At 72.6% G+C, this 57,671-nt stretch carries 50 protein-coding genes (2 of these 50 only partly in view); 32 read left to right on the plus strand and 18 right to left on the minus strand.

Features of this window, described 5'->3' with window-relative positions; all coding sequences use genetic code 11:
* A protein-coding gene (locus tag CK485_RS15275; RefSeq protein ID WP_109450855.1) for an FdhF/YdeP family oxidoreductase crosses the window boundary here: on the minus strand, nt 1-723 show its 5' portion. Its footprint begins 1,575 nt before the window's first position; 723 of the gene's 2,298 nt are visible here — the first part of the coding sequence; the start codon lies at nt 721-723; its stop codon lies beyond the left edge, outside the window.
* 325 nt (nt 724-1,048) lie between these two features.
* Here CK485_RS15275 and polA point away from each other — a divergent pair, with 325 nt between their 5' ends.
* On the plus strand, nt 1,049-3,784 hold the full coding sequence (gene polA / locus CK485_RS15280; RefSeq protein ID WP_109450857.1) for a DNA polymerase I: 2,736 nt from the start codon (nt 1,049-1,051) through the stop codon (nt 3,782-3,784).
* 42 nt (nt 3,785-3,826) lie between these two features.
* Here the strand turns inward: polA and CK485_RS15285 are convergent, their stop codons facing one another.
* Nucleotides 3,827-4,660 carry a DUF4184 family protein gene (locus tag CK485_RS15285; protein ID WP_109450859.1) on the minus strand — a complete coding sequence of 278 codons (834 nt, stop codon included), beginning with the start codon at nt 4,658-4,660 and terminating at the stop codon, nt 3,827-3,829.
* Between the two features lie 154 nt (nt 4,661-4,814).
* Here CK485_RS15285 and CK485_RS15290 point away from each other — a divergent pair, with 154 nt between their 5' ends.
* Nucleotides 4,815-6,005, plus strand: coding sequence for a lytic transglycosylase domain-containing protein (locus tag CK485_RS15290; protein ID WP_109450862.1), 1,191 nt, complete (start codon nt 4,815-4,817; stop codon nt 6,003-6,005).
* A 100-nt stretch (nt 6,006-6,105) separates the two neighbouring features.
* Here the strand turns inward: CK485_RS15290 and hrpB are convergent, their stop codons facing one another.
* The gene (gene hrpB / locus CK485_RS15295; protein ID WP_109450866.1) at nt 6,106-8,625 is read right to left on the minus strand and encodes an ATP-dependent helicase HrpB; all 2,520 of its coding nucleotides are present in this window, start codon (nt 8,623-8,625) and stop codon (nt 6,106-6,108) included.
* A 58-nt stretch (nt 8,626-8,683) separates the two neighbouring features.
* On the minus strand, nt 8,684-9,622 hold the full coding sequence (locus CK485_RS15300; RefSeq protein ID WP_109450869.1) for a class I SAM-dependent methyltransferase: 939 nt from the start codon (nt 9,620-9,622) through the stop codon (nt 8,684-8,686).
* A 348-nt stretch (nt 9,623-9,970) separates the two neighbouring features.
* Between CK485_RS15300 and rpsA the strand changes: the two genes are divergently transcribed.
* The 3 genes from rpsA (at nt 9,971) to coaE (ending at nt 13,535) form a co-directional block, all read left to right on the plus strand.
* Nucleotides 9,971-11,464: a 30S ribosomal protein S1 gene (gene rpsA, locus CK485_RS15310; protein WP_109450874.1), complete on the plus strand. Its 1,494-nt coding sequence runs from the start codon at nt 9,971-9,973 to the stop codon at nt 11,462-11,464.
* Between the two features lie 325 nt (nt 11,465-11,789).
* Entirely contained in the window at nt 11,790-12,722 is a 933-nt protein-coding gene (locus CK485_RS15315; RefSeq protein ID WP_109450876.1) for a PAC2 family protein, read from the plus strand.
* A gap of 153 nt (nt 12,723-12,875) precedes the next feature.
* Complete coding sequence (gene coaE / locus CK485_RS15320) at nt 12,876-13,535, plus strand: dephospho-CoA kinase (protein ID WP_109450880.1); 660 nt, start codon at nt 12,876-12,878, stop codon at nt 13,533-13,535.
* 21 nt (nt 13,536-13,556) lie between these two features.
* Here coaE and CK485_RS15325 read toward each other — a convergent pair whose 3' ends face one another.
* Nucleotides 13,557-15,125 carry a N,N-dimethylformamidase beta subunit family domain-containing protein gene (locus CK485_RS15325; RefSeq protein WP_109453040.1) on the minus strand — a complete coding sequence of 523 codons (1,569 nt, stop codon included), beginning with the start codon at nt 15,123-15,125 and terminating at the stop codon, nt 13,557-13,559.
* A 174-nt stretch (nt 15,126-15,299) separates the two neighbouring features.
* Between CK485_RS15325 and CK485_RS15330 the strand changes: the two genes are divergently transcribed.
* Nucleotides 15,300-15,677, plus strand: a complete 378-nt coding sequence (locus tag CK485_RS15330; RefSeq protein WP_109450883.1) for a tetratricopeptide repeat protein — start codon at nt 15,300-15,302, stop codon at nt 15,675-15,677.
* A 170-nt stretch (nt 15,678-15,847) separates the two neighbouring features.
* On the opposite strand, the gene CK485_RS15335 is transcribed toward CK485_RS15330, so the two are convergent.
* Complete coding sequence (locus tag CK485_RS15335) at nt 15,848-16,420, minus strand: methylated-DNA--[protein]-cysteine S-methyltransferase (RefSeq protein WP_109450887.1); 573 nt, start codon at nt 16,418-16,420, stop codon at nt 15,848-15,850.
* Between the two features lie 185 nt (nt 16,421-16,605).
* On the opposite strand from CK485_RS15335, the gene uvrB reads away from it, so the two are divergent.
* The 7 genes from uvrB to CK485_RS15370 all read left to right on the plus strand — a co-directional run bounded on the left by uvrB (nt 16,606) and on the right by CK485_RS15370 (nt 24,227).
* Nucleotides 16,606-18,702: an excinuclease ABC subunit UvrB gene (gene uvrB / locus CK485_RS15340; RefSeq protein WP_109450890.1), complete on the plus strand. Its 2,097-nt coding sequence runs from the start codon at nt 16,606-16,608 to the stop codon at nt 18,700-18,702.
* Between the two features lie 145 nt (nt 18,703-18,847).
* Nucleotides 18,848-19,426 carry a TerD family protein gene (locus CK485_RS15345; protein WP_109450892.1) on the plus strand — a complete coding sequence of 193 codons (579 nt, stop codon included), beginning with the start codon at nt 18,848-18,850 and terminating at the stop codon, nt 19,424-19,426.
* 36 nt (nt 19,427-19,462) lie between these two features.
* Nucleotides 19,463-21,229 carry a TerD family protein gene (locus CK485_RS15350; RefSeq protein WP_109450894.1) on the plus strand — a complete coding sequence of 589 codons (1,767 nt, stop codon included), beginning with the start codon at nt 19,463-19,465 and terminating at the stop codon, nt 21,227-21,229.
* Between the two features lie 57 nt (nt 21,230-21,286).
* Nucleotides 21,287-22,369: a TerC family protein gene (locus CK485_RS15355; RefSeq protein WP_109450897.1), complete on the plus strand. Its 1,083-nt coding sequence runs from the start codon at nt 21,287-21,289 to the stop codon at nt 22,367-22,369.
* A 194-nt stretch (nt 22,370-22,563) separates the two neighbouring features.
* The gene (locus tag CK485_RS15360; protein ID WP_241968357.1) at nt 22,564-23,688 is read left to right on the plus strand and encodes a cytochrome c oxidase assembly protein; all 1,125 of its coding nucleotides are present in this window, start codon (nt 22,564-22,566) and stop codon (nt 23,686-23,688) included.
* Nucleotides 23,689-23,728: 40 nt separating this feature from the next.
* The gene (locus CK485_RS15365) at nt 23,729-24,010 is read left to right on the plus strand and encodes a Smr/MutS family protein (protein WP_109450901.1); all 282 of its coding nucleotides are present in this window, start codon (nt 23,729-23,731) and stop codon (nt 24,008-24,010) included.
* Nucleotides 24,011-24,020: 10 nt separating this feature from the next.
* Nucleotides 24,021-24,227 (plus strand): DUF6011 domain-containing protein, encoded by a 207-nt coding sequence (locus CK485_RS15370; RefSeq protein WP_109453057.1) that lies wholly within the window; start codon nt 24,021-24,023, stop codon nt 24,225-24,227.
* Between the two features lie 104 nt (nt 24,228-24,331).
* On the opposite strand, the gene CK485_RS15375 is transcribed toward CK485_RS15370, so the two are convergent.
* The 3 genes from CK485_RS15375 to CK485_RS15385 all read right to left on the minus strand — a co-directional run bounded on the left by CK485_RS15375 (nt 24,332) and on the right by CK485_RS15385 (nt 26,159).
* On the minus strand, nt 24,332-24,607 hold the full coding sequence (locus CK485_RS15375; protein WP_241968358.1) for a hypothetical protein: 276 nt from the start codon (nt 24,605-24,607) through the stop codon (nt 24,332-24,334).
* Between the two features lie 183 nt (nt 24,608-24,790).
* The gene (locus tag CK485_RS15380) at nt 24,791-25,447 is read right to left on the minus strand and encodes an MBL fold metallo-hydrolase (RefSeq protein ID WP_109450905.1); all 657 of its coding nucleotides are present in this window, start codon (nt 25,445-25,447) and stop codon (nt 24,791-24,793) included.
* A gap of 4 nt (nt 25,448-25,451) precedes the next feature.
* Nucleotides 25,452-26,159, minus strand: a complete 708-nt coding sequence (locus CK485_RS15385) for a maleylpyruvate isomerase family mycothiol-dependent enzyme (RefSeq protein ID WP_241968359.1) — start codon at nt 26,157-26,159, stop codon at nt 25,452-25,454.
* Between the two features lie 268 nt (nt 26,160-26,427).
* Here CK485_RS15385 and uvrA point away from each other — a divergent pair, with 268 nt between their 5' ends.
* Nucleotides 26,428-29,466, plus strand: a complete 3,039-nt coding sequence (gene uvrA, locus CK485_RS15390) for an excinuclease ABC subunit UvrA (protein WP_109450910.1) — start codon at nt 26,428-26,430, stop codon at nt 29,464-29,466.
* Between the two features lie 152 nt (nt 29,467-29,618).
* A complete protein-coding gene (locus CK485_RS15395; protein ID WP_109450912.1) occupies nt 29,619-30,026 on the plus strand; it encodes a Rieske (2Fe-2S) protein in 408 nt (135 codons plus the stop codon).
* A gap of 169 nt (nt 30,027-30,195) precedes the next feature.
* On the opposite strand, the gene CK485_RS15400 is transcribed toward CK485_RS15395, so the two are convergent.
* Entirely contained in the window at nt 30,196-31,155 is a 960-nt protein-coding gene (locus tag CK485_RS15400) for a hypothetical protein (RefSeq protein WP_109450914.1), read from the minus strand.
* A gap of 269 nt (nt 31,156-31,424) precedes the next feature.
* Between CK485_RS15400 and CK485_RS15405 the strand changes: the two genes are divergently transcribed.
* The 11 genes from CK485_RS15405 to CK485_RS15455 all read left to right on the plus strand — a co-directional run bounded on the left by CK485_RS15405 (nt 31,425) and on the right by CK485_RS15455 (nt 42,518).
* A complete protein-coding gene (locus tag CK485_RS15405; RefSeq protein WP_109450916.1) occupies nt 31,425-32,093 on the plus strand; it encodes a papain-like cysteine protease family protein in 669 nt (222 codons plus the stop codon).
* 5 nt (nt 32,094-32,098) lie between these two features.
* Nucleotides 32,099-33,019, plus strand: a complete 921-nt coding sequence (locus CK485_RS15410; protein ID WP_109453061.1) for a hypothetical protein — start codon at nt 32,099-32,101, stop codon at nt 33,017-33,019.
* A 70-nt stretch (nt 33,020-33,089) separates the two neighbouring features.
* On the plus strand, nt 33,090-35,312 hold the full coding sequence (gene uvrC, locus CK485_RS15415) for an excinuclease ABC subunit UvrC (RefSeq protein ID WP_109450918.1): 2,223 nt from the start codon (nt 33,090-33,092) through the stop codon (nt 35,310-35,312).
* The gene (rapZ, locus tag CK485_RS15420; RefSeq protein ID WP_109450920.1) at nt 35,309-36,250 is read left to right on the plus strand and encodes an RNase adapter RapZ; all 942 of its coding nucleotides are present in this window, start codon (nt 35,309-35,311) and stop codon (nt 36,248-36,250) included. The genes uvrC and rapZ overlap by 4 nt, the downstream gene beginning before the upstream one ends.
* Nucleotides 36,247-37,260: a uridine diphosphate-N-acetylglucosamine-binding protein YvcK gene (gene yvcK / locus CK485_RS15425; RefSeq protein WP_275124626.1), complete on the plus strand. Its 1,014-nt coding sequence runs from the start codon at nt 36,247-36,249 to the stop codon at nt 37,258-37,260. Before rapZ ends, yvcK begins: the two co-directional genes overlap by 4 nt.
* Nucleotides 37,251-38,228, plus strand: a complete 978-nt coding sequence (whiA, locus tag CK485_RS15430; RefSeq protein ID WP_109450922.1) for a DNA-binding protein WhiA — start codon at nt 37,251-37,253, stop codon at nt 38,226-38,228. The genes yvcK and whiA overlap by 10 nt, the downstream gene beginning before the upstream one ends.
* A 330-nt stretch (nt 38,229-38,558) precedes the next feature.
* The gene (gap, locus tag CK485_RS15435; RefSeq protein ID WP_109450924.1) at nt 38,559-39,563 is read left to right on the plus strand and encodes a type I glyceraldehyde-3-phosphate dehydrogenase; all 1,005 of its coding nucleotides are present in this window, start codon (nt 38,559-38,561) and stop codon (nt 39,561-39,563) included.
* A gap of 98 nt (nt 39,564-39,661) precedes the next feature.
* Nucleotides 39,662-40,864: a phosphoglycerate kinase gene (locus CK485_RS15440; RefSeq protein WP_109450926.1), complete on the plus strand. Its 1,203-nt coding sequence runs from the start codon at nt 39,662-39,664 to the stop codon at nt 40,862-40,864.
* Nucleotides 40,865-40,871: 7 nt separating this feature from the next.
* Nucleotides 40,872-41,660, plus strand: coding sequence for a triose-phosphate isomerase (tpiA, locus tag CK485_RS15445; protein ID WP_109450928.1), 789 nt, complete (start codon nt 40,872-40,874; stop codon nt 41,658-41,660).
* Between the two features lie 95 nt (nt 41,661-41,755).
* Nucleotides 41,756-41,992 carry a preprotein translocase subunit SecG gene (gene secG, locus CK485_RS15450; protein ID WP_109450930.1) on the plus strand — a complete coding sequence of 79 codons (237 nt, stop codon included), beginning with the start codon at nt 41,756-41,758 and terminating at the stop codon, nt 41,990-41,992.
* A gap of 190 nt (nt 41,993-42,182) precedes the next feature.
* Nucleotides 42,183-42,518, plus strand: a complete 336-nt coding sequence (locus CK485_RS15455) for an RNA polymerase-binding protein RbpA (protein ID WP_109450932.1) — start codon at nt 42,183-42,185, stop codon at nt 42,516-42,518.
* Between the two features lie 68 nt (nt 42,519-42,586).
* Here CK485_RS15455 and pgl read toward each other — a convergent pair whose 3' ends face one another.
* The 5 genes from pgl to tkt are packed head-to-tail and all read right to left on the minus strand — an operon-like array spanning nt 42,587 to nt 49,195.
* The gene (gene pgl, locus CK485_RS15460) at nt 42,587-43,369 is read right to left on the minus strand and encodes a 6-phosphogluconolactonase (RefSeq protein WP_109450934.1); all 783 of its coding nucleotides are present in this window, start codon (nt 43,367-43,369) and stop codon (nt 42,587-42,589) included.
* On the minus strand, nt 43,366-44,433 hold the full coding sequence (gene opcA, locus CK485_RS15465) for a glucose-6-phosphate dehydrogenase assembly protein OpcA (protein ID WP_109450936.1): 1,068 nt from the start codon (nt 44,431-44,433) through the stop codon (nt 43,366-43,368). Before opcA ends, pgl begins: the two co-directional genes overlap by 4 nt.
* Nucleotides 44,430-45,956, minus strand: coding sequence for a glucose-6-phosphate dehydrogenase (zwf, locus tag CK485_RS15470; RefSeq protein ID WP_109450937.1), 1,527 nt, complete (start codon nt 45,954-45,956; stop codon nt 44,430-44,432). The genes opcA and zwf overlap by 4 nt, the downstream gene beginning before the upstream one ends.
* Before the next feature lie 5 nt (nt 45,957-45,961).
* Complete coding sequence (tal, locus tag CK485_RS15475; RefSeq protein WP_109450939.1) at nt 45,962-47,080, minus strand: transaldolase; 1,119 nt, start codon at nt 47,078-47,080, stop codon at nt 45,962-45,964.
* Nucleotides 47,081-47,116: 36 nt separating this feature from the next.
* Complete coding sequence (gene tkt / locus CK485_RS15480) at nt 47,117-49,195, minus strand: transketolase (RefSeq protein ID WP_109450941.1); 2,079 nt, start codon at nt 49,193-49,195, stop codon at nt 47,117-47,119.
* A 328-nt stretch (nt 49,196-49,523) separates the two neighbouring features.
* Between tkt and CK485_RS15485 the strand changes: the two genes are divergently transcribed.
* The 4 genes from CK485_RS15485 to CK485_RS15500 all read left to right on the plus strand — a co-directional run bounded on the left by CK485_RS15485 (nt 49,524) and on the right by CK485_RS15500 (nt 53,520).
* Nucleotides 49,524-50,468 carry a heme o synthase gene (locus tag CK485_RS15485; RefSeq protein ID WP_199239359.1) on the plus strand — a complete coding sequence of 315 codons (945 nt, stop codon included), beginning with the start codon at nt 49,524-49,526 and terminating at the stop codon, nt 50,466-50,468.
* A gap of 88 nt (nt 50,469-50,556) precedes the next feature.
* On the plus strand, nt 50,557-50,937 hold the full coding sequence (locus CK485_RS15490) for a hypothetical protein (protein ID WP_109450945.1): 381 nt from the start codon (nt 50,557-50,559) through the stop codon (nt 50,935-50,937).
* A 64-nt stretch (nt 50,938-51,001) separates the two neighbouring features.
* Complete coding sequence (locus CK485_RS15495) at nt 51,002-52,378, plus strand: glutamine synthetase family protein (RefSeq protein WP_109450948.1); 1,377 nt, start codon at nt 51,002-51,004, stop codon at nt 52,376-52,378.
* Nucleotides 52,378-53,520, plus strand: a complete 1,143-nt coding sequence (locus CK485_RS15500; RefSeq protein ID WP_109450951.1) for an amidohydrolase family protein — start codon at nt 52,378-52,380, stop codon at nt 53,518-53,520. Before CK485_RS15495 ends, CK485_RS15500 begins: the two co-directional genes overlap by 1 nt.
* On the opposite strand, the gene CK485_RS15505 is transcribed toward CK485_RS15500, so the two are convergent.
* From CK485_RS15505 to CK485_RS15515, 3 genes are all read right to left on the minus strand, one after another.
* Nucleotides 53,497-54,471, minus strand: coding sequence for a COX15/CtaA family protein (locus CK485_RS15505; protein ID WP_109450955.1), 975 nt, complete (start codon nt 54,469-54,471; stop codon nt 53,497-53,499). The two genes, CK485_RS15500 and CK485_RS15505, sit on opposite strands and share 24 nt — an antisense overlap.
* 62 nt (nt 54,472-54,533) lie before the next feature.
* Nucleotides 54,534-55,322 carry an ABC transporter permease gene (locus CK485_RS15510; protein ID WP_109450958.1) on the minus strand — a complete coding sequence of 263 codons (789 nt, stop codon included), beginning with the start codon at nt 55,320-55,322 and terminating at the stop codon, nt 54,534-54,536.
* Nucleotides 55,319-56,245: an ABC transporter ATP-binding protein gene (locus CK485_RS15515; protein ID WP_109450961.1), complete on the minus strand. Its 927-nt coding sequence runs from the start codon at nt 56,243-56,245 to the stop codon at nt 55,319-55,321. The genes CK485_RS15510 and CK485_RS15515 overlap by 4 nt, the downstream gene beginning before the upstream one ends.
* A gap of 199 nt (nt 56,246-56,444) precedes the next feature.
* Between CK485_RS15515 and CK485_RS15520 the strand changes: the two genes are divergently transcribed.
* Together CK485_RS15520 and sufB are read left to right on the plus strand one after the other, a co-directional pair.
* A complete protein-coding gene (locus tag CK485_RS15520; protein WP_109450963.1) occupies nt 56,445-57,251 on the plus strand; it encodes an ArsR family transcriptional regulator in 807 nt (268 codons plus the stop codon).
* On the plus strand, nt 57,248-57,671 hold the 5' portion of the coding sequence (sufB, locus tag CK485_RS15525) for a Fe-S cluster assembly protein SufB (protein WP_109450965.1). 998 nt of this gene lie beyond the right edge of the window; the window shows 424 of its 1,422 coding nt (coding positions 1-424); the start codon lies at nt 57,248-57,250; its stop codon lies off the right edge, out of view. Before CK485_RS15520 ends, sufB begins: the two co-directional genes overlap by 4 nt.

Consider the following 57,671-nt stretch of genomic DNA (forward strand, 5'->3'; position numbering starts at 1 on the left):
TGCGGAGAGCATGCGGGGGTGGTTGGTGCCGGGGTTCTGGCCCGCGACGATGATCAGGTCGGCCCGGTAGAGGTCTTCGAGCAGGACGCTGCCCTTGCCGACGCCGAGGGTCTCGGTGAGCGCGGAGCCGGACGACTCGTGGCACATGTTGGAGCAGTCCGGCAGGTTGTTGGTGCCGAACTCGCGGGCGAAGAGCTGGTAGAGGAAGGCGGCCTCGTTGCTGGTGCGGCCGGAGGTGTAGAAGAGGGCCTCGTCGGGGGAGTCCAGGGCGCGCAGTTCGTCGGCGACGATCTCGAAGGCGCGCTCCCAGGGGACCGGTTCGTAGTGGTCGGCGCCTTCGGCGAGGTACATCGGCTGGGTGAGGCGGCCCTGCTGGCCGAGCCAGTAGCCGCTGCGCCGGGCCAGGTCGGAGACCGGGTGGCGGGCGAAGAACGCGGGGGTGACGCGGCGCAGGGTGGCTTCCTCGGCGACCGCCTTGGCGCCGTTCTCGCAGAACTCGGCGCGGTGGCGGTGGTCGGGCTCGGGCCAGGCGCAGCCGGGGCAGTCGAAGCCGTCCTTCTGGTTGACCTTCAGGAGGGTCAGGGCGGTGCGCTTGACGCCCATCTGCCGGGTCGCGATGCGCAGGGAGTGGCCGACCGCGGGCAGTCCCGCCGCGGCGTGCTGCGGCGCGGTCACCTCGGGCGCGTCCTGTACCGGGTCCCCTGCGGGTGGCTTCGTCGCCATCGCCGTGTCCCTCCGTCGTGCTGCTTTCCGTCCCTGTCCGCGTCGATCCTCCCACGTCGGCGCGGCGGCGCCAGGGGCCTGTGGATAACTTCACCGCACCCCGGGGCCATGCCTCGGCCCGCCCGGGTCCGTGCCACGGCCCGCCCGAGTTCATGCCTCGGCCCGCCCGGGTCCGTGTCCCAGCCCGCCCGGGTCCGCGCCTCGCCCCGCCCCCGGCGCGGACCGGGGCCCAACCCCCGGCCGAACCGGGGCCGCGCCCCGGTTCGCGTTCCGACCCGCGCCGCGCCGGACGGGAGTGTCAGTGGTCCGTGGGAGGATCGGGGACGTGGCACAGAAGGCATCGAAGACGACGACAGCGGCGACCGGCACCACGCGGAAGGCGGACCGGCCTCGCCTGCTCCTGCTGGACGGGCACTCCCTGGCCTACCGCGCGTTCTACGCGTTGCCGGTGGAGAACTTCAACACCGCCACCGGCCAGCCGACCAACGCGATCTACGGCTTCACCTCGATGCTGTCGAACACGTTGCGTGACGAGTCGCCGACGCACCTGGCGGTCGCGTTCGACGTGTCCCGCAAGACCTGGCGCTTCGACGAGTACCCGGAGTACAAGGCGACGCGTTCCGCCACGCCGGACGAGTTCCGCAGCCAGGTGGAGCTGATCGGCGAGCTGCTGGACGCGATGCGGGTGCGGCGCTTCGCGATCGAGGGCTTCGAGGCTGACGACGTCATCGCCACCCTCGCCACCCAGGCGGAGGCCGCCGGGTTCGAGGTGCTGATCGTCACCGGTGACCGCGACGCGTTCCAGCTGGTCACCGAGCACGTCACGGTGCTGTACCCGACCAAGGGCGTCTCGGAGCTGACGCGCTACACCCCGCAGAAGGTCGAGGAGCGCTACGGGCTGACCCCCGCGCAGTACCCGGACTTCGCGGCGCTGCGCGGCGACCCGTCGGACAACCTGCCGGGCATTCCGGGCGTGGGCGAGAAGACCGCCGCGAAGTGGATCACCCAGTTCGGTTCGTTCGCGCAGCTGGTGGAGCGGGCCGAGGAGGTCAAGGGCAAGGCCGGGCAGAGCTTCCGGGACCACCTGGAGGCGGTCAAGCTCAACCGCCGCCTGACCGAGATGGTGCGCGACGTCGAGCTGCCGGTGGGTCCCGAGGGCCTGGCCCGCGAGCCGTACGACCGGCCCGCGCTGGACGTGGTGCTCGACGCGCTGGAGTTCCGCCACCCGAACTTCCGCGAGCGGCTGTACGCGGCCGATCCCGGCGCGGAGCAGGACGGGCAGGCGCAGATCGCCGCCGGGGTCGAGATCGACGGACGGGTGCTGGGCGCGGGTGAGCTGTCGGCCTGGCTCGCCGAGCACGGCACGGGCACGCTGGGCGTGGCCACGGTGGACTCCTGGGCGCTGGGCGCGGGCACGGTGACGGAGGTCGCGCTGGCCACCGCGGACGGCCCGGCCGCCTGGTTCGACCCGGCGCACCTGGTGGAGGAGGACGAGAAGGCGTTCGCCGCCTGGATCGCCGACGCCGAGCGCCCGAAGGTGATGCACGACGCCAAGGGCGCGATGCGGGTCTTCGCCGAGCACGGCTGGAGCGTCGGCGGGGTGGCGATGGACACGGCGCTGGCCGCGTACCTGATCAAGCCGGGCCGCCGTTCCTTCGCGCTGGACGCGCTGTCGGTGGAGTACCTCGGGCGGGAGCTGGAGCATGCCGAGGAGGGCGGCGGTCAGCTGGCGTTCGGCGTGGAGGACGGCGCCGAGGCGGAGAAGCTGATGGCCCAGGCGCGCGCGGTGGCGGATCTGGCCGAGGTGTTCGCCGGCAGGCTGGAGCAGGACGGCGCGCTGGGTCTGCTGCGTGACGTGGAGCTGCCGACCTCGGCGCTGCTGGCCCGTATGGAGCGGCACGGCATCGCGGCCGACCGCGATCATCTGGAGCGGCTGGAGCGGCAGTTCGCCGACGCGGTGCAGCAGGCGGTGAAGGAGGCGCACGCGGCGGTCGGCCACGAGTTCAACCTCGGCTCGCCCAAGCAGCTCCAGGAGGTCTTCTTCGGGGAGCTGGGGCTGCCCAAAACCAAGAAGACCAAGACCGGTTACACCACGGACGCCGACGCGCTGGCCTGGCTCGCCCAGCAGACCGACCACGAGCTGCCGGTGATCATGCTGCGCCACCGCGAGCAGGCGCGGCTGCGCTCCACGGTCGAGGGCCTGATCAAGACCATCGCGCCGGACGGACGTATCCACACCACGTTCAACCAGACGGTCGCCGCCACCGGCCGCCTGTCGTCCACCGAACCCAACCTGCAGAACATCCCGGTGCGCACGGACGAGGGCCGGGCGATCCGCCGCGGCTTCGTCGTCGGCGAGGGCTACGAGTCGCTGCTGACGGCGGACTACAGTCAGATCGAACTGCGGGTGATGGCGCACCTGTCGGAGGACGAGGGCCTGATCGCCGCGTTCACCTCCGGCGAGGACCTGCACACCACGGTGGGCTCGTACGTGTTCGACGTGCCGAAGGACGCGGTCGACGCGGAGATGCGGCGCAAGATCAAGGCGATGTCGTACGGGCTGGCCTACGGGCTGTCCGCGTTCGGCCTGTCGCAGCAGCTGGGCATCGGCGCGGACGAGGCGCGGGGGCTGATGGACACCTACTTCGAGCGGTTCGGCGGGGTCCGGGACTATCTGCACCGCGTGGTGGAGGAGGCCCGCGTCACCGGCTACACCGAGACGCTGCTCGGGCGGCGGCGCTATCTGCCCGACCTCAACAGCGACAACCGGCAGCGCCGCGAGATGGCCGAGCGGATGGCGCTCAACGCGCCCATCCAGGGCTCGGCGGCCGACATCGTGAAGCTGGCGATGCTCCGGGTGGACGCGGCGCTGACGGAGGCGGGCCTGCGTTCGCGCACTCTGCTCCAGGTGCACGACGAAATCGTGCTGGAGGTGGCGCCCGGCGAGCGCGAGCAGGTCGAGACGCTGGTGCGCGACGAGATGACGGCGGCTTACCCGCTGCGGGCGCCGCTGGACGTGTCGGTGGGCTCGGGCGGCGACTGGGAGTCGGCCGCGCACTGACCCCGCGCGGGAGGTGAGGGGGCCGCCTGCGAGGCGGCCCCCTCACGCACGCCTGGGCACCGGGACGCACCGGGCCCGCACCGCCCACCACGCCCTGACTCCTCCCGCGTACGCGCCCGCCGCCACGGCCGTTGCCGCTCCCGCGCCGAAGGTCGCCGACGCGATCAGGGACGACAGGCCGCGCGGCCGGTCCCGTGCGCACCGCAGCACCGCGCCCGCCGCCGCGCAGCCGGCGAGCCCCGCGACCGCGACGCGCCGCGCGCCCACACCGGTTCCGCGCCGCCCTGCGGTCCGCGCCGCTTCCGTCTGCCGTGGCGCGTCCCGCAGCGCGCGGCGGGACCAGACCGCCAGCGCGGCGAGCCCGGCCGCGGAACTCCCGTACTGCGCCCAGTGGTGCAGAGGTACACCGGCCACCTCGCGCCGCAGCACCGGGAAGCGCCGCACCCCCCACCGCCCCCCGTGCGTGAACGCGTCCCACCCCACGTGCGTCGCGGCGCCCACCGTCGCCGACAGCCAGAAACGGGCCGCGTCGCTCCCCGGCCCCCGCCCGGCGTGCGGCAGCGGAAGCGTTCCGGGCAGCAGCCGCGTTCCGGGCGGCAGCAGTGCGGCCAGCGGCGCGCGCGCCGCCGCCCAACCGCCCGCCAGCGCCGCCGCGATGAGCGGGTCGAGGGTCGGGACGCCCGCCGGACGGTGCGTGATCCGGCCGAATCCGTACGTGCCCGGCAGCACCGAGTCCAGGAAGAACGGCACGTCGGGCGCGAGCGAACCGGCGACCAGCCCCGCGACCGTGAACAGGCCGCGCCCGCCGACGGTCCCGTCGCCGGTGGCACGCAGCGCGGGCAGTACGGCGGCGGGGTGGCTGAAGGTGAAGGGCATCGTCCTGGTCCTGTTCTCGCCGTGTTCACGCTGTTGTTCCGTGTTGTCCCGGGTACGGACTGTGGAACACGTTCCCGAGTTGACGTAGGGTCCGTTCCGGTGCTGCGCGGGGGCAGCGCCCGAGGAGACGACGGGGTACGGAGGGGATCGGCGTATGGCTGTGCGGTTCGGCCGACGGGTACGCAAGGGGGCCGCGGGCACCGCGGTCGCGGCGATGGCGATGGCGGCGCTCACCGCCTCGCAGGCGCCCGGCCTGGCGGCCGGCGTGACGCACACCTCGGCCGTCTCGCCCCCCGGTACCGGGATCGACGGCGGTTCCGCCCCGTACATCACCGACCTGCCTCCGCTCAACTCCCCGACCAAGCCCGGCAGCCCGGGCACCCAGCCGGGCACCGGTGTCATCGTCACGCCGGGCGGCGCCGGCATCCCCGCGACGGTACTCGCCGCGTACAAGAACGCCGAGGCGACACTGCGCGGGACCGAGCCGGGGTGCGGGCTGCCCTGGCAACTGCTCGCGGGCATCGGCCAGGTGGAGTCCGGCCAAGCCGACAACGGCGACGTGGACGCGCAGGGCACCACGCTGCGCCCGATCTACGGTCCCGAACTGGACGGCAACGGCTTCGCGCTGATCCCGGACACCGACGGCGGCCGCTACGACGGCGACGCGCGCTACGACCGGGCGGTCGGACCGATGCAGTTCATCCCGTCGACGTGGGAGAGCTGGGGCGCGGACGGCAACCACGACGGCAAGAAGGACCCCAACAACGTCTTCGACGCGGCGCTGGCCGCGGGCGACTACCTGTGCGCGGTCGGCGGCGACCTGACCACCACCGCGGGCGTGGAGAAGGCGATCCTGGGCTACAACCACTCCGACGCCTACCTCGCCAGCGTCATGTCGTGGTTCCAGTACTTCCGCGACGGCACGCACGAGATCCCGGACGACCCGAGAGGCGGCGCGGGTTCCGGCCCCGGGCTGCTGCCGTCCGCGACCCCCTCCCCGTCCGCGTCGCCCTCGCACGGCGCCGCGCCCGGGCACTCGCCGTCCCCGAGCCGCAGCCCGCGGCCGACCGCGTCCGCCAGCGGCAGCATCGGGCCCGCCCCGACGAAGTCGCCCAAGCCGAAGCCGTCGCCCACCGGTACGTGCGCCAGTGGCTCGCCGTCCCCGTCGCCCTCCGGCAGCGGATCGGCCTCGCCGTCGCCTTCGCCCTCGCCGAGCGGTTCGGCCTCGGGCTCGCCGTCTCCCTCGCCGTCCGGCAGTTCCTCGGCGTCGCCGTCGCCGTCCGGCAGCCCGAGCCCGTCGCCCAGCGGCACCTGCACGCCGACCCCGAGCCCGTCGCGCGGCTGACGCCGCCTCGCCTCCGGGATCCGTCCGGACCCGCACCGCACGCCGGCGCGGGCCCGGACGCGCTCGCGAGGCGGCCCGACGCCTGGAGCCGGCCGGACGCCTAGCGCCTGGTGTTCGTACGGCCCGTCGCCCGGGCCGTCGTCGGGTCCTGCGGCCACGGGTGCCGCGGATACCGGCCGCGCAGTTCGGCCCGGACCGCCTGGTAGCCGCTGGCCCAGAACGACGCCAGGTCGGCGGTGACGGCGGCGGGACGTCCGGCGGGCGAGAGCAGGTGCACCAGCAGCGGTACGCGCCCGTCCGCGATCCGCGGCGACTGGCTCAGGCCGAACAACTCCTGGAGTTTGACCGCCAGTACGGGCTGCGGGCCCTCGTAGTCCACGCGGACGCGCGAGCCGCTCGGTACGGTGATCCGCTCCGGCGCCAGCTCGTCGAAGCGGGCCGCCTCGCCGCTCGCCCAGGGCAGCAGTCGCGTCAACGCCGCGCCCGCGTCCACTCGTTCGAGGTCGGCGCGGCGGCGGGCCGTGGCCAGCTCGGGGCCCAGCCACTCGTCGGCCCGGGCGAGCAGCGCATCGTCCGACACCTCGGGCCACGGCTCGCCCAGCACTTCGCGCAGGAACGCCATCCGCTGCCGCAGCGCCACCGCGTCCCGGCTCCACCGCAGCAGCCCCGGGCCCTGACGGCGCAGGCCGTCCAGCACGGCGGCCCGCACCGCCTCGGGCGCGGGGGAGGGCAGCGGGCGCGACGCCAGCTCGACCGCGCCCAGCCGGGTCACGCTCCGGGCCACCACGTCACCGTCCACCCAGGCCACCTCGTCGTACGAGGACAGCAGCGACGCCGCGGCGGTGCGAGCGGTCGCCTCGTCGACGACGGCCGCGGACCGCACCCGCGCGCAGGCGGCTGAGGCGGGCCGGTCGGCCACGGCCACCGCGATCCACTCCGCGCCGCCCAGTCCGCCCCCCGGCCCGTCACCCACCTCTGCGGCGGTCCCGGACACCATCAGGTAGCCGGCGCCGCGTCGCCGCGCGACCCGCTCGGGGAAGGCCAGCGCCACGACCACGCCGAGAGCGGCGTCGTCGGTGAGCCCCTCGGGGGAGCCGGCGCCCGGCACGTGCTCGTCCGCCAGGGAGCGCAGCCGCCGCACCTCCGCCCGCCACCGCGCCGGGTACCCGTCGCCGCCCCCGCGGGCGGTGCGCCAGGCCGCCGCCAGGTCCACCCCGTACTCCCGGGGCGGCTCCTCGCTCAGCAACGCCACCGCCTCGGCGGCCCGGGCCGCGCCCACCACCGGCGCGGCGTCCAGCAGGGCCCGCGCGAGCCGCGGGTGCAGGCCCAGCCGGGACATCCGCGCACCGCGCTGCGTGGCGCGGCCGTCCGCCGCCACGGCGTCCACCGCGCGCAACGTCTCGCGGGCCGCCGCCATCGCCCCGGCAGGGGGACGGTCCAGCAGCGCCAGCCCTGCCGCGTCCGGGTCGCCCCAGCAGGCGGCGTCCAGCGCGAACGCGGCCAGGTCGGCCACCGCGATCTCCGGCGAGGGACGCCGCGGCGCCCGCGTGTGCTGCGCCTGCGACCAGCAGCGGTAGACCGTGCCGGGCCCCTCCCGCCCGGCGCGTCCGGCGCGCTGGTCGGCCGCGGCCCGCGACACCGGCACCGTCGCCAGGGAACTCAGGCCCCGCGCGTGGTCGGTGCGCGGTTCGCGGGCCAGGCCCGCGTCGACCACCACGCGCACACCCGGCACCGTCAGGCTGGACTCGGCGACCGCGGTCGCCAGCAGGACCCTGCGCCGCGCGCCCGGCGCCAGCGCGGCGTCCTGCACCGCGGCCGGGGCGCGGCCGTGCAGCTGGAGGACCTCGGTGTCACCGAGGTCGCCCAGCAGCCGTGCGACCCGGGCGATCTCGCCGACCCCCGGCAGGAAGCACAGCACGTCGCCGTCCCGTTCGCGCAGCGCGCGCCGTACGACTGAGGCCACGTGGTCCAGCAGCGCCGGATCGACCCGGGTGCCGTGCGGCGGGCGCACGGGACGCCCCGGGGGTGCCCACACCACCTCCACCGCATGCGTGACGTCCCGCGCCTCGACCACCGGCACGCCGCCCATCAGCGCGGCCCACGCCCCGGTGTCCGACGTCGCCGAGGCGGCCAGCAGCCACAGGTCGGGCCGCAGCGTCGCGCGTACGTCCAGCAGGAACGCCATCGAGGTGTCCGCGTCCAGGTGGCGTTCGTGGCACTCGTCCAGCAGGACCGCGTCCACGCCGGGCAGTTCGGGGTCGCGGCCCAGCCGCTGGAGCAGCACGCCGGTGGTGACGACCTCGACGGCGGTGCGCCGCGACACCCTGCGCTCGCCGCGCACCGTGAAGCCGACCGTCTCCCCGGTCGCCTCGCCCAGCAGCCACGCCATCCGCCGCGCCGCCGCCCGCACCGCCATCCGGCGCGGTTCGGCGACCAGCACCCGGCGCACCGGCCCGCCGCTGTCCGTCAGCCCGGCCAGCGCCAGCGGCACCAGCGTCGTCTTGCCGGTCCCCGGCGGCGCGGCCAGCACCGCCCCGCCGTGGCTCCGGAGCGCCGCCAGCAGCGCGGGCAGCGCGTCGCCGACGGGAAGCCGCAGCCCCTCCGGCCGGATCCCGCTCACCCCGTCACCCCCGAACCGCGCCCGCGCGTCGGCGTCACCCCGGGAACGCCCGTCCCTCTCAGTCCCGTACGCACACGAAGACCGCCGTCCCCGGGATCAGCGCGCCGCGCAGCGGCGACCAGCCGCCCCACTCCTGGCTGTTCCAGTGCGGCCACTCGGGCTCCACGAGGTCGGCCAGCCGGAAGCCCGCCGCCGCGATCTCCCGGACCCGGTCGCCCAGGGTGCGGTGGTGCTCGACGTAGACCGCGCGGCCCGCCTCGTCCTGCTCCACGTAAGGGGTGCGGTCGAAGTAGGACGCCGACACCGTCAGGCCCTCGGGCCCCGGCTCGTCGGGGAAGGCCCAGCGCACCGGGTGCGTGACGGAGAAGACCCAGCGCCCGCCGGACCGCAGCACCCGGTGGACCTCCCGCATCACCCGGGCGGAATCGGCCACGAACGGCACCCCTCCGTACGCCGAGCAGGCCAGGTCGAAGGAGCCGTCGGCGAAGGGCAGCGTCCCGGCGTCCGCCTGGACCAGCGGGAAGCCTGGCCGGCCGTCGTCGATGCGCAGGGCGTGCTGGAGCTGGCGGTGCGACAGGTCGAGCGCCACCGGGCGGGCGCCGCGTCCGGCGAGCCAGCGGGAGCACTGCGCGGCCCCGCAGCCGATCTCCAGCACCCGGGCGCCGGCCAGTGCCGTCGCGGGTCCGAGCAGCGCCGCGTCGGCCTCGTCCAGGCCCTCGGGACCCCACACGAAGCGGTCGTCGCCCAGGAAGGCGCCGTGCTCGCTCTGGTACTCGTCGGCGTTCCGGTCCCACCAGCCCCGGCTGGCCCGGCTGCTCTCGGCGACGTCCACCGTGCGCCGGGTGGCCTCGGCGTCATCGGCGTCGTCGGGCTCTCCGACGTCACGGAGGACGCCCGTGGCGCCGTCGTCCTCTTCGTGTTCGTACGCGTCGTGGCCGCCCCGTTGCGCGAATCCGGCGGGTTCCGGCGGCGTGGCGCCCGGTGAGTCTTGGATCATCGCGGCAGTCGTCGTACTCTCGTGTCGGCGTGAGGCGGACCCGCGTGCGGCTCGGGCCGCGCCGTTTTTGGGGCGTTGCGTCCCGTTGGGTCACTGGTGCGCTCTTCGCGCATTGACCGACCACGGCCGCCCCCGTATGCTACAAGTTGCGCTGCGGGCCTGCGCACCTCGGACGGAGCAGGCTGCGCTCGCGTCTGTTGCAGACCCTCGGTTGTTGAGGCGAATCCGGTGTCGTTCGCGGCATCCCGGATCCACCGCCTCGAAGCTGTCCGGAATCGGCAGAAGCGATACGGGCTCCCGGCGTAGCAGTACCTACGACTTACTGTCCGTACCGGAGTCCTTTCCCTAATGACGAGCAGCACCGAGGCCCCTCGTACCACCCCGCAGGTGGCGGTCAACGACATCGGTTCCGAGGAAGCCTTCCTCGCCGCGATCGACGAGACGATCAAGTACTTCAACGACGGCGACATCGTCGACGGCGTCATCGTGAAGGTCGACCGGGACGAGGTCCTGCTCGACATCGGTTACAAGACCGAAGGCGTCATTCCCTCCCGTGAGCTGTCGATCAAGCACGACGTCGACCCCAACGAGGTCGTGGCCGTCGGTGACGAGATCGAGGCCCTTGTCCTTCAGAAGGAGGACAAGGAGGGTCGCCTGATCCTGTCCAAGAAGCGCGCTCAGTACGAGCGTGCCTGGGGCACGATCGAGAAGATCAAGGAAGAGGACGGCATCGTCACCGGTACCGTCATCGAGGTCGTCAAGGGCGGCCTCATCCTCGACATCGGCCTGCGCGGCTTCCTCCCGGCCTCCCTGGTCGAGATGCGCCGCGTCCGCGACCTCCAGCCGTACGTCGGCAAGGAGCTCGAGGCCAAGATCATCGAGCTGGACAAGAACCGCAACAACGTGGTCCTGTCCCGCCGTGCCTGGCTGGAGCAGACCCAGAGCGAGGTCCGTCAGACCTTCCTCACCACCCTGCAGAAGGGCCAGGTGCGCTCCGGCGTCGTCTCCTCGATCGTCAACTTCGGTGCCTTCGTGGACCTGGGCGGCGTCGACGGTCTGGTGCACGTCTCCGAGCTGTCCTGGAAGCACATCGACCACCCCTCCGAGGTCGTCGAGGTCGGCCAGGAGGTCACGGTCGAGGTCCTGGACGTCGACATGGACCGCGAGCGCGTCTCCCTGTCGCTCAAGGCGACCCAGGAAGACCCGTGGCAGCAGTTCGCCCGCACCCACCAGATCGGTCAGGTCGTCCCGGGCAAGGTCACCAAGCTCGTGCCGTTCGGCGCGTTCGTCCGCGTGGACGAGGGCATCGAGGGCCTGGTCCACATCTCCGAGCTGGCCGAGCGCCACGTGGAGATCCCGGAGCAGGTCGTCCAGGTCAACGACGAGATCTTCGTCAAGGTCATCGACATCGACCTGGAGCGCCGCCGCATCAGCCTCTCGCTGAAGCAGGCCAACGAGTCCTTCGGCGCCGACCCGGCCTCGGTCGAGTTCGACCCGACGCTCTACGGCATGGCCGCGTCCTACGACGACCAGGGCAACTACATCTACCCCGAGGGCTTCGACCCGGAGGCCAACGACTGGCTGCCCGGTTACGAGAAGCAGCGCGAGGAGTGGGAGCGCCAGTACGCCGAGGCGCAGCAGCGCTTCGAGCAGCACCAGGCGCAGGTCATCAAGTCCCGCGAGGCCGACGAGCAGGCCGCTGCCGAGGGTGGCGCCGCCGCTCCGGCCCCGGCCGCCGGTGGCGGTTCGTACTCCTCGGAGTCGGCCGACAACTCCGGTGCGCTCGCGTCGGACGAGGCGCTGGCCGCGCTCCGCGAGAAGCTCGCGGGCGGCCAGAGCTGACGCTCTGACCCGGTGGTTTCGTAGGTAGTGCCGTAAGGGCCGCTCTCCATGGAGGGCGGCCCTTACGCATGCCTGGCGTGCGGGGACGTCCGGGGCGTCGTGTGCCGCCGTGACGACATCGTTGTCGGTGCCTGGAGTGCCGTTGGTGAGGTAGGCGTGCCGTCACGGACGGGGGGGACCTCGGCATGCGCGACCGGACTGCCTCGGCGTCCGCGAGCGGAACCGTCAAGGCAACGTCAACTCTGCGACCCGGTGCGGACGGCCGGGCGGGAATGTCGGTGCCCGGGCTTACGTTGGTACCGGCGAGGAACCGAGAAGGGGCGTCATGCTGGAACCACGGGATCTGTACGAGTTCGAGCCGGAAGGTGCGGCGGCGGTGGACGCCCTCGACACCGACGGGCTGGTGCTGCTGTACCACCTGGAGGGGTTCATCGACGCCGGCGACACCGGTGAGCAACTGGTCGCCGAGCTCCTGGACAACCTCGACAGCCAGGTGGTGGCCCGCTTCGACGTCGACCAGCTCCTGGACTACCGCGCGCGCAGGCCGCTGATGACCTTCCGCCGCGACCACTGGGCCGAGTACGAGGACCCCGACCTGGCGCTGCGCCTGATGCGCGACAGCACCGGCGCGCCGTTCCTGCTGCTGGCCGGGCCCGAACCGGACAGCCAGTGGGAGCGCTTCGCCGCCGCCGTACGGGAGTTGGTCGACCGCTTCGGGGTCCGCCTGTCCATCAACTTCCACGGCATACCGATGGGCGTGCCGCACACCCGCCCGGTCGGCCTGACGCCGCACGGCAACCGCACCGACCTGATGCCCGGCCACCGCAGCTGGTTCGACGAGGCGCAGGTACCGGGCAGCGCCGAGGCGCTGGTCGAGCTGCGGCTGTCCGACGCGGGCCACGACGTGCTGGGCGTCGCCGCCCACGTGCCGCACTACCTCGCCCGCTCGCCCTACCCGGATGCCTCACTCGCCGTCCTGGAGGCGATCACCGCCGCCACCGGCCTCGTCCTGCCCGAACCCGCCCACGCGCTGCGCTCCGAGGCGCACAGCGTCCAGGACGAGATCGAACGCCAGATATCCGAGGGCGACGCGGAGCTGGTGTCCGTGGTGCGCGGGCTGGAGAGCCAGTACGACGCGATCGCCGGTGCGGCCGGGCGCGAGAACCTGGTCGCCGAGCCCGCCGACCTGCCGTCGGCCGACGACCTGGGCGCCGAGTTCGAGCGCTTCCTCGCCGAGCGCGAGGCGGACGGGGAGTAGCGCCGGGCGGCGGGAGAGCCGCGGGGCCCACGACTCGGCCGCACGTGCCCGCTCCCCGGGCGGCGAGAGGGGCTCACGCGAGCGCGAGGGCGGCTCGCGCCGGCGGGCGGGCCGGGGTGCCGCGCGAACGGGCGCTTCGCCTACCCTGGCCGCATGCTGAAGGTGGGCCTGACCGGTGGTATCGGCGCCGGCAAGAGCGAGGTGTCGCGGCTGCTCGCGGCGTACGGCGCGGTCGTCGTGGACGCGGACCGGATCGCGCGGGAGGTCGTGGAGCCCGGGACCGGCGGACTGGCCGCCGTGGTCGCCGAGTTCGGCCCCGAGGTGCTGCGCGCCGACGGCACGCTCGACCGCCCCCGGCTCGGCGCCATCGTCTTCGGCGACCCCGGCCGCCTCGCCGCGCTCAACGCCATCGTCCACCCGCTGGTCGGCCGCCGCTCCGCCGAACTGGAGGCCGCCGCCGGTCCCGACGCCATCGTCGTCCACGACGTGCCCCTGCTCACCGAGAACGGACTCGCCCCGCTCTACGACCTCGTGGTCGTCGTCGACGCCTCGTCCGAGACCCGGCTGGAGCGGCTGACGCGGCTGCGCGGCATGGGCGAGGAGGAGGCGCGCTCCCGGATGGCGGCGCAGGCCACCCGTCAACAGCGGCTCGCCGTCGCCGACTTGGTGATCGACAACGACGGTCCGCTGGAGGCGCTGGAACCTCAGGTCAAGCGGGTCTGGGAGGCCTTGCGGGAGCGGGCGTCGGGCCGGCAGGACGGGGCAGGGCAGGACGGCGAGCCGCGCCAGGGCGACGCGGGCGCGGACAGCTGAGCGCCGGCCGCGGGCCCGCGCTCACCACAGGTCGCGTTTGGCCCACGTCGGGTCGCCGTCATACGGGTGGTAGGTGTCCAGGTTGTCCTTCGCGGGGTGCTTCAGTCCGGCCGGGCCCTCGGCGAAGGCCCGGAACAGGTTGCTGGTCACCCGCGTGGTGAACGCGCCCGTGGAGCGCGGCATGTCGTGGCTGCCGTCGCCCTTGAGTCCCTCGACCCAGCGCATGGTCCCGGTGTTGAAGACCCCGGCGCCGCTCCTTGCGGTGTAGTACGCCGAGTCGGAGAAGGACCGCACGCCCCGGCAGACCAACTTGGAGTGGGCGATGATCTCGATCGGACGCGGCGTCAGAGGGCCGGAGTTGACCCGGTCGTACTCGGTGCCGACCAGGTTGGCGAAGCTGGTGCCGCGCTCGGCGCCGGTGCCCTCGAAGAGCCAGTGACCGGGTTCCGCGACGACGTAGGCCGCGTTCGTCGGATTGGACTCGTAGAGCGTCCCGGTCATCGAGTTCTCCGGGTGCGCGCCGGGCGGCTCGCGCCAGTCGGTGGTGACCGCGGTGTCGTCCTTGCCGTACATCGGGTCGTGCATCCAGTCGGTCTTGTAGCAGACCACCAGCCGCCGGTCACCGGCGTCCGTCCCCTCCAGCCGGATGCGGCGGAAGCAGGCGTTGGCGCCGAGGAAGGCCAGGTTGGTGCCCGCGTCCCGGGCCGCCGTCACCCGCTGGCGCATCACCGGGGTCCAGTACTCGTCGTGCCCGAGCGATACCACCGCGTGCGCTCCGCGCAGCAGGTCCGGCTCGCTGTCGATGTCCATCGACGTCGCGTAGGCCAGCGGCAGGCCCAGCCTCTCCGCGAGGGCGATCGCGGGCTGCTCGTAGGTGGTGAACAGCAGCGCCCCGTTGTCGTCGAACGGCCGGTCGCAGGAGACCGCCAGCGAACGGTTCGCGTAGTCGGACTTGCCGCCCGGCCCCTGGTAGAGGCTGTGGCCGCCCCAGGTGTTGTACGCCTGCCAGGTCGCGGCGCCGTTGACCAGCACCAGGCGGCCGTTCGTGCTCGCCGACCGCACGGTCATCGGCACGTAGCGCTGGGCGCCGGAGTCGGCGGTGAGCCGGATGAGGTAGGTGCCCTCGGGCCAGCCCTTGGTGGCCACCTCCACGGTCGGCTCCCAGCCCGCCGTCACGGTACGGGTGCTCCCCTTCGGGCCGGGGACCTGGCGGGCGGCGCCGGCTATTCGCTCCGAGGCCCACACCTTGCGGGCCTGCGCCCCGCCGTACCAGCCCATGCGGAACGCCTCGGCGCGAAATCCCCTGGACGTCGTGGAGACGTGCAGCCGGAACGATTCGCCGGGCAGCACGCTCACCCGGTCGGCGTACCCCTCGACCGCCCGGTCGTCGCCGCGTTGCCGCAGCCGCCAGTCGCTGTCGCCGGGCAGGTCGTTCTCCGCCTTGGCGCCGTTCCCAACCGGGTGCGCGGCGGTGCCCCGGGTGGTGCCGTTCTGCCCGTCACCCGCCGAGCAGCCCGCGGCCAGCGCGCCCGCGCCGACGCCCGCCGCGGCGCCCAGGAAATGCCGCCGGTTCCATTCAGCCCTGTCCATCGCACGCTCCGTGCCCACGGTGTCCCATGTCCTCACAGTGCAATGAGTCGGGCCGGGCCGCAGAGGTTGCGTCGCCGTCCGGGCGAAAGCGTGAGCTTTACTCTCCGTGTGCTCCCTTGTCCGGGAATGCCGGGGAGTGGTACGTCGTTCCCTACTCCTGGAAGGGAGGCCCCTGTGCCCGACCGCACTCCGGAGACGAACGTCATCGACTACCGCGCGGCCGAACAACTGCTGGCCGCCCGCGACCCGCGCGGCGCCGTGAAGCTGCTCGACCCCGTCATCACCGCCCACCCCGAGAACACGGCGGCACGCCTGCTGCGCGCCCGCGCCTTCTTCATGGCGGCCCAACTGCGCGCCGCGGAGCTGGAGTTCCAGGTCGTCCTGGAACGCGAACCGGCCAACGCCTTCGCACACTTCGCCCTCGGCCGCACGCTGGAACGCGCCTCGCGTCCCACCGAGGCCCAACGCCACTTCCGCCTGGCCGCCGCCCTGGACGCCAACCCGGAATACCTTCGAGCGGCCCGCTTCGAGGACGACTCGGGCCCGTCCTGAGCGGCCCGCCGCCGGGCCGGGGCAGCCCCGTCGAGCCGGATGCCGGCACGGCGGGGCTTCACGCGCTCGGGGCCCGGGGCTCTACGCGTGTGACGCGGAACTGTGCCGCGCTCGGGACGGGGCATGCGCATTCGGGCGGGGCTCAGGCGTCCACGACGGGGGCTGGGCGCTCAGAACAGCGGTTCCGGCAGGACGCCCTCCAGGGCGAGGAGGGTGCGCTTCGTCTCCAGGCCGCCGCCGAAGCCGCCTATGCCGCCGCCGCTCTCCACGACGCGGTGGCAGGCGACCACCACCGGCAGCGGGTTCGAGCCCATCGCGACGCCGACCGCGCGGGCCGCGCCCGGCTCGCCCACCCGGTCGGCCAGCGTCTGGTAGCCGACGACCTCGCCGTACGGGACGCCCGCGGCCAGCTCCAGCAGCACGCGGTGGTTGAAGCCGCCGCTGAAGGACCAGTCCAGCGGCAGGTCGAAACGCTTCAGCCTGCCCGCGAAGTACGCGTCGATCTGCCGTGCCGCCTCCGCCAGGTGCGGCGCGCTCTCCAGCGGCGCCCCGCCGTCCCCCACACGTATCGCCGCGCCGTCGAACCGTCCGGCCAGCCGCCGCACGGCGGCGGGCACGACCAGCCTGTCGGCGTGGAAGACCACGTTGACCAGCCCCTGCCGCGTGGCCGCCAGCAGCAGGGATCCGATCGGGGTGTCCCGCACCGTCCACCAGGAGGCCGGGGCGCACTTCGATTCCGTCACGCCGCCAGCGTAGGACCGGGCACTGACAACAGGCGCCGGTTCGCGGTAGGCGGCCGGGCGGCCTTTGCCAGGGCTCAGGGCCTCTCAACGAGATTTTCCGCGTTCTCGCAGGTCAGCGACTTGCCAGTGGCGGGCGGGCCGGTCGGCGGCGGCCGGTTGTCAGTGGCTGGTCGTACGGTGTTTTCATGCGGCCCGTATCTGATATCGAACGCAAGGTGGCGCCCTTCGAGGTCGTCAGCCCCTACCAGCCCAGCGGCGACCAGCCGGCGGCCATCGCCGAGCTGGAGCGGCGCGTGCGAGCGGGCGAGAAGGATGTCGTGCTGCTCGGTGCCACCGGTACGGGCAAGTCGGCCACCACGGCGTGGATGGTGGAGAAGCTCCAGCGCCCGACCCTGGTCATCGCACCCAACAAGACCCTCGCGGCGCAGCTCGCCAACGAGTTCCGCGAGCTGCTGCCGAACAACGCGGTCGAGTACTTCGTCTCGTACTACGACTACTACCAGCCCGAGGCGTACGTCCCCCAGACGGACACCTACATCGAGAAGGACTCCTCGATCAACGAGGAGGTCGAGCGGCTGCGCCACTCCGCCACCAATTCCCTGCTCACCCGGCGTGACGTGGTCGTGGTCGCGTCGGTGTCGTGCATCTACGGCCTGGGCACGCCGCAGGAGTACGTGGACCGCATGGTCCGGCTGCGGGTCGGCGAGGAGATCGACCGCGACCAGCTGCTGCGCCGCTTCGTCGACATCCAGTACACGCGCAACGACGTGGCGTTCACCCGGGGCACCTTCCGGGTGCGCGGCGACACCATCGAGGTCTTCCCGGTCTACGAGGAGCTCGCCGTCCGCATCGAGATGTTCGGCGACGAGATCGAGGCCCTGTCCACCCTCCACCCGCTCACCGGCGAGGTCGTCACCGACGACCAGGAGTTGTACGTCTTCCCCGCGACCCACTACGTCGCCGGCCCCGAGCGCATGGAACGCGCCATCGCCGGCATCGAGAAGGAGCTGGAGGCCACCCTCGCCACCCAGGAGAAGCAGGGCAAGCTGCTGGAGGCCCAGCGGCTGCGCATGCGCACCACGTACGACATCGAGATGATGCGCCAGATCGGCACCTGCTCCGGCATCGAGAACTACTCCCGTCACATCGACGGCCGCGAGCCCGGCTCGGCGCCCAACACCCTCCTCGACTACTTCCCGGAGGACTTCCTCCTGGTCATCGACGAGTCCCACCAGACGGTGCCGCAGATCGGCGCGATGTACGAGGGCGACGCCTCCCGCAAGCGCACCCTGATCGAGCACGGCTTCCGGCTCCCGTCCGCGCTGGACAACCGCCCGCTGAAATGGGAGGAGTTCCTGGAGCGCGTCGACCAGACCGTCTACCTGTCGGCCACCCCCGGCCCGTACGAGCTGTCCCGCTCCGACGGCGTCGTGGAGCAGGTGATCCGCCCCACCGGACTGGTCGACCCGCAGGTGATCGTCAAGCCCACCGAGGGCCAGATCGACGACCTGGTGCACGAGATCAGGGTCCGCGCGGAGCGCAACGAACGGGTGCTGGTCACCACCCTCACCAAGAAGATGGCCGAGGACCTCACCGACTACATGCTGGAACTCGGCATCCAGGTGCGCTACCTGCACAGCGACATCGACACCCTGCGCCGGGTCGAGTTGCTGCGCGAGCTGCGCGCGGGCGAGTTCGACGTGCTCGTCGGCATCAACCTGCTGCGCGAGGGGCTGGACCTGCCCGAGGTCTCCCTGGTGGCGATCCTCGACGCCGACAAGGAGGGCTTCCTGCGCTCCGGCACCTCGCTGATCCAGACGATCGGCCGCGCCGCGCGGAACGTCTCCGGCGAGGTGCACATGTACGCCGACAAGGTCACGCCGGGCATGGAGCGCGCCATCGAGGAGACCAACCGGCGCCGCGAGAAGCAGATCGCGTACAACACCGAGAACGGCATCGACCCGCAGCCGCTGCGCAAGAAGATCGCCGGCATCCTCGACTCCTTCGCCCGCGAGGACGCCGACACCGAGGAGCTGCTCGGCTCCGGCCGGCAGCGTTCGCGGGGCAAGGCGCCGGTGCCGGGGCTGTCGGCGAAGGCCGGGGAGAAGCGGACCGCGAAGAGTCTGCCCGCCGCGGAACTCACGGAGCTGATCGAGGAGTTGACACAGCAGATGCACACCGCCGCCGGCGAGTTGCAGTTCGAGGTGGCGGCCCGCATCCGCGACGAACTCGGTGAACTGAAGAAGGAACTGCGGCAGATGAGGGAGGCCGGGGTCGCCTGACGAGCACGTTCCGGACGCCGTACGGGACGTCGCGCCGCCGGGAATCGTCGCAGGAATGCCACAAACGGCGCCCGGGGGAGGGCGCCGCGCGCTCGGCTGCGTAGGGTTTGCGACGAGCGGCGCGACGAACAGAGGGGACACGCGCGTGACGGTGAACTTGGCCAAGGGACAGCAGGTCAGCCTGACGAAGTCCGGGGGCGGCACGCTGACCGCGGTGCGGATGGGCCTGGGCTGGCAGGCGGCGCCCCGCCGGGGTCTGTTCGGCAGCCGCACCCGGGAGATAGACCTCGACGCCTCCGCCGTGCTCTTCGCGGACCGCCAGCCGGTCGACGTCGTCTACTTCCGCCACCTGATCAGCGACGACGGCTCGGTGCGGCACACCGGCGACAACCTCGTGGGCGGCGCCGGACAGGGCGGCGACGACGAGTCGATCCTCGTCGACCTGGAGCGGGTGCCGGTCCACGTCGACCAGATCGTCTTCACCGTCAACTCCTTCACCGGCCAGACCTTCGCCGAGGTGCGCAACGCCTTCTGCCGCCTGGTCGACGAGACGAACGGCCAGGAGCTGGCGCGCTACACGCTCGACGGCGGCGGCCCGTACACCGCGCAGATCATGGCCAAGGTGCACCGCGGCGCCAGCGGCTGGTCCATGACGGCGATCGGCACTCCGGCGAACGGCCGTACGTTCCAGGACCTGATGCCGTCGATCGTGCCGCACCTGTAGCGGTACGGCGGCCGGCCTAGGGGAGGGGCTGAGGGGATGGGCGTCGAGCTGGTACGCGGGCAGAACCAACCGTTGACGCGGACCCGGCTGGAGATCCGGGTGCGGGCGGCCGTCCCGCTGCCCGCCGCGGTGATCGTGGACGGCACGGGCGAGCGGGACCCGGCCCGTCTGGCGTGGCCGGGCGGCCCCGCTCCGGCCGGCGTGATCCTCCCCGCGGGAGCCGACCGGCCGATCGTCGTCGACCTGGCCGCGGTGCCAGCCGGGACCCCGCGGTTGACGGTGCTGCTCGCACTGCCGCAGGGCCAGGACGCGCCGACGTCCTTCGGCCGGATCACGCCGCCGCCGCGCGTCGCGGTGTTCGACGTCGGCGGCGAGGAACTGGCCCGCTTCACGCTGCACGGCCTCGACGACGAGACGGCGGTGGCCGCGCTGGAGCTGTACCGCAGGCAGGGAGCCTGGCGGATCCGCGCCGTCGGCCAGGGCTACGCGGCGGGCCCGCGTCGCATGCTGGAGGAGTACGGCGTCCCGGACGCCGAGCGGGCGGCCGGGCGGCTACGGGCCGTGGGCGCCCCGGATCGCTCGCCCTCCGCCATACCCGCCCAGCGCAGCGGCCCGCCCACGCCTGCCGCACTCGGCGCCGAGGACCGGCCCGACCCGAGCCGGCCCGTCGCGGGGGACGCCGTCGGGTGGACGCTGGAGGAGCGGCTGTACAACCAGGTCGGCGGCATGTTCGAGGACCTGGCCCGGCGCATCGCCGCCTACCGCGGCGCCGTCGACTTCGCGCAGGCGCGGCTCGACGCCGAACTCGACGCCCTGCTGGCCGACCCCACCGGACGGACCGGCGCCGCCCACGAGGCGGCGCGCGAACGGGCCCAGGCACGTCGCGACGCGCTCACCGACCAGGCCCGCGCCGCGCTCGACCACGACCTGCGCGGACTGGCCGCCGAGTCCGAGGTGGTCGAGCCCGCGCTGCCCTGGGCCATGGCGGGCTGGGAGAGCCCCGTATGGCACGGCTACCGCGTCCCGTCGGTGGCGGACGCGACGCCGATGGCCGTCCGCATCGGCGACCTGCACCTGCCCGAGGTGCCGGAACTGCGCATCCCGATGCTGCTGCCGCTGCCCCTCGACGAGGGCCTGTGGATCGACACCGGCCAGGACTACGGCTCCGCGGCGGCGGCCGAGTCCGGCGTGTCACGCCGCCGGGCGGCCGAGATGGCGGCGGGGCTGGCGCTGCGGCTGCTGGCCGCACATCCGGTGGACGGGCTCACGGTCCACCTGGCGGCGGCCGGTGACCGGGACACGGTCACGGACGCGTTCGGCCCGCTCGGGGTGACCGGAGCGCTGCGGGAGTGGGGCGAGGCGGCCGGGCTGCTGGCGGCGATGACGCGGCGCGTGGACCTCGTGCAGATGGCGCTGCGGGCCGGGGCGCCGGACGCGCTGCCACCCGACCTGGGCCCCGGCCGCCATCTGCTGGTCATCACCGGTTTCCCGTACGGCGTGGACGACCGCGCGGTCAACCAGCTGCGCTACCTGCTGGACGAGGGGCCCGCCGCCGGGGTGCACGTGATGCTGCTGGCGGACCGCGCCGACGCCCGGGCGTTCGGGCCGGTGCTGGACCCGTTGTGGCGCTCGCTGCTGCGGCTCACCCCGCTGCCGGACGATCACCTGGCGGACCCGTGGGTCGGGCACGCCTGGACCTACGAGCCGCTGCTGGTGCCGGACGGCAGCCGGGTGCTGGAACACGTGGCAGCCGGGCTGGCGGCGGCGCGGCAGGCGTACGGCGAGGGGCGGACCGGGCGCTGACCTGCGGCTTTGAATATCGCTTTACCTTGACTTGGTGATTCCTGTACCGTCTTCGGCGTGGACGTTTCCCTCGCCCTCTGGGGTCTCACCATCGCGGGCCTGTGCGCCCTGATCGCGGTCGACTTCCTGGTCGGCGGCCGCAAGCCGCACGACGTCTCCCTCAAGGAAGCCGGGCTGTGGACGGCGGTGTGGGTCGTCCTGGCCGGACTCTTCGGGCTCGGTCTGCTCGTCTTCCGGGGTGGGCGACCCGCCGGCGAGTTCTTCGCGGGCTTCGTCACGGAGAAGGCGCTCAGCGTCGACAACCTCTTCGTCTTCGTCCTGATCATGGCGAAGTTCGCCGTGCCCCGCGTGCTCCAGCAGCGGGTGCTGCTCGTGGGCGTCCTGATCGCGCTGGTGCTGCGCGCGGTCTTCATCGCCGCGGGCGCCGCGTTGGTCGCCGAGTTCTCGTGGGTGTTCTACCTGTTCGGCGCCTTCCTGGTGTGGACCGCGTGGAAGCTCCTGCGGGAGGCGCGAGCGGACGGGGCTCCGGCGGCGGGGGAGGAGGCGGAGTTCGAGGAGAACCGGCTGCTCAAGGCCATCGAGCGGCGCATCCCTTCGACCGACAGGTTCCACGGCACCGCGCTGTTCGTGATCGACGGCGGCAAGCGGCTGGTGACACCGATGCTGATCGTCATGCTGGCGATCGGCGTGACGGACGTGCTCTTCGCGCTCGACTCGATACCGGCCATCTTCGGCCTCACCCAGGACCCGTACATCGTCTTCACCGCCAACGCCTTCGCGCTGATGGGACTGCGCCAGTTGTACTTCCTGCTCGGCGGCCTGCTCAACCGGCTCGTGCACCTGTCGTACGGGCTCTCGGTCATCCTCGGCTTCATCGGCGTCAAGCTCGTGCTGCACGCGCTGCACGAGTCCGGCGCCCATGTGCCCGAGATATCCGTGCCCGTCTCGCTGGGCGTCATCGGCGGCGTCCTGGCCGTCACCACGGCCACCAGCCTGATCGCCTCCGGGCGGCGGGCGGAGGCGGAGGGCACGGCTGCGCGGGACGACGTCGTCGCGGACATGGCGGCAGTGGAGGCCGGGATCGAGCCCGAGGGAGGGGCCGGGGCCGAGGCCGAGCCTGAGACCGCGGCGCGCGGCTGACCTCCTACCGCCCGCCACCACACGCCGCGCCACCGGCCCCGCCGCATCCGCCACGCCGAACCCCACCCCGCCACGCCGGACCCCACCCCGGCGCGCGGGCGCCCCCCGCGGGGCGTCTAACCTGGTTGCCGCAATCGAGCCGGTATCGCACCGGTCGGTACGGGGGCGTCCGATATGAGGGCAGGTGGGTGCCGGTGAGCGCCGTGGCGGCGACGTTGGCGGTGACGGAACTGCCGGAGCTGACGGGCTCCCGCTTCCTGACCTCGTGGGAACTCGACCCTGTCGCGCTCGCGTTCGTCGTGCTGCTCGGTGCGCTGTACGCGGCGGCCGTGCTGAGGCTGCGGCGGCGCGGGGAGAGCTGGCCGGTGGCGCGGACGGCGGCGTTCGCGGTGCTCGGCCTCGGCGTGATCGTCCTCGCGACGATGTCCGCGCTGATGGTCTACAGCCGGGTGCTGTTCTGGCCCGCCGCCGTGCAGAACATCATGCTGGACCTGCTCGCCCCGCTCGGCCTTGCGCTGGGCGACCCGGTGACGCTGGCCGGGCGCGCGCTGTCACCCTCCGGCGGGCGCAGGCTCGACGCCGTGATGCGCAGCTGGGTGGTGCGGCTGCTGACGTTCCCGTTCGTCAGCTCCGTGCTGGTCCTGGTCTCCGAGCTGTCGATCTACTTCACGTCCTATTTCCAGACCGCGCTGCGCCAGGACGGCGTACGGCAGCTGATGCACCTGCAACTGCTGCTCAGCGGGTGCCTGTTCGTGCTGCCGATGCTGACGAAGCAGGAGATGCTGCCGCGCTGGTGCACCCATCCGATCCGGGCGCTGCTGGTCTTCGTCGACGGGCTCTTCGACTCGCTGCCGGGCATCGTGGTGATGCTCAGCGGCACGCTGGTGGCAGGGAACTGGTACGCCGCCCACCCGCGCACCTGGGGTCCGACCCTCCAGCGCGACCAGCAGATCGGCGGCGGGCTGATGCTCACCATCGCCGAGCTGATCGGACTGCCGTTCCTGGGCGCGGTGTTCGTGGAGTGGTGGCGCGAGGAGCGTCGCAAGACCGTCGAACTGGACGCCCAACTCGACCGTGAGCTGGTCCCGGTCGCCGTGGCGGCGGCCTCCGGCGGGTCCGCGCCGTCGCCCGCGGAGCCCGCGCGGGACGTCCCGGTGGACGAGGCGAGCGACGCGACCGGCGCGGACGCGACCGGTGCGGAGGAGACGGCCGACGCCGCGCCGGCCGCTCCGCAGATGGTCCGGCCGTGGTGGGAGACCGAGAGCGGCGAGGTCGCGGAACGCGTCCGCCGCAACACCGGCCGCGGAGCGCGCCGCTAGGCTCCGACGGCCCGACCGTCGTCCGGCAGGAGGCCGCGCGTTGCTCACCCTCGATCTGCACCCGATCTTCCGCAACAACCGTGACATCGAACTCGCCCTGCGCCAGGCGATGTTCACCGCCGTGCGGACCCGCGAGACCGTCGTCGAGATCATCCCCGGCAAGGGCAGCGGGCAGTTGATGAAGCGGGTGATGGCCTTCCTGGGCCAGAAGCACATCAGGAAGATGTACGACCACCTGGAGACCGACCCCAGGAACACCGGGCGCGTCCTGGTCCACTTCGTGTACGGCGAGGGCCCCGCGGCGGGCGGCGGCCGTGGCTGACGACCCGACGCTGCCGTACGGGGAGGGGGCCGATGATGCCGAGCCGAGGGCAGAGGGCCGCCGCCGGGTCACCTGCCGGGTGTGCGGACGGCCGCTGCACGGCAGGCAGGCACGGTTGTGGGGCCTGGGCGACGACTGCCGCGCCAAGCTCGCGCAGCGCACGGCCCCGCGCCCGCCGGCCCACGAAGCCGACCAGGACCCGCTGCCGGGCCTGTGAGTAGGGCAAGGCGTGAGCGCCGTATCGCGCGGCGGGGCGGGCCCGTGAGAACGCGGGCCCGCCCCGGATGAGTCCTTTCCGCCGCGGTCGTGGGCGTCGAGGCGTCAGGACGCCTCGGCCTCCCTCGCGGTCGTCTGCCCGTCGATCCAGACCACCTCCGTCGCGCCGCCGTGGCTGTGCACCCACTCGGCGTCCGTCACCCCACCGGGCCAGAACACCACCGACGCGGGTTCCCGCACCCAGCGGATGGACGCCGAGCCGTCGGGCCAGGCGACTCCCCACGCCACCACGCCCGTTCCCGACGCTCCCGTGACGTCCAGGTGACGTTGCAGGTAGAAACGGCGCGGCTCCAGTTCCGGAAGTTCCGAAAGATCCGACACAAGGCACCCCTACTTCCCACCCGAGGCCTACCCATCTCACATACATGCTCCGTGCAGGGGTGGATGAACCGCGATGGACGGAATGTGTCTTCCGTTTGAAATGAGTCCCACGGCCCGGCGTTGGACAGCGCGGCGGGGCCGCCCGTCGCCGGTACGGCCCCGCCTCGCTCCCAACCGCCCCGCTCACCAGCCCCGTTCGCGCCACTCGGCCAGATGCGGGCGCTCCGCACCCAGCGTCGTGTCGTTCCCGTGCCCCGGGTAGACCCAGGTCTCGTCCGGGAGTTGGCCGAAGAGTTTCGCTTCGACGTCCCCGAGCAGACTGCGGAACGCCTCGGGGTCGTTGAAGGTGTTGCCCACTCCGCCCGGGAAGAGGCAGTCGCCCGTGAAGACGTGCGGGTGGCCGTGCGGGTCGTCGTAGACCAGGGCGATGCTGCCCGGGGTGTGGCCGACGAGGTGGCGGGCGGTCAGGGCGACCCGGCCCACCGTGACCGTGTCGCCGTCGTCCACCGGCACGTCCGTGGGCACCGGGATGCCCTCGGCGTCCAGGCGGCCCGCGTAGGTGCGGGCGCCGGTGGCGTCGACCACCTCGCGCAACGCGCCCCAGTGGTCGCCGTGCCGGTGCGTGGTGATCACCGACGCGATCCCGCTCTCCCCGATCGTGCCGAGCAGAGTGGCGGGCTCGGCCGCGGCGTCGATCAGCGCCTGCTCACCGGTCGCCCGGCACCGCAGCAGGTACGCGTTGTTGTCCATCGGGCCGACCGCGACCTTGGTGATCATCAGATCGGTGAGTTCGTGCACGTCCGGCGGGCCGCCGACCTTCACTGCTCCGGTGTACGACATGGCGTCACCCTAGCGGTGGCAGCACCGGCAGCGGCGCCTGCGGATCCGCTGTCAGGTCCTCGCCGCGACTGCGTCCGGTGACCCAGGCCAGCAGCGCGGGCGCCCGGCCGCTCACCGTCAGTTCGGGTTCGTCCGCGTTGCCGATGTCCCAGGTCTCGCCGGAGTCCGTGCAGCGCAGCCGGAGCGCCGGGATGCCCTCGCGGCCGGACAGGCCGTCCGCGAGGGCCGCCAGGTCCCGCGCGACGAAGCCGGCCGGCAGGTCGGCGCAGGTCCGGCCGACGTCCAGGTCGACCAGGTGCAGGTGCAGCTCCCGCAGCCGCATCATCGGGATCTGGGCCGCCGGGCGCACCCCGCCGTGCCGCGTACGTACCTGCGCCGCCCAGGCCTGCGGCGGCATGGCGTCCATCGCCTCCGCCAGCAGGTCGGCGCCCCGGCGCAGGTCGGCGAGCTGCTCGGGCAGCGGGCGGGACGCGCCGTCCTCGATGTCCTTGTCGCGGGCCTCCTCGCTGACGTACATCGCGCGCTCCTCGCCGGTGCGCGCCCAGGTCAGCAGGTTGACCAGCGCGTCGGAGTTGCGCGCCAGGTGGGTCAGGACGTGGCCGCGGGTCCAGCCCGGCAGCAGCGAGGGCCCGGTGACGGCGTCCGGGTCGAGCGCGGTCACCGCCTCGAACAGCACGGCGGTGGCGTCGCGCACCTCGGCCGCATCACTCACGGGATCGAGTCGTTGGACGGACAAGGAGGGCCTCCTGAGGGTCGTCTCGCTGTCGATCACCTCTGACGCTAGCGCGGCTCACTCGGTCGGGTGAACATGTCCGCCGCCGACAGGGAATCGAATACGCGTGCTATACGCTCGTAGAGAGACAGCACCAAAGACTCCGCAAGACAGACCAAGGCATTCGGCAAGAAGAGCGGAACGCGCCCCAGCTACGCTGAACGGGGGGTGCTTACCCCTTCGTTTCCACGAAAGGTACGGGACCGGCGTGGCCGATCGACTCACCGTCCGCGGCGCTCGCGAGCACAACCTCAAGAACGTCTCGCTGGACCTCCCCCGCGACTCGCTCATCGTCTTCACCGGACTGTCGGGGTCCGGCAAGTCGTCCCTCGCGTTCGACACCATCTTCGCCGAGGGGCAGCGCCGCTACGTCGAGTCCCTCTCCTCGTACGCCCGCCAGTTCCTCGGCCAGATGGACAAGCCGGACGTGGACTTCATCGAGGGACTGTCGCCCGCGGTCTCCATCGACCAGAAGTCCACCTCGCGCAACCCGCGCTCCACCGTCGGCACCATCACCGAGGTCTACGACTACCTGCGGCTGCTGTTCGCCCGCATCGGCAAGCCGCACTGCCCGGAGTGCGGCCGGCCCATCACCCGCCAGTCGCCGCAGGCCATCGTGGACCGCGTGCTGGAGCTGGAGGAGGGCAGCCGCTTCCAGGTGCTCTCCCCGCTGGTGCGCGAGCGCAAGGGCGAGTACGTCGACCTCTTCTCCGACCTGCAGACCAAGGGCTACAGCCGGGCCCGGGTGGACGGCGCGACCGTCCAGCTCACCGACCCGCCGAAGCTGAAGAAGCAGGAGAAGCACACCATCGAGGTGGTCGTGGACCGCCTGACCGTCAAGGACAGCGCCAAGCGGCGGCTGACCGACTCGGTCGAGACCGCGCTCGGCCTGTCCGGCGGCATGGTCATCCTGGACTTCGTCGACCTGCCGGAGGACGACCCGCAGCGAGAGCGGATGTTCTCCGAGCACCTGTACTGCCCGTACGACGACCTGTCCTTCGAGGAGCTGGAGCCGCGCTCCTTCTCGTTCAACTCGCCGTTCGGCGCCTGCCCGGACTGCACCGGCATCGGCACCCGCATGGAGGTCGACCCGGAGCTGATCGTCCCCGACGAGGAGAAGTCGCTCGACGAGGGCGCCATCGCCCCCTGGTCGCACGGCCACACCAGCGACTACTTCGGCCGCCTCGTCGGCGCGCTCGCCGACGAGCTGGGCTTCCGCACCGACATCCCCTGGGCCGGACTGCCGCAGCGCGCCAGGAAGGCGTTGCTGAACGGGCACAAGACGCAGATCCAGGTCAGCTACCGCAACCGCTACGGACGGCAGCGGTCGTACACCACGGCGTTCGAGGGCGCGATCCCGTTCGTCAAGCGGCGGCACTCCGAGGCGGAGACCGACTCCAGCCGCGAGCGCTTCGAGGGGTACATGCGGGAGGTGCCCTGCCCCACCTGCGAGGGCACCCGGCTGAAGCCCATCGTGCTGGCGGTCACCGTGGCCGGGAGGTCGATCGCCGAGGTCTCGGCCATGTCGATCAGCGACTGCGCCGAATTCCTGCGCACCCTCACCCTCACCGCCCGCGAGAAGACCATCGCCGAGCGGGTGCTGAAGGAGGTCAACGAGCGGCTGCGCTTCCTGGTCGACGTCGGCCTGGACTACCTCTCGCTCAACCGCGCCGCGGGCACCCTGTCCGGCGGCGAGGCGCAGCGCATCCGCCTGGCCACCCAGATCGGCTCAGGGCTGGTCGGCGTGCTCTACGTGCTGGACGAGCCGTCCATCGGCCTGCACCAGCGCGACAACCACCGCCTGATCGAGACCCTGGTGCGGCTGCGCGACCTGGGCAACACGCTGATCGTGGTGGAGCACGACGAGGACACCATCCGCACCGCCGACTGGGTCGTCGACATCGGCCCGGGCGCAGGCGAGCACGGCGGCAAGGTGGTGCACTCCGGCGCCCTGGGCAAGCTGCTGACCAACAAGGAGTCGCTGACCGGGCAGTACCTGTCCGGCAGGCGGGCCATCCCGATCCCGGACGCGCGCCGCCCGGTCGACCCCAAGCGCCGCCTGACGGTGCACGGCGCCCGCGAGCACAACCTGCGGGACATCTCCGTCTCCTTCCCGCTCGGCGTCTTCACCGCGGTCACCGGAGTCTCGGGCTCGGGCAAGTCCACGCTGGTCAACGACATCCTCTACACCCACCTGGCCCGCGAGCTGAACGGCGCCCGCGCGGTCCCCGGCCGCCACACCCGGGTGGACGGCGACGACCTGGTCGACAAGGTGGTGCATGTCGACCAGTCGCCGATCGGCCGCACGCCGCGGTCCAACCCGGCCACCTACACCGGCGTCTTCGACCACGTGCGCAGGCTCTTCGCGGAGACCATGGAGGCCAAGGTCCGCGGCTACCTGCCGGGACGCTTCTCGTTCAACGTCAAGGGCGGCCGCTGTGAGAACTGCTCCGGCGACGGCACGATCAAGATCGAGATGAACTTCCTGCCGGACGTCTACGTGCCCTGCGAGGTCTGCCACGGCGCCCGCTACAACCGGGAGACGCTGGAGGTCCACTACAAGGGCAAGTCCATCGCCGAGGTGCTGGACATGCCGATCGAGGAGGCGCTGGAGTTCTTCGAGGCGGTCCCGGCCATCGCCCGCCACCTGCGCACCCTCAACGACGTGGGCCTGGGCTATGTGCGGCTCGGGCAGAGCGCGCCGACCCTCTCCGGTGGCGAGGCGCAGCGCGTCAAGCTCGCCAGCGAACTGCAGAAGCGCTCCACCGGCCGGACCGTCTACGTGCTGGACGAGCCGACCACGGGTCTGCACTTCGAGGACATCAGCAAGCTGATCTCCGTGCTGTCGGGGCTGGTCGAGAAGGGGAACTCGGTCGTCGTCATCGAGCACAACCTCGACGTCATCAAGACCGCCGACTGGGTCGTCGACATGGGCCCCGAAGGCGGCAGCGGCGGCGGCCTGGTGGTCGCGGAGGGCACCCCGGAGGAGGTCGCGGCGGTCCCGGCCAGCCACACCGGCAAGTTCCTGCGCGAGATCCTCGGCGACCGGGTGAGCGACGCGGCGATCCCGGCGCAGAAGAGGGCCGTCGCCCGCACGTCCGCCGCCAAGCCCCCCGCCCGCAAGACGGCGGCCAAGTCGGCCGCGACCGCCGGCACGCCCGCGGCGAAGTCCGCCGCCAAGAAGTCCGCCAAGGCACCTGCGAAGAAGGCCGCGGCGACGCGGAAGCGGGCGAGCGGGAAGGGGTGAGCGCGGCGCGCCGGAGTGGGCCGGGGGCCGGCGGGGCTTCGGAATATTCGGGTCGTAAGGTACGGAGGCGGCGGTTCACCGTCGCGTTCGGCGCCTGCCGGTACGGCATGACGCCGCCACGCCGTACCTCGTCCCGAGCGGAGAACAGCGCCATGACCGACCAGCCCACCGCCCGCCGCACCGTGCTCCAAGGCGCCGCCGTCGTCGGGGTCGCCGGCGTCGGCCTGAGCGTGGCGGGTTGCGCCGCCAAGCCCAAGCAGCCGACCGGCCCGGTCGACCTCGGCGCGGCCGACGAGGTGCCGGTCGGCGGCGCGAAGCTGTACCGCGACCAGAAGGTGGTCGTGGCGCAGCCGACCAAGGGCGCGTACAAGGGCTTCAGCGCGGTCTGCACACACCAGGGCTGCGTCGTCGCCTCGATCCAGAACAACGTCGTCACCTGCCCCTGCCACGGCAGCCAGTTCAACGCCCTCACCGGCGCGGTGGAGCAGGGCCCGGCACCCACCCCGCTGCCCGCGGTCGGCGTCAAGGTCCAGAACGGCAAGCTGATCGCGGACTCCTGAGCGGCTGACCGGGTCGCGCGCGCCGCGAACGGCTGACCGGGTCGCGGGGGCGCGAGCGCCCGCTCAGGCCGCGCCCCCGGACCACACCCGCCCGGACCACCCACGCCGCCCTCCTGGACCACGTCCGCCCGGGCCTCGCCCGCCGCGACCGCCCGCCCGAACCACACACCTAGTCCCACTCCCAGGTGATTCCCAGCACCCCCGGTCGCACCTCGGGCTGCACCAGGTGGACCGTGCGGTGGCCGTTGAGCGTCAGTTCGGCGACGTCGCGGCGGGGGCCGTCGGGGGAGGAGCGGGTGAAGCGGCGGCAGCGTACCGGGAGCGCCTCCGCGTCGAAGCCGACCTGGAGCGCGTAACCGCCGCCGCCGAAGGTGAACCCGCGCACGTACTCGACGCTGGGCCCGCCGCTGCCGTCGTCCACCTCGTAGCCCAGCAGCGCGGTGTCGCCGCTGCGCAGCCGCCCGTCGAAGAGCAACTCGGTGACGACCACGCAGGAGTCCGGGTGGCGGCGCACGCGGCCCACCCGGCAGTTGTCGGTGGCGCGCACCCGTACCCGTTCGACATCGCCGCCGGGGTCGCCGAGGTGGATGGCCAGGTAGCGGTCCACGCCGTCGCGGTGGGCGCGGACCACGTGCTGGGAGCGGCGGTGGCTCAGCTCCCGGTGGGCGCCGATGCGCACGTACTCGTACTGCATGACGGTGTGCAGGCCGCCGTCGGGCGGTGCCTCCAGTTCGGCCAGCAGTGACTCGACGACGGCGGCGGCCTCCAGGACCGCGCGGTACGGGCGGGCCTGCGGCCGGGCGTCGGGGGTGCGCGGGCCCAGCAGCCGGGTCAGCGAGTGCGGCGGCAGGTCCAGGACCTCCTCCAGCGCGGTGACCGCTCGCAGTGACTCGGGCCGGTCGGGCCGGCGGACGCCGCGCTGCCAGTAGCTGAGGCTGGTCACGCCGACGTGGATCCCGCGCAGCTCCAGCCGGTGCCTGACCCGGTGCAGGGCCAGCCCCCGGGCGGCCAGCGCGGCCCGCAGCGCGAGCGGGAACGGGCCGGTGCGCAGCGCGTCGGCGAGGTGGGCCTCGGCGGAGGCGGCGCGGTCGGCGCCCTGCGTGCCCCGGGCGTCGCCGATCGTGCTCATCGTCGGTCTCCTTCCGGCACGGGCGCGGGTCGCGGCCACCGCGGCGTGAACGTTCACATCGGTCTCCGTGCCGCGGTCCGGTGGGGGGCGAGGTTACCTGCGGCGGACGCCGTGCCGTTCACAACGGTATTTGGGCCGTTCACAGACGCGCCAGGCTCATGACAACCCCCGTTGACCATGCCCTGTCACTGCCGGATGCTCGTCCACGAGCGTCCGGACGCGCTCCTTCCCCTGCCCCACCAGGCCCTCACCAGGGAGGAACGCACGCCATGTCCCCCATCGAACGACCCCGCAGAGCCCGCGGGTCCCGCGGCTTCGGCCGCCGTGGACTCGCCTCGGCCTGCCTCGTGATCGCCGCCGGCCTGTCGGCGACCGCGGTCTCGGCCACCACCGCGTCGGCGGCAGCCCCCGCCGCCGCGACGAGGACGGCCCCCGCCGCGAAGACGACCGCCGCGAGCCCCGCGGCGCGGCTGAACATCGACATGCAGTCCCAGCAGCAGACCAACTGGTGCTGGGCCGCCAGCGGCGACACCATCGCCTCCTGGTTCGGCTACAGCTACAGCCAGAACCAGTTCTGCGACGCCGCTTTCGGCTACAGCCAGAACTCCAGCTGCCCCAACGACCAGGCCACCCTGGCCGACGACCAGACCGCCTACCAGTGGATGGGCCTCGACCCGGGCGACTACATCCAGGGCACCCTGAGCTGGTCCGGCGTCCAGCGCGAGATCAACGCCAAGCGGCCGGTGCAGACCCGCATCCAGTGGAGCTCGGGCGGCGGTCACATGGAGGTGATCTACGGCTACGACACCTCCGACGGCTACGTCTACTGGGGCGACCCGTGGCCGGACGACAACCGCTACAACTGGGCGACGTACGACTACTACACCGACAACTCGGACTTCTCCTGGACCCACACGCTCTACGGGATCGGAGCGTGACCGCCATGAACGCCACGACTCGCACCAGCGCCCTGCGCGTCCTGGGCGCCGCCGCGCTCGCCACCGCGGCCCTCGGCCTGGCGGGCGCGGGCACCGCCTCCGCCGCCCCCGTGCCGGCCGCCCCCCGGGCCCTGACCGCCTCGCAGGTGTCCGCCGGGCGCGCGGTGGCGGGCAGCCAGGCGACCCTGGCCGTCCTGGGCAGGTTCTTCGCCGCCGACCCCGACCACGGCAGCGCGCGCGTCCGGACCGCCGCGGGCACGGACGCCGCACCCCGCCTGTCCGGCGCCAGCGTCACCGTCTACACGCTCGACCCGGCCTTCGTCGCGGGCACGCCCGGCGCCGCCGTCGCCGAGCCGTCGTACGTGGCCACCGACGCGGTCTCCGCCACCGGCCAGACCGCCTCGGTGTGGACGGCGAAGACCGCCAAGGGCTGGCAGGTCGTCAACATCGCCAGCGGCGACGACGAGACCGCGTACGCCGCCAAGGCGCACGGCGACGGCACGGTCTTCCGGGAGCCGCAGGTCAACGCCTGGTACGTGCTGCGCGGCGACCGCGTCCTGCCGCTCGACACCGAGGCCACGGCGGTGGTCGGCGCCCACGGCACGAGCGTCGCCGCCTACCAGCGGCACGTGCGCGCCGCCTACGGGCACATGCTGCCCGGCTCGGCCTACGCCAAGCAGGGCTACGCGGGCGGCTTCGGCAACACGGCACCCGACGCGGCGGCCCGCGCGGCCACCCGTCCGGCGGCAGCCGCCCAGGCGGTCCACGGCGCGGCCTCCCGCACGGTGACCGCCTCGGCGGCCGCCCACGGCGCGGCCGGAGCCGGCGCCACCGGTACCGCGGCCCTCGCGGGCGGCGGTGCGGCCCTGGCCCTGGCCGCGGCCCTGGGCGGAAGGGCGCTGCGCCGCAGGAGCGACCGGGGCTGACCCGGCGGACCCGGGCCCGCAACACCCGTGCGGGCCCGGGACTGTCGGCCGCCGCCAGTAGGGTGGTGACATGGCCGACCCCTCCAGCTACCGCCCGAAGCCGGGGCAGATCCCCGACTCGCCGGGGGTCTACAAGTTCCGCGACGAACACCGCCGCGTCATCTACGTCGGCAAGGCCAAGAGCCTGCGCCAGCGGCTGTCTTCGTACTTCCAGGACCTGGCGAACCTGCACCCGCGCACCCGCACCATGGTGACCACCGCCGCCTCCGTCGAGTGGACGGTGGTGGCCACCGAGGTCGAGGCGCTCCAGCTGGAGTACTCCTGGATCAAGGAGTTCGACCCGCGCTTCAACGTCAAGTACCGCGACGACAAGAGCTATCCGTCGCTCGCCGTCACGCTCAACGAGGAGTTCCCCCGGGTCCAGGTGATGCGCGGCCCCAAGCGCAGGGGCGTGCGCTACTTCGGCCCGTACGCCCACGCCTGGGCGATCCGCGAGACCGTCGACCTGCTGCTGCGGGTCTTCCCGGTGCGCACCTGCTCGGCGGGCGTCTTCAAGCGCTCAAGCCAGATCGGCCGCCCCTGCCTGCTGGGGTACATCGGCAAGTGCTCGGCGCCCTGCGTGGGCCGGGTCACCCCCGAGGAGCACCGCGAACTCGCCGAGGAGTTCTGCGACTTCATGGCGGGCCGCACCGGCACCTACCTGCGCCGCCTGGAGACCGCGATGCGCGAGGCGGCGGGCGAGATGGAGTACGAGAGGGCCGCCCGGCTGCGCGACGACATCGAGGCGCTCAAGCGCGCCATGGAGAAGAACGCGGTGGTGCTCACCGACGCCACCGACGCCGACCTGATCGCCGTGGCCGAGGACGAGCTGGAGGCGGCCGTCCAGATCTTCCACGTGCGCGGCGGCCGGGTGCGCGGCCAGCGCGGCTGGGTCACCGACAAGGTCGAGGCGGTCGACACCGCCGGCCTGGTCGAGCACGCGCTCCAGCAGCTGTACGGCGACGAGCGCGGTGACGCGGTGCCCAGGGAAGTGCTGGTCCCGGCGGTGCCGGAGCCCGCCGAGCCGGTCACCCAGTGGCTGTCGGAGCGCCGGGGTTCCGCGGTCAGCCTGCGCATCCCGCAGCGCGGCGACAAGAAGGACCTGATGGCCACCGTCCAGCGCAACGCGCAGCAGGCGCTGGCGCTGCACAAGACCCGGCGCGCCTCCGACCTGACCACCCGCTCGCGCGCGCTGGAGGAGATCGCCGAGGCGCTGGACCTGGACACCGCGCCGCTGCGCATCGAGTGCTTCGACATCTCCCACCTCCAGGGCGACGACGTGGTGGCCTCCATGGTCGTCTTCGAGGACGGCCTGGCCCGCAAGAGCGAGTACCGCCGCTTCCAGATCAAGTCCTTCGCGGGCCAGGACGACGTGCGGTCCATGCACGAGGTCGTCTCCCGGCGCTTCCGCCGCTACCTGCGCGAGATGCAGCGCGCGGGCGAGTGGGAGGAGCAGGGCGACGGCGACCCGTCCGCCGCCCCCCGGCCCGCCGACGGCGACCCGTCCGCCGCCCCCCGCCCCGCCGACGGCGACCCCGCCGCCCTCTCGCCCGCCGACGGTGACCTGACCTCCCCCTCGCCCGCCGACGGCGACACGCCCGACATCGCCGTCGCCGCCGTCGCCACCGCCGACGACGATCTCGGCCGTGGCGGGCCCATCGACCCGGACACCGGTCGGCCGCGCAAGTTCGCCTACCCGCCGCAGCTGCTGGTCGTCGACGGCGGAAAGCCGCAGGTCGCGGCGGCCAAGCGGGCGCTGGACGAGCTGGGTGTCGAGGACGTCGCGGTGTGCGGCCTGGCCAAGCGGCTGGAGGAGGTCTGGCTGCCGGACGACGACGACCCGGTGATCCTTCCGCGTACCAGCGAGGGCCTGTACCTGCTGCAACGCGTCCGTGACGAGGCGCACCGCTTCGCCATCGCCTACCAGCGCGGCAAGCGCAGCAAGTCGCTGCGCGCCGGTGCGCTGGACGCCGTGCCGGGTCTGGGCGAGACCCGCAAGCAGGCGCTGCTCAAGCACTTCGGCTCGGTCAAGCGGCTGCGCGCGGCGACCATCGAGCAGCTGTGCGAGGTGCCCGGCATAGGCCGCAGGACGGCGGAATCACTGGCCGTCGCGCTCGCCCAGGCTTCACCCTCCGTTCCCGCCGTGAACACCGCCACCGGAGAGATCATTGAGGAGGAGGGGGCGGCCGACCGGAGCGCCGCTCCCAGCGGTTCCCCCGCCGATCCGGGGGAGGAACGGGGGCCGGAGGAATGACCGGTATCGACACGCACGGCAAGCACGACACAGACGGAGCACAGGTGAGTACGGGCGGAACGGGAGAGGCCACGGAGGCCATCCCCGAACTGGTGATCATCTCCGGTATGTCCGGAGCGGGCCGCAGCACCGCGGCCAAGTGTCTTGAGGACCTCGGCTGGTTCGTCGTGGACAACCTGCCGCCCGCCCTGATCCCCACGATGGTGGACCTCGGCGCCCGCTCCCAGGGCAACGTGGCGCGCATCGCGGTCGTCGTGGACGTGCGCGGTCGGCGCTTCTTCGACAACCTGCGCGAGTCGCTCGCCGCCCTCGACACCAAGAACGTCAAGCGGCGGGTGCTCTTCCTGGAGGCGTCCGACAACGCGCTGGTGCGCCGCTTCGAGTCGGTGCGCAGGCCGCATCCGCTCCAGGGCGACGGCCGCATCGTGGACGGCATCGCCGCGGAACGCGACCTGCTGCGCGAGCTGCGCGGCGACGCCGACCTGGTGATCGACACCTCCAGCCTCAACGTGCACGAACTGCGGGCCAAGATGGACGCCCAGTTCGCCGGTGAGGAGGAGCCGGAGCTGCGGGCCACCGTGATGTCCTTCGGCTTCAAGTACGGGCTGCCCGTCGACGCCGACCTGGTGGTCGACTGCCGCTTCCTGCCCAATCCGCACTGGGTGCCCGAGCTGCGCCCGTACACCGGGCTCAACGACGAGGTCGCCACGTACGTCTTCAACCAGCCCGGTGCCAAGGAGTTCCTGGACGGCTACGCGGAGCTGCTGCGCATCGTCGCCTCCGGCTACCGCCGCGAGGGCAAGCGCTACGTGACGATCGCGGTCGGCTGCACCGGCGGCAAGCACCGCAGCGTCGCGATGTCCGAGCGGCTGGCGGGACGGCTGTCCTCCGACGGGGTCGAGACCGTGGTGGTCCACCGCGACATGGGGCGCGAGTGATCAGAACCCGCACCGCCCGGCGGTTGCTGCGCACCAATCGCCGCTCCGGCGTCACCCCCAAGGTGGTCGCCCTCGGCGGGGGACACGGGCTGTCCGCGTCCCTCGCCGCCCTGCGCCGCATCACCCAGGACCTGACGGCCGTGGTCACCGTCGCCGACGACGGCGGCTCCAGCGGCCGGCTCCGCAGCGAGCTGGGCGTCCTGCCCCCCGGCGACCTGCGCAAGGCGCTCGCCGCGCTGTGCGGGGACGACGAGTGGGGCCGCACCTGGTCAAGGGTGATCCAGCACCGGTTCACCAGTAAGGGTGAGATGCACGGCCACGCGGTCGGCAACCTGCTGATCGTCGCACTCTGGGAGCAGCTCGGCGACCCGGTCGCCGCCCTGGAGTGGGTCGGCAGGCTGCTCGGCGCGCACGGCAGGGTGCTGCCGATGTCCGCGGTGCCGCTCGACCTGGAGGCGATCGTCCGCGGCCACGACCCGGCCCGCCCCGACGACACCGACACCGTGCGGGGCCAGGCCACCGTGGCCCTCACCCCCGGCGAGGTGCTCCAGGTGCAGCTGGTGCCGAGCGATCCGCCGGCCGTCCCGGAGGCCGTCCAGGCGGTCATGGACGCCGACTGGGTGGTGCTGGGTCCGGGGTCGTGGTTCTCCTCCGTCATACCGCACCTGCTGGTGCCGGAACTGGCCGAGGCGCTGACCCAGACCCGGGCGCGCCGGGTGCTCACCCTCAACCTCGCGCCCCAGCCGGGCGAGACCGAGGGATTTTCTCCGCAGCGTCACTTGGAGGTTTTGGCCCGACACGCCCCTAAACTCACCATCGACGTGGTGTTGGCCGACGAGGCCGCCGTGCCCGACCGCCAGAGCCTGAGCCTGGCCGCCGAGCGGCTGGCGGGCAAGGTGGAGCTGGCCCCGGTCGCCGCTGCGGACGGGCCCCGGCACGACCCCGAGCGGCTGGCCGCCGCGTATGACCGGGTTTTTCGGATGTATGGAAGGATCGGCCCATGGCGATGACGGCAGCGGTGAAGGACGAGATCTCCCGGCTTCCCGTCACCCGGACCTGCTGCCGCAAGGCGGAGGTGTCGTCGATCCTGCGGTTCGCGGGCGGACTCCACCTGGTCAGCGGGCGCATCGTGATCGAGGCGGAGCTGGACACCGGCATCGCCGCGCGCCGGCTGCGCAAGGACATCCTGGAGATCTTCGGTCACCCCTCCGACCTGGTCGTCATGGCCCCCGGAGGGCTGCGCAGAGGCAGCCGGTACGTCGTCCGGGTGGTCGCGGGCGGTGACCAGCTGGCCCGGCAGACCGGTCTGGTCGACGGCCGCGGCCGGCCGATCCGCGGCCTGCCCCCGCAGGTCGTCTCCGGTGCCACCTGCGACGCCGAGGCCGCCTGGCGCGGCGCCTTCCTCGCCCACGGCTCGCTGACCGAGCCGGGCCGCTCCTCCTCGCTGGAGGTCACCTGCCCCGGCCCCGAGGCCGCGCTCGCCCTGGTGGGCGCCGCACGCAGGCTGGGCATCCCGTCCAAGGCCCGAGAGGTGCGCGGGGTGGACCGGGTCGTGGTGCGCGACGGCGACGCGATCGGCGCGCTGCTGACCCGGCTGGGGGCGCACGAGTCGGTGCTCGCCTGGGAGGAGCGCCGGATGCGCCGCGAGGTGCGGGCCACCGCCAACCGGCTGGCCAACTTCGACGACGCCAACCTGCGCCGCTCCGCCCGCGCCGCGGTCGCCGCCGGGGCCCGGGTGCAGCGCGCGCTGGAGATCCTCGGCGACGAGGTGCCCGAACACCTCGCCGCGGCGGGCCGGCTGCGCATGGACCACAAGCAGGCGTCGCTGGAGGAGCTGGGGTCGCTGGCCGACCCGCCGCTCACCAAGGACGCGGTCGCGGGCCGCATCCGCCGCCTGCTGGCGATGGCCGACAAGCGCGCGGCGGACCTGGGCATCCCCGGCACGGAGTCCAACCTGACGGAGGAAATGGTCGGTTGACCGCCCGGCGGGGCCGACCCGCCGTCAGCGGTACGCGTCCCGTACGTCACACCCGCCCCGGCCGCGCCCCCGCGCGTGCCGGGGCGTCGTGCTCACGCCAGACGGACATCTCCCGCCTTTTGGTGCCGTACCGCCGTGCTCTCCTGTGCCGCACTCCGCTCATAAGCAAAGCGTCCTATACCAGCCACGACGGCCGTCGCGCAGCGCCGAACACGGCACTGTCACCGATGTCACTCCGGACCCCTCGGCGAGGTAGGGTCGGTGGTGGTCGGGGACAACCAAACGGCGCAGCCGGACTGTATTCCGGCGCATCAACGAGGAGATCGGTTCGTGACGATCCGCGTAGGTATCAACGGCTTTGGCCGCATCGGTCGCAACTTCTTCCGTGCCGCCCTTGAGCAGGGCGCCGACCTGGACGTCGTGGCGGTCAACGACCTGGGCGACACCGCGACCACCGCGCACCTGCTGAAGTACGACACCATCCTGGGCCGCCTCAACGCCGAGGTCAGCCACACCTCCGACTCCATCACCGTGAACGGCAAGACCATCAAGGTCCTCGCCGAGCGCGACCCGGCGAGCCTCCCCTGGGGCGAGCTGGGCGTCGACATCGTCATCGAGTCCACCGGCATCTTCACCAAGCGGGACGACGCCGCCAAGCACCTGGCGGGCGGTGCCAAGAAGGTCATCATCTCGGCCCCCGCCAAGGACGAGGACATCACGATCGTCATGGGTGTCAACAACGACGCCTACGACCCCGCCAAGGACAACATCATCTCCAACGCCTCCTGCACCACCAACTGCGTGGCACCGATGGCGAAGGTGCTGCTGGAGAACTTCGGCATCGTCAAGGGCCTGATGACGACGGTCCACGCGTACACCAACGACCAGCGCATCCTGGACTTCCCGCACAAGGACCTGCGCCGCGCCCGCGCCGCCGCGCAGAACATCATCCCGACCACCACCGGTGCCGCCAAGGCCACCGCGCTGGTCATCCCGGCCCTCAAGGGCAAGCTGGACGGCATCGCCATGCGCGTGCCGGTCCCCACCGGCTCCGTCACCGACCTGGTGGTCGAGCTGGAGCGCGAGGTCACCAAGGACGAGGTCAACGCCGCGTTCCAGAAGGCCGCCGAGGGGCAGTTGAAGGGCATCCTGGAGTACACCGAGGACCCGATCGTCTCCTCGGACATCGTCAACGAGCCCGTTTCGTGCACCTTCGACTCCTCCCTGACGATGGCGCAGGGCAAGAGCGTTAAGGTCATCGGCTGGTACGACAATGAGTGGGGCTACTCCAACCGCCTGGTGGACCTGACCACCTTCATCGGCGGCCGGCTCTGACACGGAGCCGGTAGCACCGCGATGCACGAGGACGAGGCCCGTACGACGCCGCCGTCGTACGGGCCTCGTCCCTACTCCGGGTATTCCAGGAGCCATACATGAAGACGATCGACGATCTCGATGTCGCCGGACGGCGGGTGTTCGTCCGCGCCGACCTCAACGTCCCCCTCGCGGGGGACGAGATCACCGATGACGGCCGCATCCGCGCCGCCGTCCCGACCATCGCCAAGCTCGCCGAACGCGGCGCCAAGGTGATCGTCGCCTCCCACCTCGGCCGCCCCAAGGGCGCGCCGGACCCGCAGTTCTCGCTCCGCCCGGTCGCCGCGCGCCTCGGCGAACTGCTGGGCAAGGACGTCGCGTTCGCCACCGACACCGTGGGCGACAGCGCGAAGGCCACCGTCGCCGCACTGGCCGACGGCGAGGTCACGCTGCTGGAGAACCTGCGGTTCAACGCGGGCGAGACCGCCAAGGACGACGCGGAACGCGGCGCCTTCGCCGACGCGCTGGCCGCGTTCGCCGACGCCTACGTGGGCGACGGCTTCGGCGCGGTGCACCGCAAGCACGCCTCCGTCTACGACCTGCCCGCGCGGCTCCCGCACGCCGCCGGCGGCCTGATCGCGACCGAGGTCGGCGTCCTGAAGAAGCTCACCGAGGACGTGGCGCGCCCGTACGCCGTCGTGCTCGGCGGCGCCAAGGTCTCCGACAAGCTGGGCGTCATCGACCACCTGCTGGGCAAGGCCGACCGCCTGCTGATCGGCGGCGGCATGGCGTACACCTTCCTGGCCGCCCAGGGCCACGAAGTGGGCAAGAGCCTGCTGCAGGAGGACCAGATCCCGGCGGTCAAGGAGTACCTGGCCCGCGCCGAGAAGCAGGGCGTGGAGTTCGTGCTGCCGGTCGACGTGCTGGCCGCGCCGGAATTCCCCGACCTGAAGACCAAGGCCCCGGCCCACCCGGTCGTGGTGCCCGCCGACGCCATCCCGGCCGACCTGGAGGGCCTGGACATCGGTCCGCGGACCCGCGAGCTGTTCGCCGCCAAGCTGGCAGACGCGGCCACCGTGTTCTGGAACGGCCCGATGGGCGTCTTCGAGCACCCCGACTACGCGGACGGTACCCGCGCGGTCGCCCAGGCGCTGCTGGACAGCCCCGCCTTCACTGTCGTCGGCGGCGGCGACTCGGCCGCGGCCGTGCGCATCCTGGGCTTCGACGAGAACGCCTTCGGCCACATCTCGACCGGTGGCGGCGCCAGCCTCGAATACCTCGAGGGCAAGACGCTGCCCGGCCTCGCCGCACTGGAGGACTGATCCGTACATGAGCACCACCCGCACCCCGCTGATGGCGGGCAACTGGAAGATGAACCTCAACCACCTCGAGGCCATCGCCCACGTCCAGAAGCTCGCCTTCGCGCTGACCGACAAGGACTACGCGGCCGTGGAGGTCGCCGTCCTGCCGCCCTTCACGGACCTGCGCTCGGTGCAGACCCTGGTCGACGGCGACAAGCTGAAGATCAAGTACGGCGCCCAGGACGTCTCGGCGCACGACTCCGGCGCGTACACCGGTGAGATCTCCGGCCCGATGCTCGCCAAGCTCAAGTGCTCCTACGTGGCGATCGGTCACAGCGAGCGACGCCAGTACCACGGCGAGGACGAGGCGATCGTCAACGCCAAGGTCAAGGCCGCGTTCCGGCACGACCTGACCCCGATCCTGTGCGTCGGCGAGGGCCTGGACGTGCGCAGGGCGGGCAACCAGGTCGCCCACACCCTCGCCCAGGTCGAAGGCGCCCTGAAGGACGTCCCGGCCGACCAGGCGCGCACGATCGTCATCGCCTACGAGCCGGTGTGGGCGATCGGCACCGGCGAGGTCGCCACGCCCGAGGACGCCCAGGAGGTCTGCGGAGCGATCCGCGGCCGGCTGGCCGAGCTGTACGACCAGGAGCTGGCCGACCAGGTCCGCATCCAGTACGGCGGGTCGGTCAAGTCCGGCAACATCGCCGCGATCATGGCGCAGCCGGACGTCGACGGCGCGCTGGTCGGCGGTGCCTCGCTGGACGCCGACGAGTTCGTCAAGATCGTCCGCTTCGGTGATCAGGCAGTAGGCTGACGGACCCGTTCCGAAGTACCCTGTCGGGGACCGGGCGCGCTGTGTCGCGGTCGGTCCCCGCGTCGTCGTAGGTCCCCCAGAGAGTTGGTCCAGCCGTGGTCATCGGGTTCTCCATCGCCCTCATCGTGTTCAGCCTGCTGCTGATGCTGCTCGTGCTGATGCACAAGGGGAAGGGCGGTGGCCTCTCGGACATGTTCGGTGGCGGCATGCAGTCCTCCGTCGGTGGCTCCTCGGTGGCCGAGCGCAACCTCGACCGCATCACGGTCATCGTGGGTCTGCTCTGGTTCGCGTGCGTCGTCGCCCTCGGCCTGGTGCTGAAGTTCCAGAAGTAGCCCGCGTACCCTTCCGGTTTCCGGCCGTACCGCGCCTGGTTCGGGCGTAACTGACGGCCCGTCGCCCCCGCGGCTTATCATGGGACGGCGTCCTCGAGGTGCCGGGCCGGGTTGGCCTCCCGCTGGACGAGACGTAAGGTCTCCGTAAACTGGACGACCTCGCAGCACCATCACGCAGGGAGTTACGACCGTGGCAAGTGGCAACGCGATCCGTGGCAGTCGGGTCGGAGCGGGGCCGATGGGGGAGGCGGAGCGCGGCGAGTCCGCGCCGCGTCTTCGCATCTCCTTCTGGTGCTCGAACGGGCACGAGACGCAGCCGAGTTTCGCCAGTGACGCGCAGATCCCGGACACCTGGGACTGCCCCCGCTGCGGTTTCCCGGCCGGCCAGGACGAGAACAACCCGCCGGACCCGCCGCGCACCGAGCCCTACAAGACGCACCTGGCGTACGTGCGGGAGCGCCGCAGCGACGCGGACGGCGAGGCGATCCTCGCCGAGGCGCTGGCGAAACTGCGCGGGGAGATCTGACGAGGAGAGGGTGTGGGAGGCGATCGCCTCCCACACCCTCTCGCTTGTCGCGGGGCCTAGGTGCCGGATCAGGCCGAGGCCGGCGGGTACAGCCCGCGTGGCAGTCGCTCCGCCGCGGTGCGATCCAGCAGCCACAGCGTGCGGCTGCGGCCGTACGCTCCCGCGGCCGGGGCCTGGATCTCGCCCGCCCCGGACAGCGCCATGGCCGCCGCGTTCGCCTTGTCCTCGCCCGCGGCCAGCAGCCACACCTCACGCGCCGCGCGAATCGCCGGCAGGGTCAGTGAGATCCGGGTGGGCGGCGGCTTGGGCGAGCCGTGCACACCGATGACGGTGCGCTCGGTCTCCCGTACCCCGGGGTGCTCGGGGAAGAGCGAGGCCACGTGCGCGTCCGGGCCCACGCCCAGCAGCAGCACGTCGAACGACGGCACGCCCGCGTGGTCCTCGGGGCCTGCCGCCTTCGCCAGTTCAGCGGCGTAGGCCTCGGCCGCCGCGTCCACGTCCGAGCCGTGACCGCCGTCGGAGGCGGGCATCGGGTGCACCCGCGCCGGATCGACCGGCACGGCGTCCAGCAGCGCCTGGCGGGCCTGCGTGACGTTGCGCTCCGGGTCGCCCTCGGGCAGGTAGCGCTCGTCCCCCCACCACAGGTCGAGGCGGCCCCAGTCCACCGCGTCCCGGGCGGGCGCCTCGGCGAGCGCCGCGAGCAGCGCGTTGCCGTTGCGCCCGCCGGTGAGCACCACCGACGCGGAACCCCGGGCGGCCTGGGCGTCGACGACCCGGGTGATCAGCCGGGCGGCCGCGGCCTTCGACATCAGTTCCTTGTCGCGGTGCACCACGACCTGAGGGGCCGTCACTTGGACTTCCCCGTACGGGAGTCGCCCGACGCGGCGGTCTTGCGCGCGGTGGCCTTGCGCGTCGGCGGCGCGGCGTCGGCGGCCACCTCGGGTGCCTGGCCCGCGGCGACCTCCGCTCCGTCACCCGCCGGGTGCTCGTGGCCGGTGAGCCGCTTGACGCCGACCCTGACCGTCTCGCGGTAGATGTCGTCCGGGTCCAGCCGCCGCAGCTCCTCCGCGATCAGCTCGGAGGTGTCCCGCCGCTTGAGGGCGACGTGCCGGTCGGGCTGGCCGGGCATCGCCAGCTCCGCCAGCGCCCCGTCGGCCCGGTCCAGGCAGATCTCGCCGTCCGCGGTCGAAAGCCGCACCGCGGTCAGCCCCGGCCCGTCCGACACCCTGCGCTCGACCGGCACCTCCAGGCGGTCGGCCAGCCACATCCCGAGCAGCTCGGTGCTCGGGTTGTACGGCTCGCCCTCCACGATCGCCGCGGTGACGGCCGAGTGCTTCTGGTCCAGCGCCGCGGCCAGCATGCTGCGCCACGGGGTGATCCGGGTCCAGGCCAGGTCGGTGTCGCCGGGGGAGTAGGTGTCCGCCCGCACCCGCAGCGCCGCCACCGGGTCCTCGGCCGCCGCCGCGTCGGTGATCCGGCGCTGCGCCAGCTTGCCCAGCGGGTGCTCCGCCGGGTTCTCGGGGGCGTCCTCCGGCCACCAGACGACCACCGGGGCGTCCGGCAGCAGCAGCGGCAGGACGACCGACTCGGCGTGGTTGGCCAGTTCGCCGTGGAGCCGCAGCATCACGGTCTCACCGGTGCCAGCGTCGGAACCGACCCGGATCTCGGCGTCCAGACGCGAGGTGGCGCGGTCCCGCGGCGAGCGGCCCGGGCGCTTGATCACCGCGAGGATGCGGGACGGGTGCTCCCGGGAGGCGTCGCCGGCCGCCTTGAGGGCGTCGTACGCGTTGCCCTCGTCGGTGACGATGACCAGGGTGAGGACCATGCCGACGGCCGGGGTGCCGCTGGCGCGGCGGGCCTGGATGATGCCGGCGTTGATCTTCGACGATGTGGTGTCCGTGAGATCGATCTTCATGGCCGGCGCCAGCTCCTGCCGTCTCGTGCGAGCATCTCGTCCGCCTCCGCGGGACCCCAGGTCCCGGCGGCGTACTGGGCGGGCTTGCCGTGCTTGTCCCAGTACTCCTCGATCGGGTCGAGGATGGTCCAGGACAGCTCGACCTCCTGGTGCCGCGGGAAGAGGTTGGCGTCGCCCAGCAGCACGTCGAGCAGCAGCCGCTCGTACGCCTCGGGGCTGGACTCGGTGAAGGACTCGCCGTAGGCGAAGTCCATCGTGACGTCGCGGACCTCCATCGAGGTGCCCGGCACCTTGGAGCCGAACCGCACGGTCACGCCCTCGTCCGGCTGCACCCGGATGACCAGCGCGTTCTGCCCCAGCTCCTCGGTGGCGCCGGACTCGAACGGCAGGTACGGGGCGCGCTTGAAGACCACCGCGATCTCGGTGACCCGGCGGCCGAGCCGCTTGCCGGTGCGCAGGTAGAACGGCACGCCCGCCCAGCGGCGGTTGTTGATGGTGAGCTTGATGGCGGCGTAGGTGTCGGTCTTGGACTTGGGGTCGATGCCCTCCTCCTCCAGGTACCCGAGCACCTCCTCGCCGCCCTGCCAGGCGTGCGCGTACTGGCCGCGCACGGTGTGCCTGCCCAGGTCCTCGGGCAGTTCGACGGCGCCCAGCACCTTCAGCTTCTCGGCCACCAGCGCCTTGGGGTGGAAGGAGCCCGGCTCCTCCATCGCGGTCAGCGCCAGCAGCTGGAGCAGGTGGTTCTGGATGACGTCGCGCGCCGCGCCGATCCCGTCGTAGTAGCCCGCGCGGCCGCCGATGCCGATGTCCTCGGCCATGGTGATCTGCACGTGGTCGACGTAGGAGCGGTTCCAGATCGGCTCGAACATCGTGTTGGCGAAGCGCAGCGCCAGGATGTTCTGGACCGTCTCCTTGCCCAGGTAGTGGTCGATGCGGAAGACCTCGTTGGGGTCGAACACGCTGTGCACGACCTTGTTGAGCTCCTGGGCGCTGGCCAGGTTGTGGCCGAACGGCTTCTCGATGACGGCGCGCCGCCAGGACTCGCCGCGGCCCTCGGACAGCCCGTGCTTCTTGAGCTGCTCGACCACCTTGGGGAAGAACTTCGGCGGGACCGACAGGTAGAACGCGAAGTTGCCGCCGGTGCCGCGGGCCTTGTCCAGGTCGTCGATGGTGGTGCGCAGCGTCTCGAACGCCTGGTCGTCGTCGAACTCACCGGGCACGAACCGGAAGCCCTCGGCGAGCTGGGTCCACACCTCCTCGCGGAACGGGGTCCGCGAGTGCTCCTTGACGGCGTCGTGCACGACCTGGGCGAAGTCCTCGTCCTCCCAGTCGCGCCGGGCGAAGCCGACGAGCGAGAAGCCCGGCGGCAGCAGCCCGCGGTTGGCGAGGTCGTAGACGGCGGGCATCAGCTTCTTGCGCGACAGGTCACCCGTGACGCCGAAGATGACCAGGCCGGACGGCCCCGCGATACGCGGGAGCCGCCGGTCCCTGGGGTCACGCAGCGGGTTGCTGCTGGTGGTCACTGTGGTCAGGCCTCCGAGGGAGCGAGGCGCTTGAGCTCGGCCTCGGTGGACTTGAGCAGGTCGTTCCAGGACGCCTCGAACTTCTCCACGCCCTCCTCCTCCAGCACCTTGACCACGTCGTCGTAGTCGACGCCCACACCCGCGAGGGCGTCGAGGACGCCGCGGGCGTCGGCGTAGTTGCCGGTGATGGTGTCGCCGGTGACCTCACCGTGGTCGCCGGTGGCCTTGAGAGTGGCCTCCGGCATGGTGTTGACGGTGTTCGGCGCGACCAGTTCGGTGACGTAGAGGGTGTCGGGGTAGGCCGGGTCCTTCACGCCGGTCGAGGCCCACAGCGGACGCTGCTTGTGGGCGCCGGCCTTCTCCAGGGCCGCCCAGCGGTCGGAGGAGAAGACCTCCTCGTACGCCTGGTAGGCGAGGCGGGCGTTGGCCACGGCGGCCTTGCCCTTGAGACCCTTGGCCTCCTCCCCGCCGATCTTGTCCAGCCGCTTGTCGATCTCGGTGTCGACGCGGGAGACGAAGAACGAGGCGACCGAACGGATCTGCGACAGGTCGAGCCCCGCGGCCTTCGCCTTCTCCAGACCGGTCAGGTACGCGTCCATCACGGCGCGGTACCGGTCGAGGGAGAAGATCAGCGTGACGTTGACGCTGATGCCCCGGCCGATGACATCGGCGATGGCCGGCAGGCCCGCCTCGGTCGCCGGGATCTTGATGAAGGTGTTGGGCCGGTCCACCAGCCACGCCAGCTGCTTGGCCTCGGCCACGGTCGCCGCCGTGTTGTGCGCCAGACGCGGGTCGACCTCGATGGAGACCCGGCCGTCCTGGCCGCCGGTGGCGTCGAAGACCGGGCGCAGCACGTCGGCCGCGTCCCGCACGTCCGAGGTGGTGATCATGCGCACCGCCTCCTCGACGGTGACCCTGCGCACCGCGAGGTCGCCGACCTGCTCGTCGTAGGCCGGGTCGCCGGAGATGGCCTTCTGGAAGATGGTCGGGTTGGTGGTGACGCCGACCACGTGGCTGGAGTCGATCAGCTCGGCGAGGTTGCCGGAGGTGATCCGCTTGCGCGACAGGTCGTCGAGCCAGATCGCGACGCCTTCGTCGGAGAGGCGCTTGAGTGCGTCTGTCATGGGATGTACATCTCCTCGAAAGTTACGGTGAGCTGATCAGCGGTTCGCGGCGGCGATCGACTCGCGCGCGGCGCCCACGACGGCCTCGGGGGTCAGCCCGAACTCGCGGTAGAGCACCTTGTAGTCGGCGGAGGCGCCGAAGTGCTCCAGGCTCACGATGCGTCCCGCGTCGCCGACGAAGCGGTGCCAGGTCAGGCCCACACCGGCCTCCACGGCGACCCGGGCCTTGACGTTGGGCGGCAGCACGTGGTCGCGGTAGGCCTGGTCCTGCTCCTCGAACCACTCCACGGACGGCATCGAGACCACGCGGGTCGGCACGCCGTCGGCCTGGAGGGTATCGCGGGCGGCGAGGGCGATCTCGACCTCGGAACCCGTGGCGATGACGATCACCTGCGGCTGGCCGCCCTCGGCCTCGGCCCGGACGTAACCGCCCTTGGCGGCCAGCGGGTCGGGCGCGTAGGTCGGCACGTTCTGCCGGGTGAGCGCCAGGCCGTGCGGGGCGGGCTTGGCGGTGTGGCGGCGCATGATCTCGTGCCAGACGATCGCGGTCTCGTTGGCGTCGGCCGGGCGGACCACGTTCAGGCCCGGGATGGCGCGCAGCGCGGACAGGTGCTCGACCGGCTGGTGCGTCGGTCCGTCCTCGCCCAGGCCGATGGAGTCGTGCGTCCACACGTAGGTGACCGGCAGCTGCATCAGCGCGGCCAGGCGCACCGCCGGGCGCATGTAGTCGGAGAAGACCAGGAACGTGCCGCCGTAGATGCGGGTGTTGCCGTGCAGCGCGATGCCGTTCATGGTCGAGCCCATGGCGTGCTCGCGGATGCCCCAGTGCACCGTGCGGCCGTACGGGGAGGCGCCGGGCAGCGGGTTGCCCTCCGGCAGGAACGAGGAGTTCTTGTCGATCGTGGTGTTGTTGGAGCCGGCCAGGTCGGCCGAGCCTCCCCACAGCTCCGGAACGATCGCGCCGAGCGCGGCGAGCACCTCGCCGGAGGCCTTGCGGGTGGCGACCGCCTTGCCCTCCTCGAAGACCGGCAGCGCCTTCTCCCAGCCGTCCGGCAGCTCGCCGGCGCTGATCCGGTCGAAGTCGGCGGCGCGCTGCGGGTTGTTGGCCCGCCACTCCTCGAACTTCTTGGTCCATTCGGCGTGCGCCTCGCGGCCGCGGTCGGCGACCTCGCGGGCGTGTGCCAGCACCGCGTCCTCGACGGCGAAGTGCTTGTCCGGGTCGAAGCCCAGCACCTTCTTGGTGGCCGCGACCTCGTCCTCGCCCAGCGCGGCGCCGTGCGCGGCACCGGTGTTCTGGGCGTGCGGGGCGGGCCAGGCGATGATGGTGCGCGCGGCGATCAGCGACGGACGGGAGGTCTCCGCCTTGGCGGCCAGCAGCGCCTTGTGCAGCGCCTCGACGTCGAAGTCGCCGTCCGGCGCCGGGTCGATGCGCTGCACGTGCCAGCCGTACGCCTCGTAGCGCTTGACGACGTCCTCGCTCAGGGCGGTCTCGGTGTCGCCCTCGATGGAGATGTGGTTGTCGTCGTAGAGCGCGACGAGGTTGCCGAGCTTCTGGTGGCCGGCGAGCGAGGAGGCCTCGGCGGAGATGCCCTCCTCGATGTCGCCGTCGGAGACGATCGCCCAGATGGTGTGGTCGAACGGCGAGGTGCCCTCGGGCGCGTCCGGGTCGAACAGGCCGCGCTCGTAGCGGGCCGCCATCGCCATGCCGACCGCGTTGGCGATGCCCTGGCCGAGGGGTCCTGTCGTGGTCTCGACGCCGGTGGTGTGGCCGTGCTCCGGGTGGCCCGGGGTCCGCGAGCCCCAGGTGCGGAACGACTTGAGGTCGTCGAGTTCGAGCCCGTAGCCGGACAGGAAGAGCTGGATGTAGAGCGTCAGGCTGGTGTGCCCGGGCGACAGGACGAACCGGTCACGGCCGGTCCAGTCCGGGTCGGAGGGGTCGTGGCGCATCAGCTTCTGGAAGAGCAGGTAGGCGGCGGGCGCCAGGCTCATGGCCGTGCCCGGATGGCCGTTCCCGACCTTCTGGACGGAATCCATGGCCAGAACCCGGACAGTATCCACGGCCCGCTTGTCCAGATCGGTCCACTCGAGATCTGTGGTGGTCGGCTTCGTGCTCACCCTGGGTCAGGGCTCCTCTCCACAATGATCGAACGCCGGTCGGCCCTACGCCCACCGGGCGATTTCGAGCCTACCCTTGCGCGGGCAGGCGTTCGGCTACGTTCGGCGCAACACCGGGGCGACTTTGTTCATTCCTGGTACATATTCTGTTACCGCCTCCCCAAGCCTGGGTCATCGGGGGTCGCTCCGCCTGTCGGAGCCAACACGAGGGGCCCCCGCGACAGGCCACGGGATGGCAACGTCTAGAGTGGCGTGGTACGCGCTGAGACTCACCCGGTCGTCGCAACTGGGATGGTCTCGCTGGTCTTTCTCCCTCCCAGAGGTGTTCGTGACGGCCGTCGAAACCCGCCCCTCGGGGGTCATCGGGGCGAGCCCGAAGCACCGGCCGTTCGGGGCCCGTGTCAAGGCGTTCGTGGCGCTGACCAAGCCGCGCATCATCGAACTGCTGCTGATCACCACGGTTCCGGTGATGTTCCTGGCCGCGAAGGGCGTACCCGACCTGTGGCTCGTCGTGGCCACCATGCTCGGCGGCTACATGTCGGCCGGGGGCGCCAACGCGCTCAACATGTACATCGACCGCGACATCGACGCGCTCATGCACCGCACCGAGCAGCGCCCGCTGGTCACCGGGATGGTCTCGCCCACCGAATGCCTCGTCTTCGGTATCACCCTGTCGGTGGTCTCGACGGTGTGGTTCGGACTGCTGGTCAACTGGCTGTCCGCCGCTCTGTCCCTGACGGCCATCCTCTATTACGTCTTCGTCTACACGCTGGGCCTCAAACGTCGCACCGCGCAGAACATCGTGTGGGGCGGCATCGCGGGCTGCATGCAGGTGCTCATCGGCTGGTCGGCCGTGCGCGACGACCTGGCGTGGGCGCCCTTCGTGCTCTTCCTGGTCCTCTTCTTCTGGACCCCGCCGCACTACTGGCCGCTGTCGATGAAGGTCAAGGACGACTACGAGCGGGTCGGGGTGCCGATGCTGCCGGTCGTCGCGGGCAACAAGGTCGTCGCCCGGCAGATCGTGCTCTACAGCTGGGTGATGGTGCTGGTCTCGCTCACCCTGTGGTGGCCGCTGGGTGCCACCGGCTGGTTCTACCCGATGGTGGCGGTGCTCGCCGGGGCCTTCTGGCTCAAGGAGGCGCACGCGCTGCAGGCCCGCGCCAGGGCCGGGGTCGTCGGGGCCAAGCTGAAGGAGATGCGGCTGTTCCACTGGTCGATCACCTACGCGACGCTGCTGTTCGTCGCCGTCGCGATCGACCCGTTCCTGCGCTGAGGCCGCCCTTCCCGCGGTGACCGCGTACGGGGCCCGGCCGGGCGGGCCGCTCTTCCGCCCGCCGTTACTCGCGAGTAGCATCGGGGACATGGCAGAGACCCCTCAGTCCCCCACGAAGCCCGAGCAGTCCGCCGAGTCCGGGGCGTCCGGCGCGGACGCCCGGGCCGAGCGCCGCGTCGCCCGGCTCGCCAAGCGGATCGGCGCCTTCGCGGGCAGCCACGGCGGCAGCGCCGAGGGCCAGATCGCGTATGTCGGCGAGGTCGGCACCCGCATCGTCCTGGTCGGCTCCGACGGCACCTGGGGCGATCTGGTGGCCCCCTCGTACGAGATCGCCGAGCGCGCCGTCGAGGCCTCCGGCATCGCCCGCCACGACAGCTTCGACGGCGAGATGGCCGCCAAGGTGCGGACCGGCGCGTACGAGTGGAAGAGGATGGCCGGAATTCAGGTGGGAGGATCCCCCAACACCTGACAGGCGTATCTCCCGTTAGCACCATGGACCACACAACCGTGGACGGCTAGGCGAGGAGTGGCGTATGGGCGCGGGGGCGGCACAAGAGCGCGCGGCACGTGAGGAACTGCGGCGGCGGGCCCGCCAGGAGGCGGCCCGGCTGACCGCGGAGGGCGTGCACGCGGTCGCCCTCAGCTGGGTCGACACCTCGGGGGTGGCCCGGGTCAAGGCCGTGCCGACCGGCCGGCTGGCGCACGCCGCCCGGCACGGCGTCGGCGCCTCCCCGGTCTTCGACGTCTTCACCTCGGACGACGCCATCGCCGCCTCCCCGCTCAGCGGCGGGCCCGACGGCGACCTGCGGCTCGTCCCCGACCTCGACCGCCTCACGGTGCTGGCCGCGCAGCCCGGCTGGGCCTGGGCCCCGGCCGACCGCCAGGACCAGTCCGGCGCGCCGCACCCCGGCTGCGCGCGGCACTTCCTGCGCCGGATGACCGCCACCGCGCGCGACAGCGGTTTCGAGCCACGCATGGGCTACGAGACCGAATGGGTGGTCTGCCGCCCCGGCGACGACGAACCGCCCGTCGCCGCGGGCTCCGGACCCGCCTACGGCATGACCCGGCTGGTGGAGCTGTCCGACTACCTGCGCGACGTCGTCACCGCGCTGCGCGACCAGGAACTGGAGGTGCTCCAGATCCATCCGGAGTACTCCCCGGGCCAGTTCGAGGTCTCCACCGCCCCCGCCGACCCCCTGCGCGCCGCCGACGAACTCCTCGTCGTCCGCGAGACCATCCGCGCCGTCACCCTGCGGCACGGGCTGCGCGCCACCTTCGCGCCCACCGTGGTCGCCGGCGGCGTCGGCAACGGCTGCCACCTGCACCTGAGCCTGCGCCAGGACGAGCAGGACCTCTTCCGCGGCGGGCACGGACCGCAGGGGCTCACCGAGACCGCGGAAGGGTTCCTCGCCGGGATCCTCGACGAACTGCCCGCGCTGCTCGCCGTGGGCGCCCCCTCGCCCGCCAGCTACCTGCGCCTGGCGCCGTCGGTGTGGGCGGGCGCGTACCACTGCTGGGGCCTGGAGAACCGCGAGGCCGCGCTGCGGCTGATCCCCGGACCGCCCGACGAGTCCGGCAGCGCCAACGCCGAGGTCAAGTGCTTCGACGCGGCCGCCAACCCCTACCTGCTGGCCGGTGCCGTGCTCGCCGCCGGGCTCGCCGGCGCCGAGGCCAAGCGCACCCTGCCCGCGCCGGTCCAGGGCGACCCCGCCGTGGTCGCGCCGGACACCCCCCGGCTGCCCAGGTCGCTGACCCAGGCCGCCGACCGCTTCGCGGCCAGCGAGGTGCTGCGGGCGGCGCTCGGGGAGACCCTGCACGGCGCCGTGCTCGCGGTGCGCAGGGCCGAGGCGGAAAGCCTCGACGGGCGCGACCCCGAGGCCGTGGCCGCCGCCACCCGGTGGCGCTACTGATGGTGCTCCCGCCCGCGGCGCTGCCGCTGCCACCGCTGGTCGACCACCACTGCCACGGGGTCGTGACGGCGGAACTCGGCCTCGGCTCCTTCGAGCCGTACCTCACCGAGTCGCACGCGCCCGCCGCCGCGGGCACCACGTTCTTCGACACCCAGACCGGGTTCGCGGTGCGCCGCTGGTGCCCGCCGCTGCTCGGCCTGGAACCGCACTGCCCGCCCGCCCACTACCTCGCCAGACGCCGGGAGATCGGCGCCTACGAGAGCACCCGGCTGCTGCTGCGCGGCACCGGCATCGGCGCCTACCTGGTCGACACCGGCATCCCCGGCGACCTGACCGGGCCCGCCGAACTCGCCGCCTCCGCCGGGGCGAGCGCTCACGAGGTCGTACGGCTGGAGACGCTGGCCGAGCGGACCGCGGACGCCGCCCCCGCCCCGGAGCCCTTCGTCACCGCCCTCGCCGAGGCGGTGCACGACGCGGCGCGCACGGCGATCGGCTTCAAGTCGGTCGCCGCCTACCGCCACGGCCTCGCCCTGGAGCCGGAACCGCCAGGACCGGCCGCGGTGCGGCGCGCCGCCGCCGAGTGGCTCGGCGCCCGCGAGGCCGGCGGCCGGCTCCACGACCCGGTGCTGCTGCGCCACCTGCTGTGGACCGCGGTGGCCACCGGGCTGCCGCTGCAACTGCACACCGGTTTCGGCGATCCCGACCTCAGGCTGGACCACGCCGACCCCGCGCTGCTCACCGACTTCGTCAAGGCCACCGACGGCCTCGGCACGGACCTCGTGCTCCTGCACGGCTATCCGTACCACCGTCAGGCCGCCTACCTGGCCAACGTCTTCCCGCACGTCTACGCCGACGTCGGGCTCGCGATCGGCCACACCGGTGCCCGCGCCGCCGCCGTGCTCGCCGAGACGCTGGAGCTGGCGCCCTTCGGCAAGCTGATGTTCTCCACCGACGCCTACGGCTTGCCCGAGCTGTACGTGACCGGCGCCCGGCTGTTCACCGGCGCGCTGGAGCGGCTGCTGGGGGAGTGGGTCGAGGAGGGCGCCTGGTCCGCGCCGGACGCCCAGCGGGTGGCGGCCCTGCTGGTCTCCGGCAACGCGCGCCGGGTCTACGGGCTGTCAGACCCCGGCGGCGACCGCTGACTCCTGCGGCGGGACCGCGGCGGCGGTCGCCGTCTCGGGGCGCTCGCGCATCGCCAGGACGACGCGGACCATCGCGATCCACACCAGGCACGCGCCCAGCATGTGCGCCTCGACCACGCCGACCGGCAGGTGCGTGAAGTACTGGACATACCCCACGGCACCCTGGAGCATCAGCACCGCGAACAGCTCGACCACCCGGCGGCGCGTCAGCGCGGGTGCGTCGATCGCGCGCAGCACGAACCACAGTGCCACCGTCAGGCCCACCACGATGTAGACGAAGTCGACGTGCAGTTGCGTGATCTCACGCCAGTCGATCGGGATGCGGTGCACCTGCCGCGGGTCGCCCGCGTGCGGGCCCGCGCCGGTGGTCACCAGGCCGGCCAGCACCAGTGCGCAGGTCGCCGCGGCCAGCACCCACGTCAGCTGCCGCACCGGGCGCGGCACCAGGTCCCGGACGGGCGCGTCGCTCTCCCGGGCGCGCTGCCACATCAGCAGCGCGACCGTCAGCAGCGCGAACGCCAGCACGTCGTGCGAGCCGACGAGGTACGGGTTCAGGCCGGTCAGCACCACGATGCCGCCGAGTACCGCGTTGCCCATGACCAGCCAGAACTGCCCCCAGCCCAGCCGGGTCAGGGAACGCCGCCACGGGGCGCGGGAGCGCGCGGTCAGGATCGCGGCGCCGACCACCACGCACAGTACGTCGGTGATCATGCGGTTGGTGAACTCGATGACGCCGTGGATGCCCATCGCCTTGGTGGGCGTCAGGCTCTGCGCGGTGCAGGTCGGCCAGGTCGGACAGCCGAGGCCCGAGTCGGTGAGCCGGACCGCGCCCCCGCCCACCACGATGAGCACCGCCATGACGACGGTGGCCAGCGCGACCCGTTCCACCCACTTGGACGACGGTTGCCAGTGGTCGGCGAGCAGCGCGAGGGGATTGAGCGTTTTCGGCACCCGGTCATCGTAGGTCAGCGCTTGTGCACGGATTCACGAGGGGTCGCCGCCGAGGCGACTGCCTACTCCCAGCGGAACCAGCGCGCCGCCGCGCCCAGCCCCAGCACCGCCCAGACCGCCAGCACGCCCAGGTCGCCCCACGGCGTCCCGGCACCGTGCTGGAGCACCCCGCGCAGGCCGTCGGACAGGGCCGAGATGGGCAGCAGGTCCAGCACCTCGCGCGCGGCGTGCGGGAACTTGCTCAACGGCACGATCACCCCGCCGCCGACCAGCAGCAGCAGGAAGACCAGGTTGGCGGCGGCGAGCGTGGCCTCGGCCTTCAGTGTCCCCGCCATCAGCAGCCCCAGCCCGGAGAACGCGGCGGTGCCCGCGACCAGCAGCAGCACCACGGACGCCGGGTCGCCGTGCGGCGACCAGCCCAGGGCCAGCGCGATCACCGCGAGCAGCACGACCTGCAGGACCTCGGTCACCAGCACGGAGCAGGTCTTGGCGGTCATCAGCGCCCAGCGCGGCAGCGGGGAGGCGGCGAGCCGCTTGAGCACGCCGTAGCGGCGTTCGAAGCCGGTGGCGATGGCCTGCCCGGTGAACGCGGTCGACATCACCGCGAGCGCCAGCAGGCCCGGCGCGAGGAAGTCCACCCGCTTGCCGCCGCCCACGTCGACGATTCCGACGGCGCTGAAGAGCACCAGCAGCACGGTGGGGATGACGACGGTCAGCAGCAGCTGCTCGCCGTTGCGCAGCAGCATCCGCGTCTCCAGCGCGGCCTGCGCGCCGATCATGCGCGGCAGTGGCGCGGCGCCCGGCGCGGGCGTGAAGACGCCGGTGGTCGCTTCGGTCCCGGTCGCGCTCATCCGCGCAGCTCCTTGCCGGTCAGTTCCAGGAAGACGTCCTCCAGCGTGCGGCGTTCGACCGCGATGCGGTCGGGCATCACGCCGTGCTGGGCGCACCAGGAGGTGACGGTGGCCAGCATCTGCGGGTCCACCTTGCCCTCGATGCGGTAGCTGCCCGGGGTCGGTTCGAGCGCGGCGCTGTCCGCGGGCAGCGCGTTGAGCAGCGAGACCAGGTCGAGGCCCGGGCGGCCGGTGAAGCGCAGGGTGCCCTCGGCGCCGCCCCGGCACAGCTCGGTGGGCGCGCCGGAGGCGATCACGCGGCCGCGGTCGACGATCACCACGTGGTCGGCGAGGTGCTCGGCCTCGTCCATGAAGTGGGTGGTGAGCACGGCGGTGACGCCGTCGGCGCGCAGTTCGGAGACGAGGTCCCAGGTCGCGCGGCGGGCCTGCGGGTCCAGGCCGGCGGTCGGCTCGTCGAGGAAGACCAGTTCGGGCCTGCCGACGATGGCCATGGCGAGCGCGAGCCGCTGCTGCTGGCCGCCGGACAGCCGCCGGTACGGGGTGCGCCCGCAGGAGCCGAGGCCGAGGCGTTCGACGAGCATCGCGGGGTCGAGCGGGTCGCGGTGCAGCTTCGCGGTGTGCCGCAGCATCTCCTCCGCGCGGGCGCCCGGGTAGACGCCGCCGTTCTGGAGCATGACGCCGATGCGCGGGCGCAGCGCGCCGCCCTCGGTGAGCGGGTCCAGGCCGAGGACGCGCACCGTGCCGCCGTCCGGCCTGCGGTAGCCCTCGCAGGTCTCGACGACGGTGGTCTTGCCCGCTCCGTTGGGCCCCAGGACCGCGGTGACGCGGCCCCGGGCGACGCTGAGGTCGAGCCCGTCGACCGCCGTCTTCCCGCCGTACCGCTTGACCAGGCCGACGACCTCGACCGCGGGGGTGCTCTGCATGGGCCCGAGTCTAAGGAGCGCGTCCAGGGGCCCGGCAGGCGCCCCGGACTTCGGCCCGGTCCCGTGCCGCGCCGTACGCGCGTGCAGGGGGACGCCGTGTCCGGAGCGTCGATAAGGGTGACCTTACGTGACGGAAGCCACCGGAACGCGATCAAGGCGTCACTTGTCGCTTGCCGCGGAATTACGCAACAATGGTGTTGTGAAATACGCGGGCGAGGGATCGCGGGAGACGGCGGCTGAGGCGGCCGTCGCTTCGGGTCTGCCCGCGGAGACCCCCGGAGAGGGGCAGGCCGCCGAGGCGGAGGGGCACCGCGGCACCCGCAACCGGGTCGCCCGCTCCATCCTCGACCACGGCCCGTCCACCGCCGCCGACCTGGCGGAACGCCTGGAGCTGACCCCCGCAGCGGTGCGCAGGCACCTGGACGCGCTGGTCGCCGAGGGCATCGTGGAGCCGCGCGAGAAGCGGGTCTACGGATCCCGCTCCCGGGGCCGCCCCGCCAAGGCCTTCGCGCTCACCGACTGCGGCCGCGACGCCTTCTACCAGGCGTACGACCAGCTCGCCGAGGACGCGCTGCGCTGGATCGCGCAGGCCGCGGGCGGCGGCCGGATGGGTGACGCCGCGGTCGCCGCGTTCGCGCGGGCCCGGGTCGCCGCCCAGATGGAGAAGTACCGCCCGCGCATCGAGGCACTGCCGCCCGAGCAGCGCGCGAGGGCGCTCGCCGAGGCGTTGACCGAGGACGGGTACGCTGCTACCACGCGTGGCGCGCACGCCTCCTCCGCCGGGGAGCAGCTCTGCCAGCACCACTGCCCGGTGGCGCACACCGCCGAGCGGTTCCCGCAGCTGTGCGAGGCGGAGGCCGAGGTCTTCTCCCGCCTGCTCGGGACGCATGTACAGCGTCTGGCCACCATCGCCCACGGCGACGGCGTGTGCACGACGTTCGTACCGAGACCCACCAAGCAAGCCACCACAGAAACCGCCGCGAAGTCCGGGAGGAACCCCGCATGACTGCTCCCACGGAGACCACTCACCCGGAGCTCGAAGGCCTGGGCACCTACGAGTACGGCTGGGCCGACTCCGACGCGGCGGGCGCCTCCGCCAAGCGCGGCCTGTCGGAGGACGTCGTCCGCGACATCTCCGCCAAGAAGTCCGAGCCGGAGTGGATGCTGAACCTGCGCCTGAAGGGCCTGCGGCTCTTCGGCAAGAAGCCCATGCCGACCTGGGGCTCCGACCTGAGCGGCATCGACTTCGACAACATCAAGTACTTCGTGCGGTCCACCGAGAAGCAGGCGGAGTCCTGGGAGGACCTGCCGGAGGACATCAAGAACACCTACGACAAGCTGGGCATCCCGGAGGCGGAGAAGCAGCGCCTGGTCGCCGGTGTCGCCGCGCAGTATGAGTCGGAGGTCGTCTACCACCAGATCCGCG

Origin of the sequence: Streptomyces sp. ICBB 8177 (genome assembly GCF_003144095.1) — a bacterium.
In the GTDB taxonomy this organism is placed as follows: domain Bacteria; phylum Actinomycetota; class Actinomycetes; order Streptomycetales; family Streptomycetaceae; genus Streptantibioticus_D.

Bases quoted from the DNA above. Each gene is read 5' to 3' on its own strand.
- tpiA (WP_109450928.1), top strand. From the start codon at position 40,872: ATGAGCACCACCCGCACCCCGCTGATGGCGGGCAACTGGAAGATGAAC.
- CK485_RS15350 (WP_109450894.1), top strand. From the start codon at position 19,463: ATGGGCGTCGAGCTGGTACGCGGGCAGAACCAACCGTTGACGCGGACC.
- tal (WP_109450939.1), bottom strand. From the start codon at position 47,080: ATGACAGACGCACTCAAGCGCCTCTCCGACGAAGGCGTCGCGATCTGG.
- CK485_RS15500 (WP_109450951.1), top strand. From the start codon at position 52,378: ATGGTGCTCCCGCCCGCGGCGCTGCCGCTGCCACCGCTGGTCGACCAC.
- whiA (WP_109450922.1), top strand. From the start codon at position 37,251: ATGGCGATGACGGCAGCGGTGAAGGACGAGATCTCCCGGCTTCCCGTC.
- CK485_RS15325 (WP_109453040.1), bottom strand. From the start codon at position 15,125: ATGGACAGGGCTGAATGGAACCGGCGGCATTTCCTGGGCGCCGCGGCG.
- CK485_RS15290 (WP_109450862.1), top strand. From the start codon at position 4,815: ATGGCTGTGCGGTTCGGCCGACGGGTACGCAAGGGGGCCGCGGGCACC.
- uvrC (WP_109450918.1), top strand. From the start codon at position 33,090: ATGGCCGACCCCTCCAGCTACCGCCCGAAGCCGGGGCAGATCCCCGAC.
- CK485_RS15515 (WP_109450961.1), bottom strand. From the start codon at position 56,245: ATGCAGAGCACCCCCGCGGTCGAGGTCGTCGGCCTGGTCAAGCGGTAC.
- CK485_RS15285 (WP_109450859.1), bottom strand. From the start codon at position 4,660: ATGCCCTTCACCTTCAGCCACCCCGCCGCCGTACTGCCCGCGCTGCGT.
- CK485_RS15410 (WP_109453061.1), top strand. From the start codon at position 32,099: ATGAACGCCACGACTCGCACCAGCGCCCTGCGCGTCCTGGGCGCCGCC.
- CK485_RS15395 (WP_109450912.1), top strand. From the start codon at position 29,619: ATGACCGACCAGCCCACCGCCCGCCGCACCGTGCTCCAAGGCGCCGCC.
- uvrB (WP_109450890.1), top strand. From the start codon at position 16,606: ATGCGGCCCGTATCTGATATCGAACGCAAGGTGGCGCCCTTCGAGGTC.
- CK485_RS15490 (WP_109450945.1), top strand. From the start codon at position 50,557: ATGGCAGAGACCCCTCAGTCCCCCACGAAGCCCGAGCAGTCCGCCGAG.
- opcA (WP_109450936.1), bottom strand. From the start codon at position 44,433: ATGAAGATCGATCTCACGGACACCACATCGTCGAAGATCAACGCCGGC.
- CK485_RS15510 (WP_109450958.1), bottom strand. From the start codon at position 55,322: ATGAGCGCGACCGGGACCGAAGCGACCACCGGCGTCTTCACGCCCGCG.
- CK485_RS15400 (WP_109450914.1), bottom strand. From the start codon at position 31,155: ATGAGCACGATCGGCGACGCCCGGGGCACGCAGGGCGCCGACCGCGCC.
- CK485_RS15405 (WP_109450916.1), top strand. From the start codon at position 31,425: ATGTCCCCCATCGAACGACCCCGCAGAGCCCGCGGGTCCCGCGGCTTC.
- CK485_RS15440 (WP_109450926.1), top strand. From the start codon at position 39,662: ATGAAGACGATCGACGATCTCGATGTCGCCGGACGGCGGGTGTTCGTC.
- CK485_RS15495 (WP_109450948.1), top strand. From the start codon at position 51,002: ATGGGCGCGGGGGCGGCACAAGAGCGCGCGGCACGTGAGGAACTGCGG.
- CK485_RS15300 (WP_109450869.1), bottom strand. From the start codon at position 9,622: ATGATCCAAGACTCACCGGGCGCCACGCCGCCGGAACCCGCCGGATTC.
- coaE (WP_109450880.1), top strand. From the start codon at position 12,876: ATGCTGAAGGTGGGCCTGACCGGTGGTATCGGCGCCGGCAAGAGCGAG.
- CK485_RS15315 (WP_109450876.1), top strand. From the start codon at position 11,790: ATGCTGGAACCACGGGATCTGTACGAGTTCGAGCCGGAAGGTGCGGCG.
- rapZ (WP_109450920.1), top strand. From the start codon at position 35,309: ATGACCGGTATCGACACGCACGGCAAGCACGACACAGACGGAGCACAG.
- CK485_RS15380 (WP_109450905.1), bottom strand. From the start codon at position 25,447: ATGTCGTACACCGGAGCAGTGAAGGTCGGCGGCCCGCCGGACGTGCAC.
- rpsA (WP_109450874.1), top strand. From the start codon at position 9,971: ATGACGAGCAGCACCGAGGCCCCTCGTACCACCCCGCAGGTGGCGGTC.